The sequence below is a fragment of the Limnohabitans sp. genome (genome assembly GCF_046052825.1).
GTDB lineage: Bacteria > Pseudomonadota > Gammaproteobacteria > Burkholderiales > Burkholderiaceae_C > Limnohabitans.
Window position 1 is genome coordinate 1 of the sequence record NZ_JAVLFP010000081.1, and the last position, 57,671, is coordinate 57,671.

Annotated in this window: 45 protein-coding genes (1 of these 45 running past the window's edge); 32 read left to right on the top strand and 13 right to left on the bottom strand. The window is 60.3% G+C overall.

Annotated elements, in window-relative coordinates; genetic code table 11:
• Nucleotides 1-33 precede the first annotated feature (33 nt).
• The 9 genes from ACKWJN_RS13520 to ACKWJN_RS13560 all read left to right on the top strand — a co-directional run bounded on the left by ACKWJN_RS13520 (nucleotide 34) and on the right by ACKWJN_RS13560 (nucleotide 16,504).
• Nucleotides 34-6,075 (top strand): beta strand repeat-containing protein, encoded by a 6,042-nt coding sequence (locus ACKWJN_RS13520; protein ID WP_408597710.1) that lies wholly within the window; start codon nucleotides 34-36, stop codon nucleotides 6,073-6,075.
• An 84-nt stretch (nucleotides 6,076-6,159) separates the two neighbouring features.
• Nucleotides 6,160-6,948, top strand: coding sequence for a SapC family protein (locus ACKWJN_RS13525; protein WP_408597712.1), 789 nt, complete (start codon nucleotides 6,160-6,162; stop codon nucleotides 6,946-6,948).
• A gap of 121 nt (nucleotides 6,949-7,069) precedes the next feature.
• Nucleotides 7,070-8,596 carry a TolC family protein gene (locus ACKWJN_RS13530; RefSeq protein WP_408597714.1) on the top strand — a complete coding sequence of 509 codons (1,527 nt, stop codon included), beginning with the start codon at nucleotides 7,070-7,072 and terminating at the stop codon, nucleotides 8,594-8,596.
• A 2-nt stretch (nucleotides 8,597-8,598) separates the two neighbouring features.
• A complete protein-coding gene (locus tag ACKWJN_RS13535; protein WP_408597716.1) occupies nucleotides 8,599-9,435 on the top strand; it encodes an efflux RND transporter periplasmic adaptor subunit in 837 nt (278 codons plus the stop codon).
• Nucleotides 9,436-9,439: 4 nt separating this feature from the next.
• Complete coding sequence (locus tag ACKWJN_RS13540; protein WP_408597718.1) at nucleotides 9,440-11,284, top strand: efflux RND transporter periplasmic adaptor subunit; 1,845 nt, start codon at nucleotides 9,440-9,442, stop codon at nucleotides 11,282-11,284.
• Nucleotides 11,285-11,291: 7 nt separating this feature from the next.
• Nucleotides 11,292-13,451 carry a hypothetical protein gene (locus tag ACKWJN_RS13545; RefSeq protein ID WP_408597719.1) on the top strand — a complete coding sequence of 720 codons (2,160 nt, stop codon included), beginning with the start codon at nucleotides 11,292-11,294 and terminating at the stop codon, nucleotides 13,449-13,451.
• A gap of 5 nt (nucleotides 13,452-13,456) precedes the next feature.
• The gene (locus ACKWJN_RS13550; RefSeq protein ID WP_408597721.1) at nucleotides 13,457-15,415 is read left to right on the top strand and encodes a hypothetical protein; all 1,959 of its coding nucleotides are present in this window, start codon (nucleotides 13,457-13,459) and stop codon (nucleotides 15,413-15,415) included.
• Between the two features lie 19 nt (nucleotides 15,416-15,434).
• The gene (locus ACKWJN_RS13555) at nucleotides 15,435-15,686 is read left to right on the top strand and encodes a hypothetical protein (RefSeq protein WP_408597723.1); all 252 of its coding nucleotides are present in this window, start codon (nucleotides 15,435-15,437) and stop codon (nucleotides 15,684-15,686) included.
• Nucleotides 15,683-16,504 (top strand): GNAT family N-acetyltransferase, encoded by an 822-nt coding sequence (locus ACKWJN_RS13560; RefSeq protein WP_408597725.1) that lies wholly within the window; start codon nucleotides 15,683-15,685, stop codon nucleotides 16,502-16,504. The genes ACKWJN_RS13555 and ACKWJN_RS13560 overlap by 4 nt, the downstream gene beginning before the upstream one ends.
• Here the strand turns inward: ACKWJN_RS13560 and ACKWJN_RS13565 are convergent.
• Together ACKWJN_RS13565 and ACKWJN_RS13570 are read right to left on the bottom strand one after the other, a co-directional pair.
• On the bottom strand, nucleotides 16,452-17,105 hold the full coding sequence (locus ACKWJN_RS13565; RefSeq protein WP_408597727.1) for an aspartyl/asparaginyl beta-hydroxylase domain-containing protein: 654 nt from the start codon (nucleotides 17,103-17,105) through the stop codon (nucleotides 16,452-16,454). The genes ACKWJN_RS13560 and ACKWJN_RS13565 overlap by 53 nt on opposite strands.
• Nucleotides 17,106-17,132: 27 nt before the next feature.
• The gene (locus ACKWJN_RS13570) at nucleotides 17,133-17,792 is read right to left on the bottom strand and encodes a hypothetical protein (protein WP_408597728.1); all 660 of its coding nucleotides are present in this window, start codon (nucleotides 17,790-17,792) and stop codon (nucleotides 17,133-17,135) included.
• Nucleotides 17,793-17,901: 109 nt separating this feature from the next.
• Between ACKWJN_RS13570 and ACKWJN_RS13575 the strand changes: the two genes are divergently transcribed.
• Nucleotides 17,902-18,966 (top strand): hypothetical protein, encoded by a 1,065-nt coding sequence (locus ACKWJN_RS13575; RefSeq protein ID WP_408597730.1) that lies wholly within the window; start codon nucleotides 17,902-17,904, stop codon nucleotides 18,964-18,966.
• Here ACKWJN_RS13575 and ACKWJN_RS13580 read toward each other — a convergent pair.
• Nucleotides 18,960-19,925 (bottom strand): tripartite tricarboxylate transporter substrate binding protein, encoded by a 966-nt coding sequence (locus ACKWJN_RS13580; RefSeq protein ID WP_408597732.1) that lies wholly within the window; start codon nucleotides 19,923-19,925, stop codon nucleotides 18,960-18,962. The genes ACKWJN_RS13575 and ACKWJN_RS13580 overlap by 7 nt on opposite strands.
• A 201-nt stretch (nucleotides 19,926-20,126) precedes the next feature.
• On the opposite strand from ACKWJN_RS13580, the gene ACKWJN_RS13585 reads away from it, so the two are divergent.
• The 10 genes from ACKWJN_RS13585 (at nucleotide 20,127) to ACKWJN_RS13630 (ending at nucleotide 36,587) form a co-directional block, all read left to right on the top strand.
• Nucleotides 20,127-21,299, top strand: a complete 1,173-nt coding sequence (locus ACKWJN_RS13585; protein WP_408597734.1) for an ABC transporter substrate-binding protein — start codon at nucleotides 20,127-20,129, stop codon at nucleotides 21,297-21,299.
• A 14-nt stretch (nucleotides 21,300-21,313) separates the two neighbouring features.
• Nucleotides 21,314-22,465: a 5-methyltetrahydropteroyltriglutamate--homocysteine S-methyltransferase gene (locus ACKWJN_RS13590; RefSeq protein ID WP_408597736.1), complete on the top strand. Its 1,152-nt coding sequence runs from the start codon at nucleotides 21,314-21,316 to the stop codon at nucleotides 22,463-22,465.
• Nucleotides 22,466-22,580: 115 nt separating this feature from the next.
• Nucleotides 22,581-25,799, top strand: coding sequence for an efflux RND transporter permease subunit (locus tag ACKWJN_RS13595; protein ID WP_408597737.1), 3,219 nt, complete (start codon nucleotides 22,581-22,583; stop codon nucleotides 25,797-25,799).
• 3 nt (nucleotides 25,800-25,802) lie between these two features.
• A complete protein-coding gene (locus tag ACKWJN_RS13600; protein WP_408597739.1) occupies nucleotides 25,803-27,068 on the top strand; it encodes an efflux RND transporter periplasmic adaptor subunit in 1,266 nt (421 codons plus the stop codon).
• On the top strand, nucleotides 27,065-28,495 hold the full coding sequence (locus ACKWJN_RS13605; protein ID WP_408597741.1) for an efflux transporter outer membrane subunit: 1,431 nt from the start codon (nucleotides 27,065-27,067) through the stop codon (nucleotides 28,493-28,495). Before ACKWJN_RS13600 ends, ACKWJN_RS13605 begins: the two co-directional genes overlap by 4 nt.
• A gap of 128 nt (nucleotides 28,496-28,623) precedes the next feature.
• Nucleotides 28,624-31,578, top strand: coding sequence for a CHAT domain-containing protein (locus tag ACKWJN_RS13610; RefSeq protein ID WP_408597743.1), 2,955 nt, complete (start codon nucleotides 28,624-28,626; stop codon nucleotides 31,576-31,578).
• Entirely contained in the window at nucleotides 31,575-34,538 is a 2,964-nt protein-coding gene (locus ACKWJN_RS13615; RefSeq protein WP_408597745.1) for a CHAT domain-containing protein, read from the top strand. The genes ACKWJN_RS13610 and ACKWJN_RS13615 overlap by 4 nt, the downstream gene beginning before the upstream one ends.
• Before the next feature lie 35 nt (nucleotides 34,539-34,573).
• Complete coding sequence (locus ACKWJN_RS13620; RefSeq protein WP_408597747.1) at nucleotides 34,574-35,074, top strand: hypothetical protein; 501 nt, start codon at nucleotides 34,574-34,576, stop codon at nucleotides 35,072-35,074.
• A complete protein-coding gene (locus ACKWJN_RS13625) occupies nucleotides 35,071-35,697 on the top strand; it encodes a hypothetical protein (RefSeq protein ID WP_408597749.1) in 627 nt (208 codons plus the stop codon). Before ACKWJN_RS13620 ends, ACKWJN_RS13625 begins: the two co-directional genes overlap by 4 nt.
• Nucleotides 35,698-35,711: 14 nt before the next feature.
• Nucleotides 35,712-36,587 carry an MlaD family protein gene (locus ACKWJN_RS13630; RefSeq protein WP_408597751.1) on the top strand — a complete coding sequence of 292 codons (876 nt, stop codon included), beginning with the start codon at nucleotides 35,712-35,714 and terminating at the stop codon, nucleotides 36,585-36,587.
• Here ACKWJN_RS13630 and ACKWJN_RS13635 read toward each other — a convergent pair whose 3' ends face one another.
• The 5 genes from ACKWJN_RS13635 to ACKWJN_RS13655 all read right to left on the bottom strand — a co-directional run bounded on the left by ACKWJN_RS13635 (nucleotide 36,588) and on the right by ACKWJN_RS13655 (nucleotide 42,351).
• Nucleotides 36,588-38,513 carry a caspase family protein gene (locus ACKWJN_RS13635; protein ID WP_408597753.1) on the bottom strand — a complete coding sequence of 642 codons (1,926 nt, stop codon included), beginning with the start codon at nucleotides 38,511-38,513 and terminating at the stop codon, nucleotides 36,588-36,590. It abuts the gene before it with no gap.
• A 59-nt stretch (nucleotides 38,514-38,572) separates the two neighbouring features.
• On the bottom strand, nucleotides 38,573-39,121 hold the full coding sequence (locus ACKWJN_RS13640) for an OmpA family protein (RefSeq protein ID WP_408597809.1): 549 nt from the start codon (nucleotides 39,119-39,121) through the stop codon (nucleotides 38,573-38,575).
• A gap of 40 nt (nucleotides 39,122-39,161) precedes the next feature.
• Entirely contained in the window at nucleotides 39,162-40,817 is a 1,656-nt protein-coding gene (locus ACKWJN_RS13645) for a CHASE2 domain-containing protein (RefSeq protein ID WP_408597755.1), read from the bottom strand.
• A gap of 8 nt (nucleotides 40,818-40,825) precedes the next feature.
• Complete coding sequence (locus ACKWJN_RS13650) at nucleotides 40,826-41,245, bottom strand: helix-turn-helix domain-containing protein (RefSeq protein WP_408597757.1); 420 nt, start codon at nucleotides 41,243-41,245, stop codon at nucleotides 40,826-40,828.
• A gap of 95 nt (nucleotides 41,246-41,340) precedes the next feature.
• Nucleotides 41,341-42,351, bottom strand: a complete 1,011-nt coding sequence (locus tag ACKWJN_RS13655) for a Bug family tripartite tricarboxylate transporter substrate binding protein (RefSeq protein WP_408597759.1) — start codon at nucleotides 42,349-42,351, stop codon at nucleotides 41,341-41,343.
• A gap of 138 nt (nucleotides 42,352-42,489) precedes the next feature.
• Here ACKWJN_RS13655 and ACKWJN_RS13660 point away from each other — a divergent pair, with 138 nt between their 5' ends.
• Both ACKWJN_RS13660 and ACKWJN_RS13665 read left to right on the top strand, forming a co-directional pair.
• Complete coding sequence (locus tag ACKWJN_RS13660) at nucleotides 42,490-43,284, top strand: SDR family oxidoreductase (RefSeq protein ID WP_408597761.1); 795 nt, start codon at nucleotides 42,490-42,492, stop codon at nucleotides 43,282-43,284.
• Between the two features lie 11 nt (nucleotides 43,285-43,295).
• The gene (locus tag ACKWJN_RS13665) at nucleotides 43,296-43,676 is read left to right on the top strand and encodes a hypothetical protein (RefSeq protein ID WP_408597763.1); all 381 of its coding nucleotides are present in this window, start codon (nucleotides 43,296-43,298) and stop codon (nucleotides 43,674-43,676) included.
• Between the two features lie 7 nt (nucleotides 43,677-43,683).
• On the opposite strand, the gene ACKWJN_RS13670 is transcribed toward ACKWJN_RS13665, so the two are convergent.
• The 3 genes from ACKWJN_RS13670 to ACKWJN_RS13680 all read right to left on the bottom strand — a co-directional run bounded on the left by ACKWJN_RS13670 (nucleotide 43,684) and on the right by ACKWJN_RS13680 (nucleotide 45,694).
• Nucleotides 43,684-43,977 carry a DUF1330 domain-containing protein gene (locus ACKWJN_RS13670; protein ID WP_408597765.1) on the bottom strand — a complete coding sequence of 98 codons (294 nt, stop codon included), beginning with the start codon at nucleotides 43,975-43,977 and terminating at the stop codon, nucleotides 43,684-43,686.
• 108 nt (nucleotides 43,978-44,085) lie between these two features.
• Nucleotides 44,086-44,433 carry a hypothetical protein gene (locus ACKWJN_RS13675; protein ID WP_408597767.1) on the bottom strand — a complete coding sequence of 116 codons (348 nt, stop codon included), beginning with the start codon at nucleotides 44,431-44,433 and terminating at the stop codon, nucleotides 44,086-44,088.
• A 334-nt stretch (nucleotides 44,434-44,767) separates the two neighbouring features.
• Nucleotides 44,768-45,694, bottom strand: a complete 927-nt coding sequence (locus ACKWJN_RS13680; RefSeq protein ID WP_408597768.1) for a LysR family transcriptional regulator — start codon at nucleotides 45,692-45,694, stop codon at nucleotides 44,768-44,770.
• A 131-nt stretch (nucleotides 45,695-45,825) separates the two neighbouring features.
• On the opposite strand from ACKWJN_RS13680, the gene ACKWJN_RS13685 reads away from it, so the two are divergent.
• Genes ACKWJN_RS13685 through ACKWJN_RS13730 form a run of 10 tightly spaced genes read left to right on the top strand, consistent with a single transcriptional unit; the run spans nucleotide 45,826 to nucleotide 56,039 of the window.
• Nucleotides 45,826-47,907 carry a hydantoinase/oxoprolinase family protein gene (locus ACKWJN_RS13685; protein WP_408597770.1) on the top strand — a complete coding sequence of 694 codons (2,082 nt, stop codon included), beginning with the start codon at nucleotides 45,826-45,828 and terminating at the stop codon, nucleotides 47,905-47,907.
• A 25-nt stretch (nucleotides 47,908-47,932) separates the two neighbouring features.
• Entirely contained in the window at nucleotides 47,933-49,666 is a 1,734-nt protein-coding gene (locus ACKWJN_RS13690; protein ID WP_408597771.1) for a hydantoinase B/oxoprolinase family protein, read from the top strand.
• Nucleotides 49,667-49,679: 13 nt separating this feature from the next.
• A complete protein-coding gene (locus ACKWJN_RS13695) occupies nucleotides 49,680-50,111 on the top strand; it encodes a hypothetical protein (RefSeq protein WP_408597772.1) in 432 nt (143 codons plus the stop codon).
• Between the two features lie 38 nt (nucleotides 50,112-50,149).
• A complete protein-coding gene (locus tag ACKWJN_RS13700) occupies nucleotides 50,150-51,136 on the top strand; it encodes a Bug family tripartite tricarboxylate transporter substrate binding protein (RefSeq protein ID WP_408597774.1) in 987 nt (328 codons plus the stop codon).
• A 27-nt stretch (nucleotides 51,137-51,163) separates the two neighbouring features.
• A complete protein-coding gene (locus ACKWJN_RS13705; protein WP_408597775.1) occupies nucleotides 51,164-52,144 on the top strand; it encodes a Bug family tripartite tricarboxylate transporter substrate binding protein in 981 nt (326 codons plus the stop codon).
• A 38-nt stretch (nucleotides 52,145-52,182) separates the two neighbouring features.
• Complete coding sequence (locus ACKWJN_RS13710; protein ID WP_408597777.1) at nucleotides 52,183-52,677, top strand: cupin domain-containing protein; 495 nt, start codon at nucleotides 52,183-52,185, stop codon at nucleotides 52,675-52,677.
• Nucleotides 52,678-53,403: an SDR family oxidoreductase gene (locus ACKWJN_RS13715; RefSeq protein WP_408597779.1), complete on the top strand. Its 726-nt coding sequence runs from the start codon at nucleotides 52,678-52,680 to the stop codon at nucleotides 53,401-53,403.
• A gap of 23 nt (nucleotides 53,404-53,426) precedes the next feature.
• The gene (locus ACKWJN_RS13720) at nucleotides 53,427-54,221 is read left to right on the top strand and encodes a short-chain dehydrogenase/reductase (protein WP_408597781.1); all 795 of its coding nucleotides are present in this window, start codon (nucleotides 53,427-53,429) and stop codon (nucleotides 54,219-54,221) included.
• Between the two features lie 17 nt (nucleotides 54,222-54,238).
• Complete coding sequence (locus tag ACKWJN_RS13725) at nucleotides 54,239-55,033, top strand: alpha/beta fold hydrolase (protein WP_408597783.1); 795 nt, start codon at nucleotides 54,239-54,241, stop codon at nucleotides 55,031-55,033.
• A 25-nt stretch (nucleotides 55,034-55,058) separates the two neighbouring features.
• The gene (locus ACKWJN_RS13730; RefSeq protein WP_408597785.1) at nucleotides 55,059-56,039 is read left to right on the top strand and encodes a tripartite tricarboxylate transporter substrate binding protein; all 981 of its coding nucleotides are present in this window, start codon (nucleotides 55,059-55,061) and stop codon (nucleotides 56,037-56,039) included.
• Between the two features lie 19 nt (nucleotides 56,040-56,058).
• Here the strand turns inward: ACKWJN_RS13730 and purT are convergent, their stop codons facing one another.
• Together purT and ACKWJN_RS13740 are read right to left on the bottom strand one after the other, a co-directional pair.
• Nucleotides 56,059-57,204: a formate-dependent phosphoribosylglycinamide formyltransferase gene (purT, locus tag ACKWJN_RS13735; RefSeq protein WP_408597787.1), complete on the bottom strand. Its 1,146-nt coding sequence runs from the start codon at nucleotides 57,202-57,204 to the stop codon at nucleotides 56,059-56,061.
• Nucleotides 57,205-57,290: 86 nt separating this feature from the next.
• A protein-coding gene (locus ACKWJN_RS13740) for a hypothetical protein (RefSeq protein WP_408597789.1) crosses the window boundary here: on the bottom strand, nucleotides 57,291-57,671 show its 3' portion. It continues 570 nt past the right edge of the window; 381 of the gene's 951 nt are visible here — the last part of the coding sequence; its start codon lies off the right edge, out of view; the stop codon is at nucleotides 57,291-57,293.

Here is a 57,671-nt window from a genome sequence, read left to right on the forward strand (position 1 = left end):
CGGGTGAAAACCGATGGCACGCTGGACACGGCGATGACCGATGCGGCCCAGTCGGGCCTGAGCGCGGCCAACGGGTCGGTGGTGGTGACCGCCGTGGGCGCGCTGAGCGTGACCCAGGCGGTGGCCCTGACAGGCACCAGCACCGTCGGCAACCTGTTGTTGCAAGGCGCAGGCACCGGCCTGAACGTGACCGCCGGGGTGAGCACTGCCGGCGGCGGCGTGAGCCTGGTGGCCACCGCGGGTGACGTGACCTTGGGCGCCACAGGCGACATCACGGTGGCGGGTGCGGGCACGGTGGACGTCGAGTCCACCACAGGTGCCGTGGCCATGCAAACCAGCGGTGCCGACAAAAACGTGATCCAAACCAACGGCGGCAAGGTGCGCTTGAGTGCGGCCACGACCGGCAAAAACCTGAGCTTGGGGCTGATCGACACGCGGGCTGCCACAGACCGCACGGCGTCGAGTTTGACCAGCCAAGGCCTGTGGGGTGGGGTGAGCTTGATCGCAGGCGGCGCGGTGTCCGACAGTGACACCAGCGGCGCACCGGCGGTGTATGCCTTGAGCTTGCGCATCAACGCCGGCACAGGGATTGGCAGTTTGTCGTCTTCGGTGAATCCGATCGACTTGGAAACTTTGTTGCTGTCTGCGGTGTCTGCCAGCGGGGCCGTGGCCGTGACCGACGCGTCGGCCCTGGCGCTCGACAGCGTGTCGTTGAGCATCAACCGGGTGACCAACACCGGCGCTTTGAGCAGCAGCGCCATATCAGATGCCACCCAGGGCGGGGCTTCGACCTCGAACGCTTCGGTGGTGGTGGTGGCGACCCAAAAGTTGGAACTCAACCAAGCCTTGACTGTGACCGGTACCTCGGGCTCGGTCTTGCTCAAGAGCGTGAGCGCAGGGGTCAAGCTCAGTGCGGCGTCCACCGTGGCTGCGGGCTCGATGAGCGTGGTGGCGGCGGGCGATGTGGAGTTCACCTCGTCGGGCGACATCAACCTGGCCCTGGCAGGGCAAACGGTGGATGTGGAATCGACCACGGGTGCGGTCACCATGGCCAGCACTCCGAGCGACAAAACCGTGTTCAAGACCAACGCGGGCAATGTGCGTGTGAGCGCTGCCACAACCGGCAAAGACCTCACGCTGGGTTTGGTGGACGCACGCAGCGCCGCCGACCGCACGGCCTCGGCCCTGAGCGGCCAAGCCAGCTGGGGTTCGGTGAGTTTGATCTCGGGGGGGTCGGTGCTCGACACCAGCAGCGAAGGCGCCACCGGCAGCGCGCCCATCGACGTGTACGCCGCCAGTTTGCGTTTGAACGCAGGCGCTGCTGTGGGCGTGTTGGGCAGCACGCCCATCAACCCCAATGTGCTGGAGCTTGAGGTTCAGAAAGTCAGCGCTGTGACACGCGCCGGCGGTGTGGGCGTGAAGGCCATCAACGCCATCGAGGTGGGCACCACGGCGGCCGTGGCGGTGAGCCGGGTGCAAGCCGATGGCACGCTGGCCGCGGGTTCGACGGACGCGGCCCAGTCGGGTGTGAGCACGGTCAATGGCTCGGTGGTGATCACCTCGGGCGCCTTGTTGACGGTGAACCAAGCCATTGGTTTGACGGGCACCACCAGCCTGGGCAATGTGCTGTTGCAAGGCGCCGGGACAGGCGTGGCGGTGAATGCCGGCTTGACCACGGTGGGCGGCTCGGTGAGCGTGGCCGCCAGCACGGGCGATGTGGTGTTGGCCGCCAGCGGTGACATCACCACGGTGGGCAGCGGCACGGTGGACGTGATTGCCACGACCGGCGAAATCAGCATGCAAGTCAGCGGCAGCGACAAAGCGGTGATCCAAACCAACGCGGCCAACGTGCGCTTGAGCACCTCGGCCGCCGCCAAGAACGTGACCTTGGGTCTGGTGGATGTGCGCAGTGCGGCCGACCGCACGGCGGTGGCCCTGACGGGGCAGGCCAGCTGGGGCTCGGTGAGCGTGACGGCGGGTGGCTCGGTGTTGGACGCCGACAGCAGCGCGGCCGTGGATGTGTATGCCAACAGCGTGCGCCTGACGGCCGGTGGCAGTGTGGGCCTGCTGGGTGCGACGGCCAATGCCTTGGAGACCGAGGTTTCAAAAATCAGTGCGGTGACTGGCGATGTGACCGCCGGTGGCGCCTCAGCCCCTGGCGGGGCCGTGGCGGTGAACGATGCCAGTGCGCTGGACGTGGGCACGTCGGCCGTGGTGAGCCTGAGCCGGGTGCAAGCCAGTGGTGCGTTGGCTGCGGCCAGCACCGATGCCGCCCAGTTGGGTGTGACGGCAGCCAATGGCTCGGTGGTGATCACCGCCGCGGGCGCCTTGACCGTCACCCAGGCGGTGGCGCTGACAGGTGCCACCACGGTGGGCAACCTGTTGCTGCAAGGCACGGCCGACACGGTGACGGCAGGTCTGAGCACGGCCGCAGGCTCGGTGAGCTTGCTGGCCACAGCCGGTGACGTGACGATGGGCTCGGCCGGCGACATCACGGTGACCGGCAGCGGCACGGTGGACGTGCAAGCGGCGCAGGCCTTGAGCATGACCAGCGCAGGTGTGGCGGGAACGACCAACGAATCGGTGGTCTCCACCAGCGGCAACGTGAGCCTTAAGGCGTTGGCGGGGAGTGTGAGCCTGGGCCAAGTCAGCAGCGGCGGCCAAGTGGCCATCGTGGCGGGTGGCTCGGTGGTGGATGGCGACAGCGCGGTGGATGTGACGGCCTTGGGCCTTTACATGGGCACAGGCACGGCGGGCGGCGTGGGCAGCAGCAGCGACGGCTTGGACACCTCGGTCGACACCTTGGCGCTGTCGGCTGGCACCGGCGGTGTGTTCCTGAAAGAAAGAACCGGTGTGACGCTCGACAACGTGTCGGTGGTGGTCAACCGGGTCAACAGCAGCGGTGTGGCCCAAGCGCAAACAGCGGTGGCGGGCAGCACCGTGAGCACCACCTCGGTCATGGGCTTGGACATTGGCGGTGCTTTGTTGGCCACCGACGCCAGCCACAGCCTGCAAGCCACCTCCTTGGTGGTCAAGGCGACAGGCGATGTGGGGTCTGGCACCCAAGCGGTGGCGACCCAAGTGGCGCAATTGGCGGTGCAGACCGGGGGCTCGGTGTTCTTGAGCGAGGCCGATGGTTTGCAAATCAACGCCTTGAATTTAGGTGGGGTCTACCAAGTGCAGGGCCTGCAAGCTGGCGACGCCGTGGCGCTGCAGGTGGGCACACTGGCCAGCCACGACCTGCAAGTCAACGCCGCCGTGCAGGCCGCGGGCAACGTGCGCCTGGGCGCTGCGGGTGCGGTGAGTCTGCAAGCGGCCTTGACCAGTGGTGGCTCGGTCACCTTGCTGGCCGATGGTGGCAGCATGGCCTTTGGCAGTGCGGGCAACCTGACCCTCACAGGCAGCGGCACCTTGGACGTGCAAGCGGCACAAAACTTGGTGATGGCCAACACGGTCAGCACGGGTGGCAACGTGAGCCTGGTGGCCACCGCCGGCGACGTGTCGCTGGGGCAAGTGACCAGCACCGCCCTGGTGGCGGTGGTGGCGGGCGGCTCGGTGATCGATGGAGACACCGCCTTGGATGTGACGGCCTCGGGCCTGTCCTTGACCACGGGCGCCAGTGGGGCCGTTGGCAGCAGCACCGACCCGCTGGAGACCTCGTTGGACACTTTGTCTTTGTCTGCTGGCAGTGGCGGTGCTTTTGTGACCGAAACCTCAGGCCTGCGGGTCGACGCTGTGTCGGTGGTGGTCAACCGCGTGCCCATGAGTGGCTCGGCGGTGGCCCAAACGGCGCTGGGTTCTGCGGTGGGGCAACTCGCAGCGTCGGGCGGCGGCGGCGTGAGCCTGCGCTTGTCGGCGGGCGACTTGTTGTTCAAAGCCGGTTCACAGGTGCAGACGACGGGCAGTGGGGGCATCAGCCTGACCTCGGACCAGGGCTCTGTGGTGCAAGAAAAAGGCAGCGTGGTGAGCAGCCAAGCAGGCGCGGTGCAAGTTCAGGCCCAAAACAAAGCGCAAATGACCAATGTCTCCACCGTCAGTGGCGACGTGGGTGTGTCGTCCACCCAAGGCGCGTTTGAGGTGCCTGCGGTGGCACCCGGTGAGGTGGTGGACTACGGCGGCAAGCCGGTGCGCGTCAAGAGCACGGATGTGCAAATCAGCGCCCCGGTGGTGAGCGCGGGCAGCAGTTTTGAGATGACCTTGCCCAGCCAGACCAGCAACTTGGACACCATCACCAGCAGCAACTTTGTGAAGGTGGCCACGGTGGCGCCGGTGGACCCGACCCGGGCGTTTGTGGTGGGCGACCTCTTGTCCAGCGGCAATGCACCCACCACCGACATTGTGCGGGTGGACCGCTCGGAAGTGGGCTTCATTGGCAGCACCGACCCGACCAAGCAGCTCAAACAGATCATGGTGGGCAGCCAGTCGCCCGGACAAGCCATTTGGTTGCAGTCGGACACCAGCACCCACGGGGCCTTGGTGTTCAACGCGCCCTTGGTGTTGGTGGCCTCGGGCTTGTTGGTGGTGCCAGGGCAACCCACCACCAGCAGCTCGGTCAAAGTGGTGGGGGACATCCAAGGCAAGGGCATGACCATTTATGGTTCTGGCTCGACCGTGACCTATGACGGCGCCAACGTGCTGGAGGAGGGCGACATCACGATTTACGACTCGGTGGTGGTCAACCAAGACACTACCCTGACCGCGGTGGGCGGCAACATCACCATCCAAGGCCACATCACGGTCAAGCCGGGTGTGACCCTGACCTTGGTGGGCAGCCAGGTCACGCTGGGATCAGGCGTTTACAACGGCGTGACACGCAGCGGCGTGGAACTGCAAGACGATGCCACCCTCAGCACCGACATGGCCACGCTCAAGATCACCGCCGACGACTTGTCGTTGGACGCGGGTGTGACGCTGGATGGCGGATTGGTTGGGAAGTTGGTGCTGCAGGGCGGCCTTCTCGGCAGCGCCAAAGCCGCGCAATTGACCGCCCTGGCCTCGGCCATGGTCAACAGCAGCTTTGCCGCGCTGAGTCTGGGCGACAGCGCCACCGCATTGACCTTGGGCAACGACAGCTTGCTCAACGAAGGCGTGAGCACCGTGACCCTGCTGGGCAGCCAAGTCAGCCTGGACGATGTGGTGACAGGCACCGCCAACTGGACCACCAACAGCGCCTCGCTCAAGCTCCAAGCCAGCGGCACCGGGGTGGGCGCGCGCGATGTGCTGGTGGATGTGAAGTTGGTCAGCGCCACCCACACCGACATGGCCTTGAGTTCTGCATCGGGCAATGTGACCATGACCGCCGCAGCCAAGCTGGCCGCAGTGGGGGGCAATTTGACCCTGCACGCCGCCAGCGACGTGGTGGTGGGCGAGCTCAATGCCAGCGCCACCACCGCCGCCAGCGTGGGTGGGGTGGCCTTGGACAGCACCGGTGGCACGATCCGGGCCGCCTCGTCGGCCACCGGATCGGTGGGGGCCAAAACCGTGTCTATTTTTGGCAATGGCCCGAACGTCACCGACTTGGCCACGCAAACCGCCGTCAAGGTGCAGGCCCAGCAAATGCAGGTGTCGGCACCCAGCGGCTCGGTGGTGCGTGACTCGGGGGCCGGTGGCGAAACCTACTACACCTTGATCAAGCGCGGCACTTACTACCGTGAAGCCACGGTGGTGGGCACGGCACCTTCCCATGTGGTGGTGGCCAAGGCACAGGTCAGCGGGACCCCAGAAAACGCGTTGGTCAAGGCCGTGGCTGGTTTCAGCCATTACGTGGCTTTGCGCAATGCGGGCTTGCTCAGCACCACGGTCACCTTGTCGGGGGCGTCGCAGTCAAACACGCTGAGTGGCTTGATGCAGGTCTCTGTGCCTGTCGCTGCCCCCAGTTTCATGCCCGCTGCCAGCGTTCCCGCTGCCTCCCCCTTGTCTGGCGTGTCCAACAGCCAGCCCTTGTTGTCTGACCTCAGCTACGGCTTGGGCAGCACCAGCGGCCCAGCGGATGTTCAGATCAACAGCGCGGTGAATTGGGCCACGGGCTTGCCGGTGGCCGAGAACAAGCTGCTAGTGGAAGTCGTTGCGATTTGAAGTTACACCTACATTCGGTTCATTTAGAATCGACTGTTGATTTTGTTACTAAAGACAGTTTCTTTACCAAATTTTGGAGTTTTGATGTTTGAAAAAATGGTTCCCGTGAACAAAGAGCGTCATGCACATTCCAAGGTCAAGCCTTCGGCTGACTTTGCATTTGCATCCAAGTTTCACATTGCATATGTGACGATGCACGAGTTCGTGCGCGCGGCCGCAACGTACCCCATCGTTTTCTTGGAAGACAAAGAAGCCGACGACTTCCGCCCCGTGGTGTTGATGGGCTTGGACGCTGGCGAGAACTTGTTCATCGACGAAGAAGGCAATTGGGAAGCGTCTTACGTGCCCGCCATGATTCGCCGCTACCCCTTCGCCTTGACCAAAGTGCCTGACGAAGACCGTTATGTGGTGTGTGTGGACGAAGCCAGCGACTTGCTGAGCGAGACCGACGGCAACGCCATGTTCGACGAGCAGGGCAACCCCACGCAAGTGATTGAGAACGTGCGCCGCTATTTGGCCGAGTTGCAGCAAATGGACCAACTCACCCGTGAGTTCACCAAGTTCTTGGGCACCCACAATTTGTTGACACCATTGAACATGCGCGTGAACGCTGCCGACCAAGTCAAGAACATCACCGGTTGCTATGTGATCAACGAAGAGCGTTTGAACAACTTCTCGGACAGCTTGTTCTTGGAAGTGCGTCAGAGCCGTTACTTGCCCGCGATCTATGCCCACTTGATTTCGTTGCCACAGATCGAGCGTTTGGTGAATTTGAAAAAGAGCTTGGTGGAGCACGCAGCAGATGCTGACGCCTCTTCCACCAAGTCGACCGCAGCGCGCAAGCGTCGCACCACCACGCCGACAGAACACTGATCACCTGGGGCATTGAGTTGTGACTCGTTGGATGCCCCTGGGGTTTCATGCGTGTGTGCTGGGGTTTTGGGCCCTGGCTGTGAGCGGCGCCGTCTGTGCAGACGCGCCCGCCGCTCTTTCCGTGAGCACGCCGTCACAGCCGCCTGTGACGGTCAGCGCTTCCCCCGCCGACACGGTGGCTGCGCCGCAGGCGCCCAAATTGATCCTCAATCCCACCACCTTTGCGCAGCTGTTGTTGCTGCGCAGTTTGGAGATTGAGTACAGCCGCTACAGCAAAGACGTGGCCCAGCAAATGGCCCAAGCGGAATCGGCTTTGTACGAAACGGTGCTGTACGGCAACTACCGCAAGACCGACACCCAGCGCCAGCGCACGACGGAAGAGAAGGCCATCACGATGCTCTCGACCAACGATTACGTGTTGTACGAGAACGCCCGCAATGCCGAGATGGGCATCAAGCAGCTGCTGCCCTCGGGGGCTGAAGTCACCATCGGGGGTCGGGTGGTGGACCGCTCCAACAACATCATGGCCAAGTACAACACCAACGTCGAGGTGACCAGTGCGCTGGTGGTGACCCTGAAGCAGCCTTTGCTCAAAGGCGCGGGTGTGACGGTGACCGAGGCCGACAAACGGGTGGCTGAGTACGAGTCGATGATCCAAGCCTGGCTCTACCGCCAACAGTTGCTCAAGGTGATGGGCGATGGCTTGTCTTTGTTTTGGCAAGCCCACATGGCCCAACAGGTGGCTCAGCTGCGCTTGGAGATGCTGCGTTCGGCAGACGCCATGATTGCGGATGCACGGCAACGTATCTTGGCAGGCAAGTTGTCGCCGCGCTCGGTCCAAGAGCTGGAGCGTTTTCGTTTGACGCGTCAGGGCGATTGGGTGCGTTACCAACAAAACGCCAACGAGTTGCAGTCGCGCGTGATCAATGTGCTGAATTTTCGACGCGCCGATTTGTCCGGTCTGGAGTTGCAGCCGACGCGGGTGGACGCCTTGCCGCTGTCGATGTTGGAGGGCGGCACATCGCTGAATGACGCGCTGGACAACTGGGCGCCTTTTCAGGTGTCGCGCTTGCGGGTGGCGCAAGGCCGAACGCGCTTGGCCTACGCGGCCAACCAACGCTTGCCGGTGCTGGATTTTCAGTACTCGTATTCCTCCAATGGCTTGGCTGAGACTTTTCGTGGTTCAGCCAGTTTGGTGAAACAAAACACCTACCCCGACTGGTGGGTGGGTTTCAATTTTGAGATGGGCTTGAGCGGCGGTGAAAAGACCCGCTCGCAATTGCAAGCGCAGCACTTGCGGGTCATCCAATCGGAGACCGAGTTGGCGGCGGTGCGCTTGTCGCTGGAGAACGATTTGATCTCCAAACGCGAAGAGGTTCTGAGCATCCGCAAAGAGGTGGAAATTTACCAGGCCGATGTCAAGCTCAAGACGGCTTTGCGCCACAGCGAATGGACGCGCTTTCAGGCCGGTTTGGGCTTGGTCAACACCTTGCTGCAAGCCGAACAAGATTTGCTGGAAGCGCGGGTGCGCATGCTGGACGCGATGGGGCGACTGGAGACCACACAGCTGGCCTTGTGGTTGGCCAATGGCACCTTGTTGGAAGCCCACAACGTGCAAGCCCACTTGCCTCAAACAACTTTGCAATGACCATGAACAAAAACTTTTTACTGTTGTGCTGCCGCCGCGTGGTGTGGGCTTGTCTGTGTTTCGCAGGGGTGGCAGCGCAGGCGCAAGAGGTGGTGGGGTTGGTGTATTCCGAGCACGACATCCAACTCAGCGGCCCCGTGGTGGGCTTGGTGCAGCGGGTGTTGGTGCGCCCCGGTGACCGCGTGAGCGCTGGGCAACCGGTGATTGAGTTGGAAGACAGCGTGCAGCGCATCGAGGTCAAGCGCCGGGCCCAGGTGTTCAAGGACAACAGCGAGTTGGATGCGTCGGTGGAGCGTTTGGAACTGGCGTCCAAGCTGTGGAAGATCAGCCAAGAGGTGAGCGCGGCCACGCAGTCCATCTCGGAAGAAGAGTTGCTGAAGTTGCAGATGGAAATTTCTGCTGCAGCGGGCAAGGTGCTGCAACTCAAGGCGCAGAAAGTGCGCGAACAACTTGAAGTCGAGGGTGCTCAGGCTGATTTGGCCTTGCGCACCTTGCGCGCGCCGGTGGCCGGTGTGGTGACGGATGTGTTGTTTGATCCGGGTGAGTGGGCCAAGTTGGGCGACGTGATTTTGAAGATGGTGGATTTGTCGCAGGTGGAGTTGCGGCTCAATGTGCCGCCTGCGTTTGCCGCAGGTTTGAAGCGCGGCGATACGGTGCCTGCGGTGTTTGAGTCTGCCAAGGGCACCTCCGTGGCGGGTGTGGTGAAGTTTGTGTCCCCCGTGGTGGACGCTGCCAGTGGCCTGGTGGATGTGCGGATTCGTTACCCCAATCCCCGGGGCGACATTCGCCCAGGCTTGAAGGGCACTGTGCGGGCCACGAAGTCGGGCACAGGCGGTTGATGTGGTGACCCCGACCGACCCACGTCTGGTGATTGAGGGCTTGCAGCAACTGGTCTGCGAGCCCCGCACCGCCACGTTTTACGCCGACTATGCGAGCTTGGTGGCTGCCTTGTGCCGCGCTGACCGCACGCTGGTGATCGAGGCCTTGGATGGCCAGTGGTTGTTGCGTGGCTGCCATGGCACACCAGAAGACGCCCAATGGTTGGTGGGGCAGATCAAGGGCGCCATGATCGAGCAAGCCGACCGCTTGGGCTATGCCCACGAAACGGTGACTTGGCCCGATGGTTGGGCGTCGATCGTGTTGCTGATCCCGCTGACCGACGTGGCGAAGACGTATCTGCTGTTGACCTTGCCTGAGCGTGAACGAGGCGCTTTGAAAGAGGCCTTGGTGCGGGCCTTGCTGACCAAAGATTTGCGTCCTCTGGCGGTGCCAAAACCGCAGACCGCCGTGGCGGCTCAGTCCGGTCAAGGCCAGGACACCAGTTTGCTGGACCTGCTCGATTTGGCCACCTTGGTGATGCAGCAGCGCCACTTTGGCGCCGCCGCTTTGTCCTTGGTCAACGGCGTGGCACGCCAGCTCGAACTGGCCCAAGCCGCCCTGTGTTGGCGCGAGGCCAGCGAGGGCGTGTTGTTGGCGGTCAGCCACATGGACCACTTTGACAAGACCTCGCGCTTGGTGCGCGGTTTGGAGGCTGCGGCGGGGGAGGTGCTGTCGGTGGATCAGGTGGTGCGCGCCGAGCGCACGCCGGCTGGCGGGGGCGCACAGACGGCACCCGCTGCGCACCTGGCCTTGTTGGAGAACATGCCTGACATCGACGGCGTGCTCAGCCTGCCTTTGCGCGACGAGTCGGGCATGACGCAGGCGGTGCTGATTTTGATGACCAAGCCGCGCGCGGTGGACGACGAGGTCTTGAACCACCTGTTGCTGGTGCTGGAGATGATCTATCCCCGCTTGCGCGAGCAATACCAGCAGCACCTGTGGGTGGGCGGACGTTTGAAAGCCCGCTTGCTGGACGGCTTGCAGTTGCTGCTTGGGCCCGGGCGGCCCTGGGTCAAGTTTGGCGCAGTGTGCGTGGCCTTGACGCTGTTGGTGTTGACGTTTGGGCGCTGGGATTACCGGGTGGAGGCCTCGTGCCAGCTCACCACCGACAGCACGCGCCAAATCACGGCGCAGATCGATGGCCGCGTGGACCAGGTGTTGTTTGACACCGGGTCGTTGATTCACGAAGGCGACGCGCTGCTTGTGCTGGACTTGGTGGACCTCAAGCAGCAAGAGCTGGAGGTGCTGTCTGAGATGCGTCGCTACCAGGCGGAAGAAGACAAGTCGCGCGCCACCCTGGCCATCGCCGACTCGCAAGTGGCCCGCTTCCGTCGCGAGCAGGTGGAGGCGCGCTACAAGCGCATCTTGTTGCAACAAGAACAGGCTGTGCTGCGCGCGCCCTTTGATGGCGTGGTGGTGGAAGGCGAGCGGCGCAATTTGTTGGGCGCGTCGGTGCGCAAAGGCGACAAGCTGTTGCGCGTGGCCCAGGTGCAGGGTTTGTATTTGGCCATCCAAGTGCCTGAGAAAGCGATTCGCGACATCGAGCCCAATGCACAAGGGTCGATGCTGTTGCTGAGCCAGACGGGCCATGAGGTGCGCTTCAAGGTGGCCAGCTTTGTGCCCATGGCGCAGGTGCGCGGCCAAGAGGGCAACCACTTTTTGGTCAAGGCTGAAATCTTGGGCCAGCCCGAAGATTGGTGGCGACCTGGCATGACGGGTTTGGCCAAGATCGAGGTGGGTTCGCGCAGCATTGCTTGGATCGTGTTCCACGATTTGGTGGACTTGGTTCGCTTGAAGTTCTGGTTCTGAGCCCCGCATGTCTGGCGCCATCTTCAGTGACAGCTGGTACAAGATTGCCGATGCGCGGGTGAGCCTGCTGCCGGGTGTGGCGGTGCACCGCCAGCTGTGGCGCGGACGGTCTTGGGTGGTGTTGGAAGACGCCTATTCCCACCGGTTTTTCAGGCTCACACCCGAGGCCTACGACTTTGTGCGCGAGCTCACGCCCGAGGTGCGCATCGATGACGCATGGCAGAGCTATTTGTCGCGCCATCCGGACAAAGCGCCGGGTCAAGAAGAGGTGGTGCAGCTGCTGTCGCAATTGCATGCGTCGAGCTTGTTGTACTTTCGGGATGGCTCCAACGACGCTGAAATTTTCGAGCGCAAGCGTGAGCACAAACGCAAAGAGTGGAAAGGCAAGCTGTTGTCTTTTCTGTTCTTTCGCATCCCCATTTGGGACCCAGACCCCATGCTGGAGCGCTTGCACCAGGTGCTCCAGCGGGTGCCAGGCGCTTGGGTGCTGGCGGTGTGGTTGCTGGTGTGTCTGGCCGGCACAGTGGCCGTGCTGCAGCACTTGCCAGCACTGACAGACCGCGCGCAGGGTGCGTTTGCCATGGCCAATTTGCCTTGGCTGTATGTGTGCTTGGCAGGCAACAAGCTGTTGCATGAGCTCGGTCACGGCTATGTGTGCAAACGCTACGGTGGCAGCGTGCACACCTTTGGCTTGATGTTTTTGGTGACTACCCCATTGCCGTATGTGGACACCACCTCGACCTGGGCCTTTCCCAACAAATGGCACCGCATTTTTGTCAGTGCGGCGGGCATGTTGGTGGATCTGTTCATGGCTGCCGTGGGTGCGCTGGTGTGGGCCGCGACGGGGCCGGGCTTGGTCAACAGCTTGGGCTTTAACTTGATGCTGATTGGTTCGGTGTCGAGCTTGCTGTTCAACGGCAACCCGCTGCTGCGCTTTGATGCGTATTACATGTTTGCCGACTGGGTGGGCATTCCCAACTTCTACCAAAAAGCCCAACAGTATTGGTATTACTTGGGCGACCGCTATTTGCTGGGCAGCCACGCGGCGCGCCCGCCGATTGACGATGAGACCGAGCGCAATTGGTTTTTGGTCTACGCGCCCGTGAGCTTGATTTACCGCGTGTTGGTGACCACCGGCATTGTGATGTTCGTGATGGATTTGTGGTTTGGCTTGGGGCTGGTGGTGCTGCTGACCACGCTGATTGCCATGGTGGTGATGCCCACGGTGAAGCTGGTGCAGCACCTCACCGGGCCTGCCGTGCAGTCGCACCGCACGCGTGCTTTGGTGGGGGTGGGGGTGATTTCCACCGTCTTGGCGGTGTTGTTGTTTGTGGTGCCATTCCCCTACGCACTCAATGCGCATGGGGTGTTGCAGTCGAGCCGTCAGTCGATTTTGTTTGCGCCCTATGACGGACGCATCCTTCGCGCTGGGATGGGGCATGGCCAACTGGTGCAGGCTGGGCAGTCGTTGATGGCGATGGACGATGCCTCGCTGCGCTTGGACATGGAACAAACCGAGATGGAACGCAACGAGTTGTGGGTCTTGGAGCGCCAAGCTTTGACGGGCAAGATGGCCGAGATCCATGTGGTGCGCAAACAAATCGATGCCAAAACACAGCGCTTGCAAGATTTGTCGGAGCGCTTGGACACCTTGGACATCAAGGCGCCGCACGAGGGCCGCTTTGTGTCGATGGAGAGCCGTGAAAAAGTGGGCGCTTGGGTGCAGCAGGGGACCGAGCTGGGCCATGTGATCGACACCCATGCGCCCTTTGAGATGGTGGCGGTGGTGAGCCAAGAGCGGGCCCGTGAAATTTTTGATGCCGGTCAGGGCCGCTTGCGGGTGCGCTTGGTGGGACAGTCGGATGAGACGCTGGCGATTGACCAGTTGGTGGTCTTGCCTTACCAGCGCAACCGTTTGCCTTCGGCCGCTTTGGGTTGGATGGGCGGCGGCGACATGCCGGTGTCGGCCCAAGACACCAAAGGAGAGACCAGCGCGGAAGATTTCTTTGAGGTGCGCGCCCGTGTGGTGACCACGCCAGAACAGCATGTGGCCTTGGTCAGCGGCATCAAAGGGGTGTTGTGCATTGACATGCCCTCGCGTTCTTTGTATTCCCGCCTGGAAGAAGCTGTGCGGCAATTGATTCAAAAACGCTACTTCGTGGGTTGACCAGCATGCAGCAAGGCTTGGCTCGGGAAGACTGGCACCCGCCGCGCAACCCCAGTGTGGAGATGCCTTTCTTGGACGCTTGGCGTGCGCGTTGGTCGGCCTGGAGTGGCCAAGCGGCGCGCGCCACCGAGGCCGACTTTGAGGCGGTGCTGCGCCACCAACAAAGCTTTGAGGGCTTGAGCGACGAGGACTTGTCCGCCCGCTTGAAGCGCGACACCCGTGCCATGCGCTTTGCGGCGGACGACTCGGCCCAGCGCTTGCCTTTGTTGGCGCTGTGGTGTGTGGCCGCGCAGCGGGTGTTGGGCATGTCGCCCCACGGCACGCAAATACGCGCCGCGCTGGAGATGCACAACGGCCATTTGGTGCAACTGGCGCCGGGTGAGGGCAAGACGCTGGCGATTGGTTTGGCCGCAGCGCTGTACGCCGGGGCTGGCCGGCCCTGCCATGTGATCACGGCCAACGACTATTTGGCGCAGCGCGATGCCGAGTCGATGGCGCGTTTGTTGGCCTTGGGCGGCGTGCGGGTGGTGTCGATCACCTCTGAAACACCGCCAGAGCAAGCGGCCTCGCTGTATGCCGCCGATGTGGTGTACGCCACGGGCAAGCAGCTGTTGGCCGATTTTTTGCGCGACCAAATTTTGCTCTCGGGTGAGAAAGACCCGGTGCGGCGGCGCATTTGGGAGATGCGCCAGCCCAGCAGCGCCAAAAGGCCGGTGACCCGCGGGCTGTGGGCGGCGATCGTGGACGAGGCCGACAACGTGTTGATCGACGAGGCCACCACGCCCCTCATCATTTCGACGGCGGAAGACAACCCCATGTTGGTGGAGGCCGTGCTGGCGGGCAAACAGATTTTTGAAAGTCTGGTCGCGGACCTCGACTTTGAGGTCAAGACCGATCCGGTGCCCGACATCCGTTTCACGCCACGGGGCGAGCGACGCATCGAAGAACTGTCGTATTTGCTGCCGGCTTTTTGGCAGTTCCCCGAGCGGGCCCAGGGCATGGTGTCGCTGGCGATCATGGCCAAGTATGTGTACATCCGCGACCGCCATTACTTGGTGGACGAAGAGGGCAAGGTGGTGATCGTCGACGAGAAGACCGGGCGCGTGATGGCTGGGCGCTCGTGGAGCCATGGCATTCACCAGGCCATCGAAGCGATGGAGGGCTTGGCGCTGAGCAGCCCGCCCAAGACCCAGGCGCGCATGACCTTCCAGGTGTTTTTCATGCGCTACCACCGTTTGAGCGGCGCCAGCGGCACCTTGCAAGGCATTGAGCAAGAGCTGTGGGAGACCTACCGTTTGTTGGTCAAGCCGATTGCGCCGCGTGTGCCCAGCCGATTGACGGTGGAGCCGCTGCGCGTGTTCGTCGATCCCATGCAACGCTTTGATGCGCTGATTGAAGAAGTGGTGAAGGCCTATGAGGCCGGCACGCCGGTGTTGGTGGGCACGCGAAAAATTGCCGACACCGAAGCCATTGCAGCGCGCTTGCAGTTGTTGTTGGTGCCGTGTCAGGTGTTGAACGCCAAGCACTACGCCGAGGAGTCGCGCATTGTCGAGCGCGCGGGCGAGGTGGGGGCGGTGACGATTTCGACCAACATGGCTGGGCGCGGCACCGACATTTTGTTGGGCCGTGGTGTGTTGGAGCGGGGCGGCTTGCGGGTGCTGATGTTTGAGCCCCACGAGGCGGCGCGCATTGAGTGGCAGCTCTATGGCCGCTCGGGCCGCCAGGGCTCACCGGGCACCGCCTTGGGCTTTGTGTGTTTGCGCGATGAGCTGTTGGCCAAGACGTTTGGCCCGGTCTATGATTTGATCATCCCCTACGGACGCCTCATTGCAGCCCATGCGTTTTTGGCGGGTGCCTTGATTTGGTTGGCCCAGGCCCTGACCCAACGCGGCGCCTACCGCACCCGACAACGGCTGGCCGAGCGCGAACGCCGCGTGGCCAGCCAGCTGTCTTTCTCTGAATAACTTAGCAAGGAACTGCTTCATGGCTTTGGTCAAAATCAATGGTGTGACCTACGAGTTGGACGCCCTCAACGAGGAAGTGAAAACACATTTGAAGTACCTGTCTTACATCGACAGCGAGATTGAGCGCTTGAAGATGCAACTGGGCACCTTCCATTTGTCGCGCGACCAGGTGGGACGCTTGCTCGACATCGCCATGGCCAACTACGCCATCCAGCAGACGCCGTTTGAGAACACGGCAACGCCCGCGCCCGACGCTGACACGCAGGCATGACCCCCGACTTCAACTCACAGCTGCCGCCGCAGGCCGATGCGGTTCAAGAGTGGTTGGCCCGCTTGCGTTCGCAGCAAGGCTTGGCCAAGGCGCAAGAGACCATTTTTTATTTGATGCGCAAGTTCCCCGACCATCTGGGTTTACAGGTCTTGCGTGACTGGCACGACCCGGTGTGGTGGAAGCCGATCGAATTTGGCGCCATCCGACTTGAGCGCCGAGGGCCAGAGCACTTTGAGTTCTTGTGGTCGCTGGTGTTGCAAAAAGATTTTGCGCACCAACTCAAACACTTGCCGCCGGGTTTGACGCCCAGCGATTTGATGTTGGTCTTGTCCAACGAGTCCACGGCGATCATTCCAGAGTCGCGCGCCATCACCTGGGTGATCTTCAAAGGCGAGCAGCCGATTGGGATCTCGATGTTCGTGAACATCAATTTCAAGAACCGCACCGCTGAGCAGATCATGGGCATCATGCCCGGCTACGACACCTCGTTTTTGGTGGCCGATGCGTACTTTTCAAGCTTGTTGGTGGCCTACAACTGCCTGGGTTTGAACAAGGTGCAGGGCTTGATTTACGACAGCAACGAATCAGCCGCGACCTTGCAGCAACGGTTTGGTTTTCAGCGCGAAGGGCGATTGCGCCAAGCGGTGTGGCACGAAGCGTCGCAGCGCTATTTGGATTTGATTCAGATCTCTTTGTTGCACGAAGAGTTTTTGGTGAACCGATTCATCCAGCGCTACATCGGGCGTGAAGCGCGCCACCCGTTTCTCATGCGCCGCCAGGAGTGGCCGCGCTCGACCGGGGATCGACACCGGGAATGAAGGTGTTGCAGTAGCGCAGCGTCAAGTCGATGGCCAGCACGATGCGTTCTTGCGTGCCCTCATGGCGCACGCTGTGCAAATAGGGCCCGCCATCTTTGAAGGCCAGCCATTGACCGGGCGTCCAGGTTTGGGTTTCTTCTCCCACCGTGATGCGGCAGTTTGGGTCGCAACGCAGCCCCAAGTGCATGCGCAAAAAGTCTGGCGTCCAGCCCCGGTGCGGATTGATGACCGAGCCGGGCAGCAAGCGGCTGACAAACACATTGCGCAAATGGCCTTGCGCTTCCAACGGCGCAATCAACCCCGACAAGGTGGGCAAACGGCCTCGGGCGAAGGCCACCAAACGCTCTAAGTTGAAGCTCAGGTTTTGTTTGGACAGCTCGACAAATTCACCCTGAAATTTGGACAGCGGAAACGCGTCCCAGGTGTTGACATACAGGTTGGCGTACTTGGGGTACGGCATGAAGGGCTGGCTGCCGTCGATGAAGGCGAGGAGCTCTTGCTGGATGGCCTCAAAGTGTTGGCTCAGTTCCACGCACAGCGGGATGTGGTGCAGGTGGGCGTTCCAGAACGCGGGCTCGGGGGAAAACGGGGGCGAACTCATGGCGTGAAGCAGCAAGACACAGCGGGTTCACCAATACAGCGCCACGGCGTTGTCTCGCAGCACGCCGTGCCCTTGGAGGGCGATGCGCGGGGGCACCGGGCCGGCACAACGCAGCACCGCTTGGTGGGTGAGCAGGCCGGAGTGGATGACCAATTCCCCGACTTCGTAGGGGTGAAACGATTTTTCGTCGCCTTGCCACAGGTTGAGGCCTGAGCCGGGTGGCAAGGAAATGGGCAAGGTGAAGGTGATGACTTGCTCGGGCGCCAGCGTCTCGTTGGGAAAGACCTGCTGGTACTGCATGTCACGGTGCACGCTGGCCACGTCCCCGCCAAAGGTGGGGTGTGGCAAGTGGATGTGAAAACCCGGCAAGGCCGCTTGCTCGGGGATGAGTTGGGCCGGCAGGCCGTAAATCTCGGTGACCCGCGCGCACAGGTGTTGGTACAAGGGCCCAAATTGCGCCATCAACAACTGGTTGGAGGCGTCACGCAAGATGCGTTGGCGGTACAGGGCTGTGGCGGGGGCCGTGCTGATGAAAGGCTTGCAGTCGTGGTAGGCCGCCATCCCCAAGGTGTAAAAGGGCACGACGGGGTGGCGTCGTGTCCACTGAGGTTGGGCCGCCATCACTTGCTGCGTCCAGTGCGCACAGTCAGGCGCCGAGAGCATGGCATGGTGGTTAACTTCGGGCATGGCCTGATGGTAACGGCACTGAGGGGCTGAATGGGGCGGCCCGTCCGTGCCATGGGCAGCGACAGCCTGGGTAACATGGCTCCAGCTGATGCCAAGTCGAGTAGAAATTTTGTCCGATTCCCCCTCTTTGCGCGATGTGCCTTTGTCGCAGTCGCTGGTGCCTGTGTCAGGCGCTGTGCCCGTGTCTGAACCGCTGCAACGGTTCCAGCAGTTGCTGCTGCACGTGGAGCAGTTGTCGGCACAACTGGCGCGCCTCGAGGCGTGGTCGGACCGCTACCGCCATGGCCATGTGCAAGCGCTGTATGCAATGGCCCAAGAGAAAGCGGCTTTGCAACAACGTGGGCTGTTGTTTTTGCATGCGCGCTTGCAGCAGCCAGACTTGACCGCACAGCAGCAGCGCCAAGCGCGCCTGTGCATCCGCCAATGGTTGGCTGCTTTGCAGCCCCTGCAAGACCCGCAGCTTCAGGCTTTGGCCAACGCGTACCACGAGGGCGATGCGGGCGAAGACGCCGCCCAGGCGCACGACGACGAGGCCCAAGACGAGCAACGTGCGCGCGCCTGGTGGCAACAGCAGCAAGCGCAGGCGCAGCGCAAAGCGGCCAAGCGTGCGGCACGCAAAGCCCAGCGTCGGCCTGCGGCGCACCAGCAAGCCCAGCAGCAACACCTCGATGCCAAGAGCGCCATGCGTGCGATCTATCGGCAATTGGCCAGCGCCTTGCACCCTGACCGCGAAATGGACGAGACCGAGCGGGCGCGCAAGACCGCCTTGATGGGCGACGTCAATGCGGCGTATGGACGCCAAGACCTCACCACCTTGCTGCGTTTGCAATTGGAGGTGGCGCAGGTGGACGCGCAACACCTCTCACGCCTGTCGGCGGACAAGTTGCAGGCCATGTCGTTGCTGCTCAAAGAGCAGGTGCAGGCCTTGACGCAGGATGTGTGGCAGCTGCACCTGGGTCTGACCCATGCGCTGGGTGTGCCGGTGGATGTGCAGGGCGATGAGGCCGACCTGGCGCAAGCCTTGCAGCGTGTGCAAGCCGATGAGCGCCATGCGGTGGACCGCTTGGCGGCAGATTTGGCACGGGTGCAGCGCGACAGCGAACTCAAACGCTGGCTCAAAGAGCAGGCGCTGTGGGCCAAACAGCAGGCCCTAGACCCAGACGGGGTTCATTGACGTTCGATTTTTCGCAGATCGATCAACTGCTGCCATTTGCGAAAGTCTTGTTCGACAAATTGGCGGAACTCTGCCGGTGTGCTGGCCTGGGGCTCGCCCCCGAGGTCGACCAAGCGCTGGATCACATCGGGTTGCTGCACAATTTTTCGCAGTTCTTGGTTGAGCAACTTCACCGTGGCATCGGGCGTGCCCGCCGTCGCGCCCAAGCCAATGAAGGAGTAGACCTGGTAGCCCGGCAGTGCTTCACCGATGGTGGGCAAGGTGGCCCACGATTTGGTGCGCTCTTTGCCGCTGGACCCCAAGGCATGCAGCTTGCCCGACTTGATGTAGGGCAGCGACAGGGTGGGGGCCTCGAACAGCAAGTCGATGCGCCCGGCCAGCAGTTCGTTGAGGGCGGCCGAGCCGCCTTTGGTCGGAATGTGGACCATCTCGGTGCCCGCCATGACGTTCAACAACTCGGAGGACAGGTGACCGATCGAGCCAATGCCTGAGCTGGAGTAGTTGAGCTTGCCGGGGTTGGCCCGGGCATAGGCGATCAACTCGGGCACTGTTTTGAATGGCGCTTGCGGCGTGGTGTTGAGGATGAAGGGGTAGGCGGTGAGGGTGCCGACCATGGTGATGTCTTTGATCGGATCGAACGTCAGTTGCTTGGCCAGCGCCGCACCTGCCGGGTACGCCCCGGTGACCAGCAACAAGGTGTAACCATCGGGTTTGGCTTTGGCCACCAAGGAGGCCCCCACCAAACCGCCGGCGCCGGGGCGGTTGTCCACCACGACGGGCACGCCCAAGGCCTCACCGAGTTTGTTGGCCATCAAGCGGGCCATGATGTCGGCCGAGCCCCCGGGTGCAAACGGGCACACCAAGCTGATGCTGTGGGTGGGGTAGGTTTGGGCCCAGGTGTGGCTCGCCATCAGCAGGGCCGCACAGCACAAGATTTTTTTCAAACAACGGGTGATCACAACGGACTCCTCGGTACGGGGTTTCGGTGGCTGCCTTGAGACGTCGCCAAAGCTGGCGCATTCTGCCTCAGGGAACCGCACCCAAGCCTTCACCTCAGAGACACACGGGGGCATCCATGACTGGTGGTTTAATTCAGGCAACTTCGCAAGGGATGACCCGGCGAAGGGCGCTTTTGACAACGACAACACCAGGAGACAAGCATGGACAAACGCAGTCTGATCAAGGCCATGGTGGCCGCCCCCATCGTGATGGGGCTCAACCCCGCGCGCGCGCAAAACAAGCCCTTCAAGATTGGCTTGCTCACGCCCATGACCGGCCCCTTTGCTTCCACGGGCAAGCAAATGCTGGCCGGGGTGAAGCTCTACATGGCGCAGCAAGGCGTCAACATTGCGGGCCGTCAGGTTGAGTTGATCGTGAAAGACGACACCGGCATGCCCGACGTCACCAAACGCTTGGCACAAGAACTGGTGGTCAACGACAAGGTCGATGTGCTGGCCGGTTTTGGCTTGACCCCGCTGGCGCTGGCCACGGGCCCGATTGCCACTCAGTCCAAAACCCCGATGGTCAACATGTTGGCGGCCACCTCGGCGGTGATCGATGCCTCGCCCTACATGGTGCGGGTGTCCATGACCTTGCCTCAAATCACCGTGGCCGTGGCCGAATGGGCCTCTAAAAACAACATCCGCAAGGTGGTGACTTTGGTGTCCGACTACGGCCCAGGCATCGATGCCGAGCGGACTTTTGTGGATCGCTTCTTGCTCAACGGCGGTCAGGTGCAGGAGTCTTTGCGCGTGCCCATGCGCAGCCCCGATTTCTCACCCTTCTTGCAAAAAGTGCGTGACCTCTCGCCCGACGCCGTGTTTGTGTTTGTGCCCTCGGGCATTGGCACCCAGGTGATGAAGCAGTTCAACGAGCGTGGCTTGGCGCGTGCCGGGATCCGCTTGATCGGCACCGGCGACGTGGTGGACGACGACATCCTCAACAGCATGGGCGACGCCACCTTGGGCATCGTCACGTCTTACCCCTATTCGACCGACCACCCTTCGGCGCTGAACAAGAAGTTTGTGGCCGAGTTCAAAAAGGCCAACCAGAACATGCGCCCCAATGCGGTGGCGGTGTTTGGTTACGACGGCACGCGCTTGATTTACGACGCGCTCAAGAAGACCGCAGGCAAGGGCGATGGCGACGCCTTGTTGGCCGCCATGAAGGGGCAAATTTTTGAAAGCCCACGCGGCCAGATTTACATCGACGCCAACACCCGCGACATTGTGCAAAGCGTGTACGTGCGCAAGGTTGAAAAAGTCAACGGCGAGCTCTACAACGTGGAGTTTCAAGAGCAAAAAGACGTGCGTGATCCTCCACGCGCCCGCTGATTCAGGACATGACCATGAGCAAACCTTTTTTTCGTGCCGACCAAGTCGGCAGTTTGTTGCGCCCGCCTGAGCTGATCGCCGCGCGCGAGCAGTTTCAACACGGCCAGATCGACCAAGCCGCCTTGCGTCACGCCGAAGACGCGGCCATTGCCGAGGTGGTCAAACGCCAAGAGGCCTGTGGCTTTGGTGTGGTGGTCGACGGGGAGTACCGCCGTGAGAACTGGTGGATTGACTTTGTGCAAGGCCTCTCGGGGGTGGAGATCCAAGACGGCGACCCGGCCCAGGCTTTTGTGGCTCCAAACGCCAACCAGGAAGACCATGACCATGACCATGACCACGGCTGGAAGTACGTGCCCAAAAACGTGGTGACCACGGGCCGTCTGGGCGCCAACGCGCCCATCACCGCGCCCGACTTCAGCTACTTGCAGGGCGTGACGCAGCGCACTGCCAAGATCACCCTGCCGTCGCCCACGCGTTTGCATTTCCATGGCGGGCGTGCCGCGGTGTCATCCACCGCTTACCCCGACATGGAAGAGTTCTTTGCCGATGTGGTGAAGGTGTACCAAGCCGAAATTGCCGCACTGGAAGCCGCCGGGTGCCGCTACATCCAGATCGATGACCCGTTGATGACCTACTTCATCAGCGACCGCATGCGTGCCGAAGTGGTGGCCTCTGGGGACGACCCGCAAGTGCGCTTGCAGCGCTATGTGGACTTGACCAATGCCTGCATTGCCAAGCGCCGTCCCGACACCGCCATTGGCATCCATGTGTGCCGAGGCAACTCACGCAGTGGCTGGATTTCCGAGGGCGGTTACGAGCGCATTGCCGACACCGTGTTGGGCGGGCTCCAGGTGGATCACTTTTTGTTGGAGTACGACGACGAGCGCTCGGGCGACTTTGCCCCGCTGCGCCATGTGCCGCGTGGTGTGAAGGTGGTGTTGGGCTTGGTGACCACCAAGTTTGGCCGCCTGGAAAACGCCGACGACTTGGTGCGCCGCATCGACGACGCCAGTCGCCTGGTGCCGCTGGACGACCTGGGGCTGAGCCCACAGTGTGGCTTTGCCAGCACGGTGGACGGCAACATCATCACCCACGACGACCAATGGCGAAAACTCGAACGCGTGGTCGAGGTGGCGCGCCGCGTGTGGGGTGATGTGAAGGCTTGAGTCCCAGGCAGACGAGGTCAAGGGTTAACCCTTGTCTCTCTTGCATCAGGCACGCTGGTGTGGTGTGAGGGGGGCTTCTACACTCGCTACTTTGCAGCACACGGAGCACCCCCTGATGTCCATGGTTCAGCTGGCGCTCAAGCGCCCTTACACGTTCCTTGTGATGGCCATCTTGATTGTGCTGGCTACGCCGTTCGCGCTCAAGAATATGGCGACGGACATCTTTCCGGAAATCAACATTCCGGTCATCAGCGTCATCTGGAACTACAACGGTTTGCCGGCCCAAGAAATGGGCCAACGCATTGCCGCGCAAACCGAACGCGGCTTGACCACGGTGGTGAGCGACATCGAGCACATCGAGTCCACCTCGCTGGCCGGTGTGACGGTGGTGAAGGTGTTCTTCCAACCCGGCGTGAACATCCAAACCGCGATTGCCCAAGTGGTGGCTTCGGTGCAAACCCAGGTGCGCCAGTTGCCGCCCGGCATCACGCCGCCGCTGGTGATCAAGTATTCGGCGTCCAGCATTCCGGTGATGCAGCTGGCGCTCTCCAGCCCCACACTGCCTGAGAACGTGTTGTTTGACGCGGCCGTCAACGGTTTGCGGCCCCAGCTGATCACCATCCCCGGCGTGGCGTCGCCCTTTCCTTATGGCGGAAAAATTCGCGCCATCTCGGTCGACCTCGACACCCAAGCCTTGCAAGCGCGCGGGCTGACCCCAGCCGATGTGGTGAACGCGGTGAACACCCAAAACTTGATCTTGCCCTCGGGCACGGTGAAGATGGGCGACACCGAGTACACGGTGCGTTTGAACGGCTCGCCCGGCGTGTTGTCGGGCCTGAACGATTTGCCGGTGCGCACCAACGGCAACATCACCACCTATTTGAAAGACGTGGCCCAAGTGCGCGACGGCTTTCAGCCGCAGACCAATGTGGTGCGTCAAGACGGTGTGCGCGGGGTGTTGTTGTCGGTGCTGAAAAACGGCGGGGCATCCACCCTGGACATCGTCTCCAACGTGAAGGCGCTGTTGCCGCGTGCGGTGCAGGTGTTGCCCGACGACGTCAAGGTCACGCCCTTGTTTGACCAGTCGGTGTTTGTGTTGGCCGCCATCGAGGGCGTGGTGGTGGAGGCTTTGATTGCCGCCGGTTTGACCGCTTTGATGGTGCTGGTGTTCTTGGGCAACTGGCGCAGCACGGTGATCATTGCCTTGACCATTCCGCTGTCCATCTTGACGTCGATCTTGGTGTTGTTTGCGCTGGGCGAAACCCTCAACCTGATGACCCTGGGCGGCTTGGCCTTGTCGGTGGGTATCTTGGTGGACCAAGCGATTGTGACGATTGAAAACATCGAGCGGCACATCCACTTGGGCAAGGACTTGAACCATGCCATCGAGGTCGGTGCGGGCGAGATTGGCCCGGCGGCCTTTGTCGCCACCTTGTGTATTTGCATTGTGTTTGTGCCGATGTTTTTCTTGTCGGGCGTGGCGCGCTTTTTGTTTGTGCCTTTGGCCGAGGCGGTGGTGTTCGCCATGATCGCGTCGTATTTCTTGTCGCGGACCTTGGTGCCTACCTTGGTGATGATGCTCATGGACGGTGTGCACGAGGCATCGGTCAACGACAAACCCAGCTTGCTGCAACGGGTCTACCGAAGTTTTGACACGCAGTTCGAGCGGGTGCGCCGGGCTTACACCTTGTCGATCTCGGCAGCGTTGTCGCACCGTGGTCAGTTCATGGGTTTCTTCATGGGCTTTTGTGTGCTGTCGTGTTTGTTGTACCCGGCGCTGGGGCGCGACTTCTTTCCGAACGTGGATGCCGGGCAAATTAGGCTCCACATGCGCGCGCCCACAGGCACGCGCATCGAAGAGACGGCGCGCATCGCCGATGCGGTGGAGACGGTCATTCGTGAGTTGGTGCCGCCCGATCAGCTGGAAACCATTCTGGACAACATCGGTTTGCCCAACAGCGGCATCAACTTGTCCTACAGCAACGCCGGCACCATTGGCACCATGGACGGCGAAATTTTGATGTCCTTGAAAAAAGGCCACCAACCCACCGACGAATTTGTCACGCTGCTGCGCAACGAGTTGCCCAAGCGCTTCCCGAATGTGGAGTTCTTTTTTCAAGCGGCGGACATCTCGACCCAGATTTTGAATTTTGGTTTGCCCGCAGCCATTGACGTGCAGTTCACCGGCAGCGATGTGCAGGGCAATGCCGCGCTGGCGGCCGAGCTGACCCAAGCCATTCGCAAGATTCCAGGTGCGGTAGACGCCCATGTGCACCAGCGCTTGGACGGACCGGTGGTGGACTTGAAGATGGACCGCACCCGCTTGCAGCAATTTGGCATGGGTGCGGCCAACGTGGGACAAAACGTGTTGATCGCTTTGTCGGGCAGCTCGCAAACTGCGCCTGCGTTTTGGCTGAATCCGCAAAACGGTGTGGTCTACAACGTGGTGGTGCAGTCGCCGCAGTACAAGGTGGATTCGATCGATGCCTTGCTCGGCCTCACGGTGGGGATCACCCCCAACGCCAACAGCGGCGTCAATGGCTCGCTGCTGCCAACCACGCAAACGCAGTTGTTGGGCAACTTGGTGGATGTGGGGGTGGGTCGGCAGTTGCCCATCGTGTCGCGCTACAACATCCAGTCGGCCATTGATGTGTATGCCAGCGTGCAAGGCACCGACTTGGCCAATGTGGCCTCGCAGGTGCAAGCCTTGGTCGACGAGATCACACCCAAGCTCAAGCGTGGCAACCAAGTGACCATCCGAGGCCAGGTGCAAACCATGCAATCGTCGTTCATTGGGTTGGGCGTGGGCTTGGCGATGGCGATTGTGTTGGTGTACCTGTTGATCGTGGTGACGTTCCAATCGTGGATCGATGCGGCCATCATCATCACCGCCTTGCCGGCGGCCTTGGCCGGTATCGCGTGGATCTTGTTCATCACGGGCACCACCTTGAGCGTGCCGGCCCTGACCGGCGCCATCATGACCATGGGGGTGGCCACGGCCAACAGTATTTTGGTGGTGGCGTTTGCCCGCCAACGCCGCGACGAGGGCGTGCCGCCGCTGTCGGCTGCGCTGGAAGCTGGCTCGACCCGCATCCGGCCGGTGTTGATGACGGCTTTGGCCATGATCATTGGCATGATTCCCATGGCCTTGGGCATTGGCGAGGGCGCTGAGCAAAACGCACCCTTGGGCCGCGCGGTGATCGGCGGCTTGCTGTTCGCCACGGTGTCTACTTTGTATTTTGTGCCGGTGATTTACGCCGACATCCACCAGCGATTGACCCATCGCAAGTCGCATCATGAACAGGGCGTGTCACACGCCCCGCAGGAGAGCTGATCCATGTCAGAACAACGTCATTCCCCCTTGGCCATTCACCCGATCCCTGAAGAGGCGTCGGCCGAGTTGCTGCGGCGCAGACACATCATCCGCCGCAGCAAGTGGGTGGTGGGTGTGGTTTTGTTGGTGCTGGCTGTGGGTGCAGGGCGCACCCTGCTCAGCCGTTATCAGAACGGCAAAGCATTGCAGGCCGGCGTCACCGAACGCAACCAAAACTACGTCAAGACCAGTTTGGTGAAAGTCAGTCAAAACGCCCCCACGGTGGCGCTGCCGGGCTCTTTGCAGGGTTATGTCCAGTCGCCCATTTACGCCCGCGCTGCGGGTTATGTGAAGCGCTGGCACAAAGACATTGGCAGCCGTGTGACCAAGGGTGAAGTGTTGGCCGAGTTGGAGACCCCCGAGATTGACGAGTTGTATGCCCAAGCGCAGGCCGACCGACAGCAGGCCGCAGCGAGTTTGGAGGTGGCCAAGAGCACCGAGGTGCGCTGGGTGGCTTTGCGTGCCAAAGATGCGGTGTCACAACAAGAGGTGGACGAGCGGCGCAGTGCCAGCACGCAAGCCCAAGCCCGCTTGGCTTCGACCGAGGCCAACGTGCAGCGCCTCAACCAGCTGCTCAACTTCAAGCGGGTGTTGGCGCCCACCGATGGGGTGATCACCCGCCGCAACGTGGACACCGGGGACTTGGTGGATGCCGGCGCGTCCGGCGGCTTGGCGCGCGCTTTGTTTGTGGTGACCCAGACTGACCCGCTGCGTTTGTATGTGAACGTGCCCCAAGCCTATGCCCAGCAGGTCAAGATCGGACAAGCCGTGACCGTGACGCAGGCCGAGTTGAGAGACCAAAAGTTTGAAGGCAAGGTCGCGCGCACAGCCGCGTCGATCGATGCGCTGTCACGCTCCATGCAGGTTGAAATTGCGCTGCCCAACAAAGAGGGGGTGCTGCTGCCCGGTGCCTTTGTGCAGGTGGATCTGCCCTTGGCGGCCAAGCCCGGCATGGCCATTCCGAACAACGCCTTGATCATCCGAGGCGATGGCATCAAGGTGGCCGTGATCGATGCGGAGCGACGGGTGCGCATGCAGGCGGTGACGCTGGGGCGCAACTTTGGTGAGCGGGTGGAAGTGCTGTCGGGTTTGGCGCAAGGCGCACGCTTGGTGCTCAACCCGCCTGATGCCTTGGGCGAGTCGGACTTGGTGACGTTCAATGCCGAGCAAGACGACAAAGCCGCCGCCGAGGCCGCCGCCAAAGCCAGCGCCAAGAAAGGCACACCGTGACAGCGCGCCGTCTGTTCACAGGGGCCATGCTGCTGGCCAGCTTGGGGCTGACGGGCTGTGTGACCGCCCCCGCCTATGTCAAACCCGAGGTGATGGTGCCACCCAGTTGGAGCGGCGAAGGCCCTTGGCGCGCTGCCCAACCTGCCGACACACAGCCCAAAGGCCCGTGGTGGGAACGCTTTGGCGATGCCGACCTCAACGCCTTGGCACAACAGGCGATGACCGGCAACCAAACCCTGGCTGCTGCCCAAGGCCGCTTGTTGCAGGCACGTGCCACCTTAGGCGTGAACGCGGCCAGCACCCTGCCTCAGGTGGGGGCAGGCTTGCGCGCGCAGCGCTTGGAGATTTCTGCCAATCGCCCCCTCACAAACTACAACGCCCCCAATTGGCAGACCATTCAAAACGATTACGTGCCCACGCTGGCCGTGAGCTACGAAATTGATTTGGCCGGACGTGTCAAAAGCTTGGTCGACGGGGCCACGGCCTCGGCCCAGCAGGCCAGCGCTGATTTGGAAAACACCCGTTTGATTTTGGTCGCCGATTTGGCGTCCAGCTATTTCAACCTGCGTGCACTCGACACCGAGTTGGATGTGTTGACACGCTCCATTGGGTTGCAGCGATCGTCGTTGGATCTGGCCAACCACCGTCACGACCTGGGTGTGGCCTCGGGGCTGGACGTGGCACAGCAACAGGCCTTGCTCGACACCACCCTGACCCAAGTGGACATCCTCAAACGCCAACGTGCCCAGTTGGAGCACGCCATTGCCACGCTGGTGGGCACACCCGCGCCGCAGTTTGTCCTGCCCGCCAAACTCAGCCCCATGAAGCCGCCGCTGATTCCCGTAGGGATTCCAAGTGATGTGTTGCAACGCCGGCCCGATGTGGCGTCTGCGGAACGTGCCATGGCCGCAGCGAACGCACAAATTGGTGTGGCCAACGCGGCTTTCTACCCCAGCCTGAACTTTGGCCTCAACGGCGGTCTTGACAGTCGCTTGTTCAGCGAGGTCCTCAACGGCCCCAGCATTTTTTGGTCCATGGGGGTGTCCGCAACGCAGACCTTGTTTGATGGCGGGCGCATCCAATCCAACGTCGACTTCACCCGCGCCGGCTTTGAAGTGGCTGTCGCCAACTACCGCCGTGTGGTGTTGACGGCGATGCAAGAGGTGGAAGACGGCATCAGCAGCGTGAACGCCATCGACCGGGCCTACAACCAAGCGCTCAAAGCGATTGAAAGCAACCGACGCGTGTTGCAAATTGCCTTTGACCGCTACCAAGGTGGCATTGCCAACTCGCAAGACGTGATCATTGCGCAGCAGTCACAACTCAACAGCGAGCGCTTGGCGGCGCAGTTGCTGGGGCAACGCTTGTTGACCTCGGTGTTTTTGGTCAAGGCCTTGGGCGGGGATTGGCAGGCGACCGCGCCCTGAGGCGTGGGTCGGAACTCAACCGTCCCAAGTGCTTGGACATGCCCCAAGCTTGCTCCGAGTGGTGTGGTTCTTTCAGGTGGAGGCTGAGTCATATGCTGGCTGGCAAGTTGACCCCATGTGTCCGGATGGTGGGTCTGTTTTTTTTCAGCGCTTGGATGGTCTGTTCGAGCGCGCAAGACCTGATGGAGCCCATCGCCAAGCTCAGTCCTGAGCAGCAACAGAAATTGCGTGCTGTGTTGGAAGAACCAGTGGACCCCAACGCCCTGTACGCCACGCAAATCGAGGTACACAAGCGCAAAGAGCAGGCCGCGATTTTGTTGGGTGATTTCCGTGTGCGCGAAAAAAATCTCATCGAATGGTCCAAGATTGACGCCGACGGCAAGTGGGGTTTGCGCAGCTTCTGGTCTGCCATTGGCAAGCGCGAAGAGGCCTATGCGCTGGGTCAAGAAATTCTCAGTGGGGTTAAATTTCCTCATGCAGCGGTGCGCATCCGCGTGTTCATGGCAGGGGACTACATCCAAGACAACAACCTGTCACGCGCAGGCGAGTTGCTCGACCAAGCAGAGCAGTTGGTGCGTTATGACTTGCCCAATGTGCCACGCAGAGGTGAGCTCGTGCATTGGATTGCGCGCGCAGAAACCGAGTTTTTGACCGCCAAGTCCTTCTACCTGATGCGCAAAGGCAAATGGGACGAGAGCATTGCCACCAGCAAACTGGCGGTTGAGAAATCCAAAGATTTGTTGCGGGTGGTGAACATCGCCAACTCAGAGCTTTACCGCACCTACGCCAAAAGAACGGCTGTGCAGGCGGCAGGAAATTTGGTCAATCAGCAAGTGCAGATGGGGCAGTTCGCCAGCGCCGAGTGGTCGTTGCGTGAGGCTTTGCAAGTCGCCAAAGCCAATGGCTTCAACGACAACCACATGGCCAACTTTTATTTGATGATTGCAGACTTGTCCAATGGGTCAGGACATTACGCGCAGGCGCTTCCCCATCTGCAACGCACCGAGGCACTGATATTGGCTCAGGGGTTTCCTAAGCAGTCCAGCCTGTGGCTGGGTCTCAAAGCCCGAGAGTTGACGTCTCTGATGGGCATGGACCAGTGGGGCAAAGCCTTGGCCTTGCTCCACAGCATGGAGGTGGATACACAAGGGGGTCAAGTCAAACTTGAAAACGTGGTGGACCCCAAGCTACGCGCTTTCACTTATCTCAAATCAGGGGACCCTGGGCGTGCTTTGGACGTGCTGAGTTCGGCATTGAATGCCCAGATCGCTGTTCATGGTGAAAAGCACTACGCCACCGCGTTGACGCGCGGTCTTTTGGGCGTGGCCCGCTTGAAGAACAACCAACTGCCAGAGGCACGGGAAGCGTTCACATTGGCAAGAGAGCATCTGACGGCACCTGATTCGCTGACGGGTGATTTTGTGGAGAACGCGTTTCAGAAAAAAACCAAGCGGTTTATTTTTGAAAGCTATATGCAGTTGCTGGCTCAAACGGCGGCGAACAACACCCAGGACGCACAAGCGATTTTTCAACTGGCTGATCAGATCCAGGCCTCATCGGTTCAGCAAGCCTTGTCCGAAGCTGCGGTTCGCTCCGGCGTGAATGCGCCCGGGGTCTCTGAGGTGATTCGCAAAGAGCAAGACGCCAAAAATGAAAGTGCGGCGCTCACGGCCTATCTCTCAGGGCAAGGCATTGAATCGGACAAGGGCCGCAACCCACAGGTGGTGGAGCAGATGCGCTTGAGGCTGTTTGAGATTGAAAAACAGCGTAAAGAATACAAAGCGCAGATTCAGAAAAATTACCCCGAATATTTTCAGTTGCTGCAGCCCAAGGCGCCCAGCCATCAGGACATCGCGCAATCGTTGGCTGCCGATGAGGTGTTCGTCGCCATCTTGCCGATGGAAGATGACACCTATGTTTGGGCGATCAACCATCAAGGTGAGATCCAATTCCACCGGTCGAATTTGACCCAGAAAAAAGCCACCGAATGGGTTGATCGCGTTCGCCAAACACTGGATGTGGCGGCGATGGGGCCGCGCGCACCAGCCTTTGACGCCCTCAGCGCGCACCAGCTGTACCAAGCCACCCTCTTGCCTGTCGCTGCGATGCTGGAAGGCAAAAAGCACTTGGTGGTGGCCACCTCGGGCGCGCTGGCCAATCTGCCGATGGCGGTCTTGGTCAAGCAAGCACCCGCCGCTGTGAAGGGGGCGGCGCCAATCCAAACCTGGTTGATACAAGACATCGCCATCAGCCAGGTGCCAACGGCAAGCGGCTGGATGTCCTTGAAGCGCTTTGGCAAAGTGCCTTCGAGTTCGCAGCCTTTGATGGCTTGGGGTGACCCTCTGTTTGATGTCAAAGCGGCCAGCAAGGGCACGGCGGTGGCGCAAAACAATGCGGGTGCCGTTCGGTCTTTGGTGAGCACCCGCACCATGACCCCCAGCAGTTATGAGCAAGACACCCAAAGCCAATTGCTTTACAGCCAAGTCCCACCGCTGCCTGAGACGCGCGACGAGGTCTTGGCCTTGGCCAGGATTTTGTCAGCCAACCCCCAAGAGGATTTGATTTTGGGGGCCCAAGCCACGCGACAGTCGGTGCTGAATCAAAGCACTTCGGGTGCGTTGGCCAAAAAACAGGTGGTGGTGTTTGCCACCCATGGTTTGATGGCGGGCGACTTGCCCAATCTGAACCAACCTGCCTTGGCCATGGCCGCCACCGCAAACCCGAGCGAGTCGCCCTTGCTCACTTTGGAGGATGTGTTGACCCTCAAGCTCAATGCAGATTGGGTGGTGCTGTCTGCGTGCAACACCGCGGGTTCTGATGGGAAGGCTGAGGAGGCCATGAGCGGTTTGGCGCGTGGGTTCTTTTTTGCGGGCAGCCGAAGTTTGCTGGTGACGCACTGGTCGGTTGAAAGTGAAAGCGCCATGCTGCTGACCACCCATACCTTTGATGCTTACAAGAAAAATCCAGGCATGCGTCGGGCTGAGGCCTTGCGTCAGGCTATGCTTGAAACGATGAAAACTACCCAATACGCACACCCCACCTACTGGGCCCCGTATGTCTTGGTGGGGGAGGGCGGCAGATGATGCGACGTCACGTCACTTGGTGGGTCTTGGCTTTGTTGTTCTGCTGTGGCGCGGTGCAAGCCCAAATGCAAGAGTTGCTGAGTGTTCAAAAACTGTCGCCCGCAGAGGCGGTTCAATTGCGTGAGCTGTTGGCCCAAGAACCGCCGGAGGGGCTGAGCGGCAAACCTTTGGTCGATTGGTTTCAGCGCAAAGACGCAGCGGCCTTTCGTTTGGGTGAGCCGGCAGAGCGCGAACGTGTCTTGCGCCAATGGGTCAAAGCGGTTCCCAATACAGGTTCTAAGTGGAGTCTGGGCGCATTTTTGATGGACAACTCGACCAGCACAGCCGAAGGTTTCGCGTTGATGGAAGAGGTGATGCAAGAGGAGAAGCATCCCGTTCACATGGTGCGTGTGCGTTCGCGTTTGGCGCTGGGATTCATCGAAGAGCATCAGCTGAAAAAAACACAAGCCTTGTTGGAGGAGGCGGAAGTTATTTTGCAGCGAGACTTTGCGCGCTTTCGAAATGGGGCGATTGGCTATTGGGCTGTTCGCGCTGAAATAGAGTTTTACCGCTCCAAGGCCAGGTTGTTGTGGCGACAAGGTCGCTTTGACGAGGCCTTGGAAACCGCCCGCCGCTCTGTCAACAAGGGTGTGGACCTCAAAGGGCTCGAAAACTTTGCGGTGCCAAGGCAGGTGGTGTATGGCCGCAGTTGGCACGCAGCCTCCGCTGTGGAGGTGGCGGTCATCTTGACCCGCATGGGTCGCTTGTTCGATGCCGAAGAGGCTTTGCGTGAAGCCAAAGCCATTTACCGGGACTACCAGTTCACCGAAGACCAGATGGTGTTTTTTTACCGTTGGGTGGCAGATTTGTACTTTGCCCAGAGTCGCTATGCCGATTCCCTCAAGATTGCCAACAATGTCCGCGCGGTGCAGCAGCGACAAGGCTTGTCAGATGGGACTGCGCAGTCCGTTTTCACGCGCATGCGCATCAACAGCGCGCTGATCGCCCAAGAAAAATGGGCCGATGCGGCCAAGGAATTTGAAAGCATCGACCAAGCGGTGGGAGACAATCCACGACTCAAGCCGATTGCCCGCATGGTGGACATGCGGGCCATGACCTACATGAACACGGGGCGGTTAGACGAGGCCACCCGTTTGTTCAAAGCCACCCTCGATTGGGCCACCACCAACTTGGGGGCTGACCATTACTTCACAGCGTTCAAGCGCGGCTTGTATGCCGTGGCTTTGTCCCAAGACCCGGCTCAACAAGATCTGGCCAGACGCGAGTTTGAGCGCGCCATCCGAGGCATCACGGCGCCCGATGCGTTGTCGTCCAATTTTGAGGAAACACCGTACCGCCAGGGTTTGAAGAAACTGATTTTCAAATCCTATGTTCGGTTGTTGTCGCAAGTTGCTGGCGCCACAGGACAAGAGGCCGCTCAAGCTTTCATGGTGTCCAACCATTTGATTTCCTCTTCCGTGCAGCAGGCCATTGGAGATGCTGCCGCACGCGCAGCCATCAAGCAGCCCGGATTGGGTCAGATTGCACGCCAAGACCAAGATGCCAAAGCAGAGTTGCTGACGCTGTATGCCTACATCTCAGAACAAAGCAACGGCGGTGAAGACAAACGCAACCCCGAGGTGGTCAAAGCCATGCGCGCGCGCATGCTGGAGCTGGAAGCTGAGCGTCGTGCGTTCAAGACGCAAATTCAAAAACAGTACCCCGAGTACTTTCAGCTCTTGCAGCCCAAAGCCCCAACGCCAGCTGAGATCGCGGCTCTGTTGGGGCCCAAAGAGGTGTTCATCACCTTGGTGCCCTTGGATGCCGAAACCTTTGTGTTTGGGATCAACCGCGAAGGTCAAGTGATCTTTCACCGCAGCGAACTCAAACAAGTGCAAGTGGATGACTTGGTAAAAAAGGTCCGCAGCACCTTGGATGTGGCCGAGCTTGGCCCCAAGGCGCCGCGCTTTCAGTTTGCCGAGGCGCACACGCTGTACCAACAACTCATCCAGCCCTTGGAGGGCATGCTCCAAGGCAAAGACCATTTGATCGTAGCGAGTTCGGGCTCCTTGGGCCAATTGCCATTGGCGGTCTTGCCGCGCCAACCTTGGCCGAGTGGCTCCCATGCCGAGGCCCCCTGGTTGGCCAAAGATTTCGCACTGAGCCATATTTCTTCGGCCAACGCTTGGGCTTCGCTCAAGCGCTTGAGCCACACCCCGTCTGGGAAAGCGCCCCTGATGGCTTGGGGTGATCCCCGCTTTGCTGCGACGGTGGCGTCGGCCGATGCCAAGACCGCGCAGGTGCGTTCGGTCCTCAACACGCGTGCCTTGCGCAGCAGCGATTTGGACAAGCCCGCCGTGGACTTGGTGCGTTACGCAGAGTTGCCCCCTTTGCCGGAAACGCGCGACGAAGTGCTGGCCTTGGCCAAGGTGCTCAAAGCCAACCCACAAAGCGATGTGTTTTTGGGTGAACGGGCCACACGCCAATCGGTGCTGAAAGCGAACCAAGACGCTGTGTTGGCAGACAAACAAATTTTGGTGTTTGCCACCCACGGTTTGCTCCCCGGCGATTTGCCGCGCTTGAGTCAGCCTGCGTTGGCCATGGCGTCTTCTGCTGACTTGAACGAGTCGCCTTTGCTGACCCTCGAAGATGTGCTGAGCCTGCGCTTGAATGCCGATTGGGTGGTCTTGTCTGCCTGCAATACCGCAGGTGCCGATGGTCAAGTGGAAGAAGCTTTGTCTGGATTGGCCCGTGGGTTCTTTTACGCGGGAAGTCGCAGCTTGTTGGTGACGCATTGGTCGGTCGAGAGCGAGAGTGCGATGCTGTTGACCACGCAAACCTTTGAGGCCTACAAGGGCAAAGCTGACATGACCCGCTCTCAGGCGTTGCGACAGGCCATGCGCCATGTGATGCAAATGCCGCAGTATTCCCATCCCACCTTTTGGGCCCCTTATGCTCTGGTGGGAGAGGGCGGTCGTTGATGCCCCCCGTTTATGTTCATCCAAGGAATTCGTTCATGAAGATACCTCGCTTTGCCATCGCCCTGATGGCTGCTGTTTGCTTGTCTGGGTGCGAAACCACCGCGCCTGCCAGTGGCATGTCACGCGCCGCCAGCGCACCGGTCCCCAGTCAGTTGAGCTTTGTGGACATCAACAAGTTTGACAATGACTTGCATGCCTCCTTGCTCGCGCACCCTGACATGGTGTCTGTGGTGTTTTATGAAAAAGTCAGTCCCAACAGCACCCCAGAGCGCTTGCAAAGGTGGCTCAATGTGGTGGAGAAAACCGGTGGCAAGGTGGATGTCGAGCCGCCACCTGGTGAGCTGGTGCCCCGCAATCCGTTTGCATTGATCAGCTTGCTCGGGGGCCTTTGGAACGCCATCAAAATGACCACCGAAGTCAAGCAAGACAGCATGCTGTTGGCCGCACGTGGCCGTGATGCGGTGATCAGTTTGGAGCGCAACCGCGAAGGACAAGTGGTGATCTCAAAGGTCAGCTTCAAAGCGAACAAACCTTGAGCATGCCCTTTCGCTCTTGGTGCGTGTTGGTCGAGAGTTTTTACCGCGGTGCCACTTGGTTTGGTGTGTGTGTGGGCGGTGGCATAGGCCTGTGCTTTGGCTTGCTGCTGCACATCGTGCTGGCCTCGCAACCGACATTGGCGCATCAAATACTGGCGCATGTGATGCTGGGCAAATTGCCAACCTTGTTGGTGGCGCTTTACATGCTGTTGCGCATCAGTTTTTTGATGCAAACAGACAGCGTTGAATCTCAACACGTCCAATCATCGGCCTTGCACCCCTTGGCCCACAGCTGCGCCTGCGTGGCCGCGGTGTCGGTGGCTTGGGCCATGTTCATGGTGTGGGTCAGCGCGGGCTATGTCTTGGGTTTGGCCTGGGGATTTCCGGGGCAGGTTCAGGCACTGGTAGATGCCTTGATCGACGACATGGACCTGTGGCTTTTGCTGCGCGCTCTTGTTCGGATGCTCGGGCTGGGTTGGGTCCTCGCCTTGAGCACGGCTTTTGAAGCCCGTTGGCTCATGTCACCGCACCATGACCGGTCCTTGGCGATGATGCGTTCCATGTTCTGGGGCTCGGTCTGCATCGCTGCCGTGGAAGCGGCAGACGTCTATATTTTTTGGTGAATGAAGGAACTGGCATGAACATGATGGCGCGAAAAGCTTCCAGCCTGTGGCTCAGCGTGGTGTTGGTGGGGGTCGCCGGTGGGCTGCTCATGGCCTATGTGGCACAACGCAAAGCTTGGTTTGAGCCACGGGCCATGTTCACTTTCGAAACCGACTCGGGGCATGACCTCTTCTTGGGCATGAAGCTCAGTTACAAGGGTTTCAAAATAGGCCAATTGACCGAATTGGTGTTGCTGCCCAACGGCCAAGTGCAAGGTCAAATTTCGGTGCCGCAAGACAAAGCGAATTTCGTCACACAGGGCGCTGTCCTCAAAGTGGCCAAGGACAAAATCGTCAGCTCTGAGTTGTTGCTGCAACCGGCTCCTGGCGACACCCAAGTCTTGCCAAGGGGCGCAAAGCTGGCCCTGATGCGCGAAGACATGGCCGCTGATTTGACGAAAAAAATCGATCCTTTGCTGGAGCGGGTGCATGTGCTTTTGGGGCAGTTGTCGGACCCTCGCCTGGGGGTGCAAGCCAGCTTGGTCCAGTCCCGCCAAACCATGCAGCAAACCTCAGGGACCCTGCAAGAGGCGGCTGTCTTTTTGAAAGAAACCCAGCAGACCTTACAGTCTTTTCAGCCACTGACCCAACAGGCCACGACCACATTGCAAGAACTTGAAAAATCGCTGGCCCAAACCCGCACCACCATGGGCCAGACCCAGGCTTTGATCGAGCAACTCAAGGACCCCCAAACCGGTCTGGCTGCCACGGTCAGCCAAACCCGCTCGGCACTGGAAGACGCGGGCAAATTGATGCAAAACGTCGATGGCACGCTCACGGACATCCAATCCGCACCGGTCTACCGGTGGTTGGTGCCGAACCGCAGCGCACCCACATTGCCACCCAAGTGATCAGCGTTCCTCGATGTTCAACAAGGTCGAAGCAAACGCGTCAGAGCAGGCTTGTGAAACGATCAAGTTGCGCGTTTTCCCCCCTTGTTGGCAAACGCTTTGATCACCGTTTTCAGAGTTCCCCAAAAGCAATTGCAGCTGACTTTTACCCGTTGCGCTGAGCAAGGGTTTGACAAAGGGGCCTGCTTTTTCGCTGCGCAATGATGACAAGTCGCGGGGTGAATCACTGACCATCACCAACACCGTGTCAACCCCCTTGGGGCCTCCCGCGGTGATGCGCCAGTGCGGGCGTGGCAAGGTGACCGTCTGGTTGGCTTGGATGGCGTTGTTGCCGTCGACCGCATTGGGGTAGAGCAGGTAGAGGCTTTTCTTGTCAGAGCCAGCCAAGGCGATGTAGAGGTAACCGTCAAGTGGCGAGGTGATGCTGAGCTGCAACGGGTCTTGGTTGATGCGCAGCACCGCCGGTGTGGCTTGAACCTTCAGTGCGCGTGACGCATCGCGTTGTTCATGCACTTGTTTGAGCAAATCTGCCGGGCTGGCAGCTTGCGTGCTCGGGTTGGGCAGCGTGGGCTGAACGGATGTGCTGCTCAAGGTCGCGGCAGCAGGTGGCGTGGCCACTGCACTGGAGGGTGTCGAAGCCGCAGCCACAGGTGCAGGTGCAGGTGCCATCACGGTTGCGCTTGGGGAGGTCGCAGGGGTTGGCTCTTCTGGCAAAGTCGCAGCCACAGCGGCAGGCGCGGTGAAAAAGGCGGGCACAAAACCCCGGTTGCCACCGATGGTCATTTGTTGCCCCAAGATGTCAGGAAAGCGAGACAAGGTTTTGCTGACCTTTTCTTGTGCACAACGGGTGATTTCTTCCACGCTGATGGCCCCACTGTTGTCCAAATCTTTCGCGCCGCCGAGCATGCAGTCTCGCCAAGCAGAGGTTGCAAGGCCGCCTGTTTGTGGATCGTCAAACGACACCTCGTCGGGACGGGACGCGGCAATGGAGACGATGTTTTCAGGGACCGCGCCTTGCTTGGACAACTCGCTGCTCAGGCTTCGGGTTCGCATATTGGCGGGTTTGGCGCATTGTTCGGGGCTGATTTGACTCACAAACTTGGGTGTCAGGCTCAGTCCGGCTTGTTGCAAAGACCGAGTTTTCATGGGTTGGTTGGCAATCCCCCCTGAATGACAGGCATCGTAGAACACCATCAATTTGTCAGATTTGCTGGCAATGGGGGACAGCAGATTGCTCATTTCAAGGTTGGTGATGGCTTGTCCATCTGTGGCCAACAAGCCCTCGGTGCATGCGTCTGGCCCCGTCTGCGGATCGACCCAGCGCGTGCCATGACCCGAGTAGTACACAAAGACCCGGTCACCAGGGCGGACCCTGGCATTGAGGTCTTTGAGGCTCTGGCGGATTTGTTCGGCGGTCGCGTCCTTGTCGCGCAGGTATTCGATGTTGCTGTCGGGGATCGACATGGCCATGCCCATGCTGCGGGCACTCACGATGTCTTTTTTCACGCCTTGCAGCGTGGAGATACCCGAAGCAGCGTATTCACCGACCCCAATGATCAAGGCGTGACGTGATGCTTTGGGGATGGAACGAATGCCCGTGGTTGACATGTTGTTGTTGTTGCCCGAGCGGCCACTTTCGATTTTGGCGACGTTGGCAACGCTTGCGGTACCGGCCCCGCTGAGTGCCATGGCGCGCACCCAACCTTGGTTGTTGCCCACTTTGACTTGCACCCAACCCGCTTCGAGCTTGAGCGATTCAACCGCCTGACCCGCGGCCAGGGTCAGCACGGTGCTGGCATCCAGATAGCGCTCAGATTTAAGGTCAGTGGGTCTTGTCACCGTCATCGACTCTGCCAGTGCAGTGTTGAAGCAACAAGCGCTCAATCCCGCCGCAATGAAAGTCCGAAGACTCAGAGAGAGTGTCATGGGTGGCCTTGGTTGAATGACGTGATGGAAAGACCAGAGCGCGGTGGACGCTCTGAGGTTCAAGGTGTCAAGGTGACGATCTTGACGCGACGGTTTTCTGCTGCAAATTTGTCGTCTGAATTGGCGGGTTCGCTGTCGCCTTTGCCTTGTGCGACCAAGCGAGGCGCGGCCACGCCCAGTTTTTCAAGCTGAGCCTTGACGGCATTGGCGCGCAGCTGAGATAGCTTTTGGTTGTAGTCTGGCTTGCCTTTGGCGTCGGTGTGGCCTTCGATGCGAAAGCTCAACGATTGCAACTCTGAGGATTGCAAGGCTTTGGAGAGGTTGTTCAGGGTCTGCAAGCTTTCGGCTGTGATCGCGCTGGAGTTGAATTCAAACCCAATGGTGAGTGAAATGGATGGCGCTGCCTTGGGCTCATGGCTTGCAGCTTGCGTCTCCACTGGGGCCGCATCCACTTGGTCGATGCGCAGATTGCGCAAACTGCGCGTTCGGTAGGTGGGGGCAGTGGCATCTGCTGCGGGCGGCTTGAGCGCATCGATGATGCGCTGGGTGTCAGGCTCTGCAATCGCCCCATGAGACAAGGCGGTCAGTCCGCAAGCCAGGGCGGACACACGCAACAAGTGTGGGATGTTGGATGAGCGCAAAAGTGCATCAATCCGTTTGAAAGGTCGTTGTATGGGGCGCACGTTGATCTGTCCAGTGGGTCAAGGCGATGTCTAAATTCTGCAAGACTTCGTCCAAATGATTGTAGTCAGGCATGGGCTTGGGATGGATCTCAAGCGGCTTGGCAATGCCGACGTAAAAGCGCCGGGGGGTTGGGCTGCACATGTCAGGCAGGGCGCGCAACGAGGCTTCAACATCCTGGGCTGAGTGTCCCCAGATCACGATGTAAATCAACCCTGGTTGTTGGTGAATTTGTTCTGTCATCACCCCGACGGACAAGACGGCAGCAGTTGCCGCTTGAGGTGGGAGCGCGTCCATCACGTCATGCGGATCCCAGTGCCCTTTGTCGAACTGAAGCACAGCAAAGCATTCATGCAGATGCGCATCAGAGGTTTTTGAAACGTGCTCGCGAAGGCGTTTCAGCTGTCCGATTTCTTTGCTGCGCCAAGTTTTGTAGACAGACCAGACAGAGAAAAAAAGCAAGGAGTGAGAGGCCGAGGTCGAGAGATCCAGAAAATAAAGCCACTCGGTTTGCAGGCTCAAAAAACTCACCAGCATCAATACACCGGGGACCACCAGCACGGACCATTTCACTTGTTCGTCGCTCAGGTATTTGCTGGCGATGCCCATCAACAGCAGGGCGATCCAAGAGATGATCAGATGCGCCTGTGTCGACAGCTCTCTCAAAAATCGCTGATTCTTCAAGTTGTCGATCACATTGGCCAGCACGAACACCCCTGGTTGGGTGATGTCAAGCGGCGTGACTTTGATGTCGAACAAGTTGGTGGCCGTGGCACCCACAATCACCACGGCATCTTGGAGTCTCGGGTCGGGTTTTGAACCTTCGCGACTTTGGCTCAAACGCCAAACTTCTGAGAAAGGAATCCGCGTGTAGTGGTCTTGGCGTAAATTGAATTGGATCAATTGTTTGGGCTGCTCGGGCAGGCGCCACCCCATGTCCTGTGCCAACCGAGCAGGCAATGACCACAGGCGCCATCCCTGTTTGTCTTCCCATAAGGTGTAGTAACGGTTCACGCCATCAGGGTCTGGGTAGATGTTGTGAAACCCCAGGCGAGTGGTGTCGACCACGCTCTTGAACACCGGAGGTACCAACGCCAAAGTCGGCGCTGGCGCCGCAGCGAGGCGTGTGATGAACCCTGGCAGTTGATCTGCGTGCAATTGACTGATGCCATCGTTGGCAGGGTTCAGGCGCAAGATCGGAAAATAACTATGGCGACTTGCTTCAACCGCTTGACTGAATGCCAAGTCTGACGATGGATTGAGGGTGTCCACATCGGCAAACAGAATGTCAAACACCACAGCACGCGCGCCTTGTTGCTCTAGCCAGTCCAGTGCGCCCGCCAACGTTTCTCGTGGCCACGGCCAACGGCCAAACTCTGATTTCATCTGATCGAGTGAGGCTTCATCAATGTCTACGACCACGATGGATGGGTCATGTGCAGGGGCCCACAAGCGGCGCTTGACCATTTGGTCATAGGTGGTTTTGTCAGATGTTGTACCGCCCGGCAACCACAACAAGTGGGCGGAGGCCCACAGGGCCAAGAGAGCAATCAACGTCCAGCGAATGCGATCATGTGGCACCCGCGACAGGGCGTGCATCCAGCGCTGAAGATGATGATTCATGAGGGTATTTACAGTTTCTCTCGGGCTTCTTTCTTGCTCAATTTGCGCACCTCTGAGATCGCTTGCAATTGGCTGGCGCGTGGACGTGATTTGCCGGTTTCCCAGTGGTAGACCGATTGCGCAGAGACACCCAATAGTTTGGCCATCTCGTGCGCGGTCAACCCCAGTTTCTTGCGCAAGGTGGCAAAGCCCGCCGTTCTGAAGCGCAAGACCACCGCTTTCTCTTGGGGCTCAGCGGCTTTGGGTTTGCCTTGTTGCTTGAGCAAACGAGCCACCGCCGACTCCAAGCTGGCGATGCGACGTTTGAGTGCGGCAATTTCTGCGCGGTGCTGCGTCGATGCTTTTTTGACTTGCTTGGAGTCAGCGCGGGTTTCTTTGCGTGCAATGCGTGCAATTTCGGTTTTCAGTTGTTCGGCAAAAGTTGTCATAGAGCCTCGCTGGTGGTGGTTGGGATGATACTGAAACCGCAGAGTTTTCAAGATGCGTTCCCTGCCCCGAGCTGTTGAACAGGCCGACGTGGCGTTCATTCAACGCGAAGTCCGGCCTCCACCGTCAGGGCTTCCCACTTGGGCCCCTCTTTGTCAAAGAAGTCTTTGGCCTCAACGGGGGTGGCAAAGGTTTTGGCCGTGGAGCCGTCTTTGTCGAGGCGCTTGGTGTAGTCCTCTGACGTCATCACTTTGTTGACTTCTCGCATCAGCTGTTCGAGTTGCCGTGCGGGCGTGTTGACAGGGGCGTAGAGCGCGACAAAGCCCACGATGCTGGGGTAATTGGCAATCACCTCGTTGGCCGCTGGAATTTGCGGCAGGGTTTTGTTTCGGGTGTCGCCAGACACGGCAAAGGCCTTGAGTCGACCTTGCGCAATCAAGGGCAGTGAGCTTTGCACCGACATCACCGCCATGTCGACTTGTTTGCCGCCCAAGGCCGTGAGCAAGTCTGGGCCGCCTCGGTAGGACACCGGTGTGCCTTTGATTTTTTCAGCGCGCTCCATCGCGACGCCCAAGAAATGTCCCAGCGTACCGTTGCCCCCAAAAGCCCAACTCACCGAACCGGGTTGCGCGCGCATTTGCGCGGTCATTTCTTTGAGATGATTGAACTTGCTGTCACCGGGCACCACAAAGATGTAGGGGAAGGAACTGAGGTAGGCCACGGGGGCGAAATCTTTGTAGGGGTCGTAGCCAGAGTTCTTGACCATGATGGGGTTGGCGTAATGGTTCACGCTGTTGACCAAGAGGTACAAGGTGTTGGGGTTGTTGGACTTGGCCACATAGTTGGCGGCAATGTTGCCGCCAGCGCCGGGTTTGTTTTCTACGGTGACCGACAAGCCCGTGTTGCGTTGTAAGCCGTCGGCCAAGCCGCGCGCCAAACTGTCAACGCCGCCCCCTGGTGAAAACGGTGCAACCAAACGAATTTGTTTTCCGCTCAACGCCGAGTCTTGCGCCCAGCTGTGGGGCCATGCGCTGCACAAAGCGGTTGCCATCACCGTCCAAACCATTTTGCGGCGCATGTGGGTGGCGCCTTGTTGTGTGAGTTGCAAAGAAATCTCCAGATCAAGAATCAGCAGCGACGCGGCAAGACCTTCATGGTCATTACCAATGGGCAACTGTGAGAGTTGGCCGCACAATGCGCTGCGTGATTAAACCACCTCGCTTTGCGCACTGACAACAGGACAAACATGGATCTCGAGCTCAAACAAAAACACATCCTCATCACCGGCGGCAGCAAAGGCATTGGCTTTGCATGCGCCCAAGCTTTTTTGAACGAGGGTGCCGTGGTGACCCTGGTATCACGCAGCCAAAGCAACCTGGACCATGCACGTGCACAGCTGCTGCAACAGGGCGTTGACGCATCGCGTGTGCAGGTGTGCGCCGCCGATTTGACACAAGCCAGTGATGCGGCACGCGCACTTGACCATGCCTGTGTCGCAGCTGGCGAGATCGACGTGTTGGTCAACTCGGCCGGTGCGGCCAGCCGCATTCCTGCCTTTGAGTTGACGCCAGACGACTGGCACGACGCCATGAACGCCAAGTTTTTCAGCTACATCAACATCTTGAACCCTGCGCTGCAACGCATGGCCCAGCGCGGCAGTGGTTGCGTGGTCAACATCGTGGGCATTGGTGGCAAGGTGGCCAGTGCGGTGCATGTGGCGGGCGGGGCGGCCAACGCGGCCTTGTTGCTGGCCAGTGCCGGCTTGGCCGCGGCCTATGGGCCCAAGGGCATTCGTGTGAACGCGGTCAACCCTGGGCGCACGCTGACCGACCGCATGCAAGGGCTGCTGGAGGCCGAGGCGGCGCAGCAGCACATCAGTTTGGAAGAGGCCACACGCCGCGCCGGAGCCAAGATGCCCTTGGGTCGGGTGGCCCAGGCCAGCGAAATTGCCAATGCCGTGGTGTTTTTGGCGTCCAGCAAAGCCAGCTACATCAGCGGCTCCATGCTCACCGTCGATGGCGCATTGACCGCCATCATTTGAGAAAGTCTCACATGCAAGTTTTTAGAATTTTCACCACGCCATCGGGCGATTCAGAGATTGAAATTCGTCAAGTGCCCATGAGCCAAGCGAACCGGCCGATGTCTGAAATATTTCAGAGCGAATCGATTTTTTTCAGAGAAACGCCGCAAGGGCATGTGCAAGATTTTCACAACGCACCCAGGCGTCAGTTGATCTTCATCACCTCTGGGTTGTTGGAGCTGGAAACCAGCCAAGGCAGACGTGTGCTGTGTCAACCGGGGGATGTGTTGTTCACCGAAGACGCACAAGGACGCGGCCACATCACCCGTTCATTGCGCGGCACGCGCGGCTTCTTTCATGTGGTGGTGCCAGACAGCTTTGACGTCAGCGCGTGGCCGCTGCTGACGCCTTGAGGCTGTCTCAGGTGCCTTCGACGATGCGGATGTCGCGCACCACGGCGTTGTCGCCCAAGGCTTTGAGGGCTGCTTTGTAGCCCGGGCTGTCATAGGCCGCCAAGGCCGCTTGCAGGCTTTCAAATTCGACCACCACCAGGCGTTGCATTTCGCCTGATTCTTTGACCGCTGCAGGCATGCCGCGCGCCAAAAACTTGGCACCGGCTTCGGCCAATGCGGGGCCGGCCAATTTGGCGTATTCGGCCAAGGCATCGGCGTTGTGAATGGCGCGGTAGGCGCTGACCCAATAGGCTTTTGTCATCTCGTTGTCCTGTGAGAAAAATTGAAACAGCCAGAATCTACAAGCAATTCCACACTGGGGCAGTAATTCAGGAGACTCAAGTTGTGCAGCCTGAGCGAGGCGGTGTGGTCAGGTTTTTTGATCGAACAAATGGCCTGCCAACTTGCTGTTGAGATGGACGTCGGCGGTGAACTGGTTGAATTCCAGGGTTCTGACCAACTCGCCCGTGGCATGGTTGGTGATTTTGACCAACAGTTTGTTGTTGACTTCGTCGATGGAGTATGCCAACTGGTTTTCATCGCTGACAACGGGCGCTGGCTTGGCCCTCGGTTGGGGTTCTGTGGCCTCCGAGCCGATGACTTTGGCGGGTCTGGCCTGGATGTTGGCTTGGGTGCTGAGTGGGCGGCCCACAGCATCGCCCGCCAGGGCGGGTAAGCCGGCGGGGGGAAGCTGAAGATTGCCCAAAACAGAAGTCATCACTGACCTTTCCAAGGGAGCTGATTGCTCGTCGTGTGGGATGAATCGACCTGGTTCTGAAGAACTTGAGGACGTTGAGAAACTTTTTTTTCAAGGGTTTTCGTGGGTCTTGGCCCTCAGGCAGGTTCTTATCATGCTGAGATGACCTTGATCCATTCCTTGAGAACCAGCGCTCTTGTGGCCTTGTGGTGTGCAGGGCTGGCTGTCATGCCAACGCATGCGCAAGCATCGCCGCCGACATGAACCGCTTTGGCCGCGTGGTCAAAGAAGTGGGCATGAAGCTGGACTGAGGGCGTGCGGGCCTTCGGTGGCCCAGGCTGTGCCAGCAGAACGCTCAAACGCCTGACGTCAGACTTTGGGCGGTGTCGACGATCAGTGCTGCAATCACCTGCTGGGCCAAGGTTTCCACCAAGCCTGGTCGGGTGGTCAAGGCCATCATGCGGGGCAGCTCGGGCGTGACGATCTTTGACGCTTGCAGTTGTGCCTGTTGCAACGCATCTTGCAGCGCCATCGGCCCCAACAGCGTGTGCATGCCGCCATGCATCACCATTTCTTTTTGAATCGTCAGCGAGTCGGCTTCCAGGGCCACAGGCAGGCTAAATCCTTGGGCCCTGGCCAGGTTGTCCAAGTTGTCGCGCCAGCTGTTGGGGCGGCAGGGCAGCACCAGGTTCAGCGGGGCCAGCGCAGAGAACGCGACGGTTTTTTGGCGCGTCAGTGCGTCACCGACGGGGCCCACCAAGAAGGTGTCCACCTGTCGCAGCACCTTGTCGCTGCTTTTGAGGTTCTGCGGATGCAAATAGCGAATGGCCAGATCGAATTTGGCGTTGTGCAGGCCGTCGTCCATTTGGCTGTCCAAGGCCTCACGCACGCTGATGCGCACCAAGGGGTACAGCGTCTTGGCGCGGGCCAGCACCGGGCACAACAAGGGCCGCACTGCCGATGGCATGGTGCCAATGCGCACTTCGCCAATGGGCATGCCTGCACCCGATCGGAGGTCATTGGCGAGTTGTTCGGTCTGGGCCAACCAGGCTTGCACCCGGGGCAGGGCCCAGCGCCCCAGTTCCGACAGGTGCATGCCCCGTCCGTGGCGGATGAACAAAGGGCCGCCACAGTGCGACTCCAGCTCGGCCAGCTGCCGACTCAATTGCGGCTGGGCCATGTCACGCAGCATCGACACCTTGCTCAAGCTGCCTTGTTCTGCCAGGTCCAGGAACAAACGCCACAACGGGGGGCGCATGGCCGAGAGTGAAATACGGGTCATGTCAAAGTCATCACTGAATTGGTATAGCTAGTGTGCCAGATTTGTCATTGACTGCATGACGAGGGCTTCCTAACATCAGCCCGCTGGCGCCTTTTGGCCGCTTTTTTTGACCGAACCCCAACTTCAAACCCATGCCTCAACACCAACCCTCGCGATACCGTGTCGCCGCAGACATTGGCGGCACCTTCACCGATGTGGCGGCCTTTGATGAAAAGCTTGGCCGCTTCACCCTTGGCAAAACCCTCACCACGCCGCGCCACTTGGTCGACGGCATCTTGACGGGGCTGCAAAAAACCGGCGTCGCGCTGCAAGACGCGCACTTGTTTTTGCATGGCTCAACGGTGGCCATCAACACCATGCTCGAACGCAGCGGTGCACGTACTGCGCTCATCACCACGCGGGGTTTTCGCGACATCTATGAAATAGGGCGCATCAACCGCCCCGACTCGTTCAACCTGTGGCACCGCAAGCACCAGCCCTTGGTCGAGCGCGATCTGCGCTTTGAGTTGACCGAACGCATGATGGCGGACGGCACCATCCACAAACCCTTGGCCATGGATGAATTGGCTGCTTTGTGCGAGCAGCTCAAAACATTGGCGCTCGATTCGGTGGCGATTTTGTTTTTGCACTCTTACCGCAACCCGCTGCATGAGCAAACCGTGCGTGACTACATCCAGCAGCATCTGCCCCATTTGTTTGTGTCGATCTCCAGCGAGTTGTCTCAGGAGTACCGTGAGTTCGAACGGACCTCCACCGTGGTGGCCAATGCCTACATTGGCCCACGGGTGGACAAGTACTTGGGCGAGATCGAAGACGAACTCAAGGCGGTCGACTTCGAGGGCAAGTTCTTGGTGGTGCAGTCCACCGGGGGCTTGTATTCGCTCAGCGAGGCGCGCCAAGACTGTGTGCGCATGATGGAGTCTGGCCCTGCGGCTGGCGTGATTGGCACCCAGGCCTTGTGCAAGGCCTTGAACATCCAAAACGCGATTGCGTTTGACATGGGCGGCACCACCGCCAAAGCCGGCGTGGTGCGCAATGGGCGCGCCTTGGTGGCCAACAGCGTGATGATTGGCGGCTACCTCACTGGCTTGCCTTTGCTGACCCCCATGATCGACATCCACGAAGTGGGCACGGGCGGCGGCAGCATTGCCAGCCTGAGCGGCACCGGTGCCTTGCGCGTGGGGCCACAAAGTGCAGGCGCATCCCCAGGACCGGTCTGCTACGGATTGGGTGGGACCGAGCCCACGGTGACCGATGCCAATTTGATTTTGGGGCGTCTGGATCCGAAGAACTTTTTGGGTGGCGAGATGCTGCTCGACAAAGCCGGGGCCACAGCCGCCATGAAAGAAAAAATCGCCACGCCTTTGGGCTTGTCGGTCACCGAGGCGGCCTTGGGCATTTTGCGCATCGGTGCAGCCGCCATGTCGCACGCGGTCAAAGGCGTCACCACCGACCGGGGCTTGGACCCTGGTGCTTTTCCCAATCTGTTTGCCTATGGCGGCGCCGGGCCCTTGCATGCCTCCATGGTGGCGCGTGAGTTGCGCATCCCCACCGTCATCATTCCGCGAGCGCCCGGACACTTTTCGGCCTTTGGCATGTTGTTGGCAGACTTCCGCAAAGACTTGGTGCGCTCGCAATTCGTCAGCTTGGCATCGGTCACCATCCAAGCCTTGGATGCTTGGTTTCAGGACATGGAGCAACAAGCCTTGGGCGCCCTCAGTGCGGCTGAGCTGAAGACGCGCAAGATTGTGCTGCAACGCTCCTTGGACATGCGCTATGTGGGCCAAGAGCACGCGGTCACGGTGGAAGTGCCCGCTGCGGCTTTCAAGCAAGGAAAAATGGCCCTGCTCAAAAAAGCCTTCGACGAGGCGCACCGCGAGCGTTATGGCCGTGGCTCGCCCCACGAAGCGGCCGAAATTGTGAGCATCCGCAGCACCTTGAACGGCGAGATGAAAAAGCCAGCGCTTGAAAAAATTGCAACCGGCAAACGCACCCCGCCGGCGGCGGCGCTGTCTGGCTCGCGCAAGGTCTACTACAGCGAAGGCGGCTGGGCGATGGCGCAGGTGTACCGCCGTGACGCTTTGTTGGCTGGCAACACCGTGCACGGCCCGGCCTTGATTGAAGAACACGCCAGCACCACCGTGCTGCAACCCAAAGACGTGATGGTGGTTGACCCCTTGGGCAACCTGCACATCACCATTGGCCTTTCTTGATGTCGTTGCAGCGATTGGAGCCCACATGACAAACACACGTAAAAAAACTTCTGCCCCCCGCATTGACCCGGTGGCCGTCGAGCTGATCCGCAACAGCCTGGTGGCCGCCACCGAAGAGATGAAGTCGGTGCTCATGCGCACCTCGTACAACATGATCATCTATGAGGCGCTCGACTTCACCGTGGGCTTGTTTGACCGCCAAGGTCAAACCCTGTCCATTGGATTGGGCCTGCCCATGTTCATCCGTGGCATGAGCGATGTGGTCAAAGCCAAACTCAAGCACTGGGGCGAGGCCGACATTCACCCCGGCGATATCTTGTTGACCAACGACGCCTACACCACCGGCGCGCACTTGAACCACCTGACGTTCTCTATCCCGGTGTTTCACCAGGGCAAGATCGTCGCGTTTTCCACCTGCATGGCGCATTGGCAAGACATCGGGGGCGTCTTGAACGGCGTCACCACCGACATCTATGCCGAAGGCTTGCAAATTCCCTTGGTCAAGTACCACCAGCGCGGCGAGGTGAACGAAGAAATCAAAGAGCTGATTTTGATGAACGTGCGCCGCCGTGACCGCGCTGCGGGCGACTTAGAAGCCCAGCTGTCGGCCTGCCGCGTGGGTGTCAAACACCTCGAAGAGATGCTGCAACGCTTTGGCGAAAAAACCTGGCAGTCCTCGCTCGAAGCCATCATGGACCACACCGAAGCCGAAGCCCGTGCCATGGTGAAGAAAATCCCCGATGGCACCTACGAAGCCGAGTCGTTCATGGACGACGACGCGGTCGATCTGGACCAACCGGTGCCCATCCGCGTCAAGGTCACGGTCAAGAACGACGAGATGACGGTGGACTTGTCTCGCATGAGTCCACAGGTCAAGGGGTTTTTCAACTCCGGCGCCGGCGTCGCCTGTGCGCAAGTGGCTTTCAAGTGCTTGACGCTGTCCACTGACCAGCCGATCAACGACGGGAACTTCCGTCCCCTCAAAGTCATCTTGCCCCCAGGCACCGTGGTGAGTGCGCAGCACCCAGCGCCCATGCGCGTGTGGATGACGTATCCGATGACGGTGGTCGACACGATTTTCAAAGCGCTGGCCAAGGCCATTCCCGAATCCGTCATTGCCGGCCACCACGCTGACTTGGTGATCGCCAACGTCAACGGCATCCATCCGACAGACGGCAAGTTGTGGATTTATTTGGGCGGTTTGATCGGCGGCGGTTGGGGCGCCAAGTACAACGAAGACGGCGTCAATGTGACGGTGTGCATGAACGACGGCGACACCCACAACGGCCCCAGCGAGCAAGTGGAGAACAAGTTCCCATTGCTGGTTCAGTACTACCGCTTGCGCGAAGACTCGGCTGGCGCTGGGCAGTTTCGTGGCGGCTTGGGCGCCGAAGCCGAGGTCACGGCGCTCAGCAAGGTGAATTACCAAACCCGCATCGACCGCGTCAATAACACGCCCTGGGGCTTGAACCAGGGCCACGCGGCCAAAGGCAACCAAGTGGGCATGCGTCACAAGGACGGCACCCTCAAACTCTTCAACACCGGCAAGGTGAACATGCGCTTGAACGAAGGCGAGTCCTACGTCTTGTATTCGGGCGGTGGCGGAGGCTTTGGTGCACCCAAGAAACGGGATCGGCAAGCCGTGCTGCGAGACCTGCGTTTGGGCTATGTCTCCGAGACCGTGGCGCGCGAGACCTATGGCGTCAAGCTCACCGCCAAAGAGCGCCAAGCCTTGCGCTTGCCTGCTGCTCAGGCTTGAGTGGGATGACCCCATGCTGAACTTAGGCGACACCGCAATTCGACAAGTCAAGGCAAGCTCTCGCCCGCCCAGAAAGAAAGCCGCAGCGCCCCAGCCTGTCAAGGTGGCGGTGCGAGCGGTGCAGCTGTTTGGGCGATGGTTGCGCGTGAGCCGACGCGGCGTGCCCGTGATGAGTGGGTGTGCGTGTGGGTTCGACCTGGCCATTGAGTTGGGCGAACTCGACAGCATGATCTTGGAGTTTTTGGTCAAGAAGTTTGACCAAGCGCCTCGGATCCAAGCGTTCATTGCGCCCTGGCTGGCGCCCGATCAGCGCTTCAGCCAAGGTTTGCAAAACATGTTGCAAGTCTTCACCACCTCAGACCACGGTTTGAGCGACGTGGAGGTGTCAGAGATTTTGGATGCGATGGAAGTCAGCATTGGCTCCATCGAGTCCTACCACGGTTAACACCCGCTGGTGGGGGTGATGTTTCTCAGGAGTTGTGCATGCGGTCGAATTTGGGGTTAGCGAAATGGATGGGGCTCAGCGTGTTGAGCCTGGGGTTGTTCACCGGCACAGCGTGGGGTCAAGCGGGCAAGTTCCCTGACCAACCCATCAAGATGATCGTGCCCTTTGCGCCCGGCGGCGGTGTGGACACCGCCGCACGTTTGGTGGCGCGTCAAATGCAAGGCCGCTTGGGCGTGTCGGTGGTGGTCGAAAACCGCGCCGGCGCCAACGGCACCATCGGCAGCAAGGTGGTGCAAGGTGCACCAGCAGATGGCTACACCTTGTTGTTCTCGGCCGCCACCCACGTGATTTCTCACTTGGTGATGAACAAGGTGCCTTACGACCCCATCACCGACTTCGCGCCGGTGGCGCGCGTGGGCGAAGCCCCTTTGCTGTTGGTGGTCTCGCCCAATTTGCCGCAGAAAAAACTGACCGAGGTGCTCGACGCCGCGCGTCAACACCCCGACAAGTGGACCGCTGCCTTGCCCGCCATGGGCGCGCCCAGTCACTTGGCCACCCTGTTGCTGGCGCAAAAGTCCAACCTCAAGCTCACCATGGCCCCGTACAAAGGCACCTCACCTGCGTTGGTGGACGTGGCCGGTGGGCACGCGCAAATCTTGCTCGACTCCATCATCTCTTTGATCCCCATGGCCAAGACGGGCAAGGTGCACCCGGTGGTCACCACCTCGGCACGCCGCAGTGCCATTGCGCCGGATATTCCAACCGCCTCCGAGAGCGGTTTGCCCGGTTTTGTGTTCGTCAGTTGGTATGGCCTGTGGGCCCCCAAAGACACCCCCCAAGACCGCATCCAGTTGTTGAACACGGCGGCCAACGAGGCGGTGACCGAGCTCATCAAATCGGGTGCTTTTGCTGCGGTCGGCATTGACGGTGTGAATGAGACCGTGGCGCAGTTTGGCAGATACATTGCCAATGACGTGGCGCAAAGCGCCGACCTTTTGAAGAGCGCAGGCTTCAAGCCTGAGTGACCCCCTCAACCTCAACGGAGACCCCACATGAAACGCTGCTTACCTTTTTTGTGGGCCGCGTGCCTGTGCACAGGGCTGGTCAGTGCGCCGGCTTGGGCGCAGAGCGACTACCCCAACAAACCCATTCGCGTGGTCGTGCCTTGGCCTGCGGGCGGGGTGGCCGACATTGTGTTGCGCGTGATCGAGCCACGCTTGCGGCAAGAACTGGGGCAGTCGCTGGTGATCGACAACCGCCCGGGCGCCGGCGGTGTGATTGGCGACGAGATGGTGGTCAAGGCCCAGCCCGATGGCTACACCTTGTTGTTCACCTCGTCGGCGGTGAACATGAACATTGCGATTGGCCGCAACTTGCCCTACGACCTAGAGCGCGATTTGATGCCCATTGCCAATGTGGCCTGGGCTCCCATGATTTTGGTGGCCACCCCGTCGCTGAAATTCAAGTCAGCGCAAGAACTGGTGGCCGATGCACGCGCCAACCCCGGCAAGATGAGTTACGCGTCGGCGGGCAATGGCTCGCCCTCGCACCTGACGGTCGAGATGTTCCGCGACAAGGCGGGCATTCAAGCGGTGCACGTGCCTTACAAAGGCTCGCCCCAGGCCATGCTCGACCAAATTGCCGGGCGGGTGGATTTCCACTTCGTCAATTCGGCCACGGCTTTGCCGCACATCAATGCGCAAAAAGTGCAGGCTTTGTTGGTGACGTCGGGCAAGCGCTTGAGCGTGGCACCGCACATTCCCACCAATGCCGAAGCCGGATTTCCTGATTTGCAGGCCAGCCAGTTTGAAGGTTTTTTTGCGCCACGTGGCACGCCCCGTGCTGTCATCGACAAGGTGGCTGCTGCCGTCAACAAGGTGTTGGCCATGCCCGATGTGGTGAGCGCCATGGCGCCGTATGCGGTGGAGATTGACGGCGCCAGCAACCCGCAAAAATTTGCCACCATGCTGCGCGAAGACCGCGAGCGTTGGATCCAAGTGGCCAAGAACGCCAGCATCAAATCCACCGACTGACACTCCTTTTTTCTTCTTTCACTTTCAGAGCTTGTGCCATGACCGATCACACCCAACCCCCGATGCAACAAGTCACCGTTGAAAACGCCATGCGCGCCTTGGGCGAGTGGCCGGTTCAAAAATTCCATGTCTCGCACCTGGCCGACTCGGAGTTCAAGGGCGATGGCCTGCGCCCCTATGTGGTGTACCGCGACCTCGGCGCCAAAGAGGCCACCGGTGGCTTGGTCGATGCGCACGTCAATGCACGTGGCCGCCCGTTTGACCAAGACGCCGTGAGCAAGCGCCACATCCACGACGTCAAATTCCAAATGGTCTATGTCTTGAAAGGCTGGAGCCGTGCCGAGTTTGAAGGCCATGGCGAGCACATGATGGTCGCGGGCAGTTGCTGGATTCAACCTGCGGGCATCAAGCACACCGTGCTCGAATACTCGGACGATCTGGAGGTGCTGGAGATCATCATTCCAGGCACGTACGACACCTACAACGTCGAAGACATTCCGGTGGGCCACCACGCCCACGAAGGGACCAAGTAAATGCCGGGGCGACTCAGCGGCCGTTGGGCCTTGGTCACCGGCGCCAGTGCGGGCATTGGCCACGCCACCGCCTTGGCGCTGGCCCGCGAAGGGGCCAACCTGATCGTCACCGGTCGGCGCGAAGCCGAGCTGTTGGCCTTGTGCGCCGCCTGTCGTGCTTTGGGCGTGCAAGCGCAAGCCATGGCGGGTGACTTGCAAGACGAAGCCTTTGTGCAAGCCTTGGCCGCCGCGTCTGCGCAGGCCGATGTGTTTGTCAACAACGCGGGTGTGTTGACCTATGCCCCGTTGGTGGAACTCACGCCCGCGCAAGTGCACGCCATGTTCAACGTCAATGTGCTGGCCAGCATCCGCATCAGCCAATTGGTGGGCGCGGCCATGGCAGCGCGGGGCCACGGCCACATCGTGGTCATGACCTCGCTGTCGGCACGCAACATCAACCGCCTGTCGGCGGTGTACGGTGCCACCAAACACGCCATGTCGGGCATTGCCAAAGGCTTGCGCATCGAGCTCAAAGGGCAGGGCATCAAGGTGACCGAAATTGCGCCGGGCATGGTCGACACCGCGATTCGCGATGGCAATGACCACCCCGAAGCCATTGCCGCCGTCACCTCGCGCACCTACGCACCGCTGACGCCCGAAGACGTGGCCGACTCGGTGGTCTACGCCGTGTGCACGCCCGACAACTGTTGCCCCGACTTGATCGAGTTGCGCCCCACGCGCGCTTGATGGGCTGAACCAGAAAGCACCCGATGGATTTGCAACTCACTGGACGCACGGTCTTGGTCACCGGTGCCTCGCGCGGCATTGGCCGCGCGGTGGCCGAAGCCTTTGCCGCAGAAGGCTGTGCCCTGCGCTTGGTGGCACGCAGCGCCGAGGGCTTGCAGGCCTTGCAACACGACCTCAGCACGCGTTTGGGTGTTGAGGTGCAAACCTTGGCACTTGACTTGGCGCAAGCCGGATCGGTGGAGCGCATGGTCGAAGCCTTTCCCGAGGTCGATGTGGTCATCAACAACGCCGGGGCTACCCCGCGTGGTGATGTGGTGGAGCTTGACGACGAGGCCTGGCGCGCGGGCTGGGAACTCAAAGTGTTTGGCTACATCAACACCACCCGTGCTTACTACCGCCGCATGCGTGCGCGGGGCCATGGCGTGATCCTCAACATCATTGGCCTGGGCGCGGAAAAGCTCGACCACAGTTACGCCGCAGGTTCCACCGGCAACGCCGCCTTGGTGGCCTTCACGCGCTCGGTGGGCAGCATCAGCCTGGACCATGGCGTGCGCGTCTTGGGCGTCAACCCCGGCTGGGTGGAAACCGACAAAGCCATTGCCTCGTTGCGCCGTCGCAGCCAGGAAGGTTGTGGCGACCCCGAGCGCTGGCGCGAAGCCCTGGTGGGCCACCCCGGTGGTCGGCTGATTCAACCGCGTGAAGTGGCCGACATGGTGTGCCTGCTGGCGTCGCCGCGCGCCAGTGCGGTGTGCGGCACGGTGGTGTCCATCGATGGCGGCTATGGCGCTCGCGCCTATCCCAAACCCGCTGCGTTTTAATTTTCAGGAGGTCTTGTATGCCACAGGTCAACGTGGGTGACATTCAAATGAACTACACCGTCCAAGGCGAGGGCGAGTGGTTGGTCATGGTGGGCGGCTATGCCAGTGGCAACTGGTCGTCGTGGGGGCCGCAGCTCAAACGGGCGGCGCAAGACTTCAAGGTGCTGGCGTTTGACAACCGAGGCATTGGCGGCACCGACGCGCCCGACATGCCCTACACCACCCACATGCTTGGGGCCGATGCCTTGGGGCTGATGGACCAGTTGGGCATCGAGCGCGCGCATGTGCTGGGCAAATCTTTGGGCGGTGCGATTGCGCAGCAGATGGTGTTGCAGCAGCCCCAGCGCGTGCGCAGCCTGGCCATGACCTCCACCTTTGGCAAGCTCGGCCCACGCGGCCAAGACATGGTGGGCTGGTGGCTGGGCTCGGCCCAAGCCATGGGGGTGAACCGCTGCTTCTTGGCCGGTTTGCTGACCTACTTTTACAGCGAGGCGTACTACGCGCAGCACCACGACAAAATCCAGGCCTCGGTCGAGGTGATGCTCCAAGTCAACCGTCCCTTGCACGGTTACCTGAACACGGGCCACGCCTTGCTCACGCACGATGTGATGGACCGGTTGGGCGAGATCACGTGCCCGACACAAATTCTGATTGGCAACAACGACATCATCACCACCGTCGAGCACAGCCGGGCCTTGGCAGCCGCCATACCGAACGCGGAGTTGAAGGTGTATCCAGACACCTGGCATGGCTTCATGAGCGAGCGCCCCGAGGCGTTTGAATCGATGCTGCAATTTTTCAAACAACACTGAGTGCTACACGCCTAGGAGACCCTCAATGACCACCCCTTCTTCATTGCGCTTGTCGCGTCGCCTGCTGTGCCTGTTGGGCAGCAGCGTGTTGGCGTGCAGCGCCTTGGCGCAAAGCTGGCCGACCAAGCCCATCAAAATCATCTTGCCCTTTGCCGCCGGCGGTGGTGGCGACACGGTGATGCGCCCGATCTCGCAAAAACTCGCCGAGGCCTTGGGTCAACAGGTGGTGCTCGAAAACATCGCAGGCGCGGGCGGCGCCTTGGGCATGCGTGCCGCCATCCGTGTGCCCACGGACGGCCACACCTTTGTGATGATCTCCAACACCCACGCCATCATCGAGACCTTGCAGCCCAATTTGGGCTACGTGACCTTGAAAGACTTTGTGCCCGTGACCTACATGGCCTCGTTGCCCTTGGTGCTGGTGGTCAACCCCAACTTGCCGGTCAAGACCACGCAAGAACTGCTGGCCTATGACAAGCAGAACCCTGGCAAGCTCAACTACGCGTCTTCGGGCAGCGGCACCATCTACCACTTGGTGACCGAGCAGTTCAAGTACATGACGGGCAGCCAGATGACGCACGTGCCCTACAAGTCGAGTGCGGTGGCACGCACCGACGTGATCAGCGGACAGGTGGATTTGATGATCGATGGCTTGGCCACCATGAAGCCCTTCATCGAGTCGGGCCGTGTGCGCGCCTTGGGCGTGGGCGCGACCACGCGCCATCCGCATTTGCCCAACGTGCCGCCGGTGGCCGATGCGGTGCCGGGCTTCAACGAAGACGCGTGGGTGGGCATGATGGCTCCCGCTGGCACGCCGTCAGCAGCGGTGGATCGCATGAGTGCAGAGATTGGCAAGCTGCTGGCCAACCCCGAGGTGCGCAAGATCTACACCGACCAAGGCATGGGTGTGCAAGGCAGCACACCCGCAGCGTTTGGGGTCACCGTCAAAAACGACATCGACAAATGGGCCCACATCATCAAAACAGCCAAAGTCAAAGCGGACTGAGCGCAGCCCCTGAGGGGCTTCACTGCGGCGTGCAGTGCACCGTGATCTTGGCGGCAGCCGCCCGCGCACGCGCCAAGGCGTTGCTGTTTTTGGCCAGCGCCACCGCCATGCGGCGGTAGGGGCGGGTGGTGGGCTTGCCAAACAAACGCACATCCACGCCGGGTTCGCTCAATGCTTCGGCCACCCCGGTGAAGGTGGGAGCCGTGCCGTTTTGGGTGGCCAGCACCACGGCGCTAGCGCCTTCCACGGTGTCGATCTGCGGAATAGGCAAACCCAAAATTGCACGCGCGTGCAGGTCGAACTCGCTCAGGTTTTGGCTGATCAGGGTCACCATGCCGGTGTCGTGCGGACGCGGGCTGAGCTCGCTGAAGATCACCTCGTTGTGGGTCACAAAAAACTCCACGCCAAACAAACCTGCGCCGCCCAAATCAGAGGTCACTTTTTCGGCCATGTCTTGGGCGGCTTTCAGGTAGGCGGGAGCCATGGGTTGGGGCTGCCAGCTGTACTGGTAGTCGCCGCGCTCTTGCACGTGGCCAATGGGCGCGCAAAACAGCGTGGGCCCGCTGCGCTGGCGGATGGTGAGCAGGGTGATTTCAAAGTCAAACGCGATGAACTCTTCCACGATCAGTTTTTTGCGGTCACCACGCATGCCTTGGCAGGCGTAGTCCCAGCTGGTTGGAATGTCCGCCGCCGTCTTGGCCACACTTTGGCCTTTGCCCGATGAGCTCATCACCGGTTTGATCACCACCGGGAACCCAATCACCTCGGCCTGTGCCAACAACTCTTGGGCCGACTCGGCGTAGCTGAACTTGGCGGTGCGCACGCCCAGGCCAACGGCCACGTCGCGGATGCGGTCACGGTTCATGGTCAGGTTGGCGGCACGTGCGCTGGGGATGACCTCAAAGCCTTCTTGCTCCACCTCCAGCAGCACCTCGGTGCGGATGGCCTCGATCTCAGGCACGATCAAGTCGGGCTGGTGCTGCGCAATGGCCGCGCGCAAGGGCGCTTCTTCGAGCATGTTGAACACGCAGCTCTCGTCGGCCACTTGCATGGCGGGTGCGCCCGCGTAACTGTCGCAGGCCACCACGTAGCAACCAAGGCGTTTGGCGCTGATGACAAACTCTTTGCCGAGTTCACCCGAGCCGAGGAGGAGGATTTTTTTCATGGCGTGTGTCTGAACAAAAGATCTAGCGCGAATTATTGACCGCAACCTGCGCGTGCTCGTATACAGAAACTGGTCAGTGCGCTGGATCAGCGCACGCAGTAAAAATAAACCTCTTGGTAGTTCACATCTTCGGGGTGACGCACAGGACTGGGGTTGCGCGTGTCGGGCGACAGGACGTGGTTGTTGGCCATGGCCCACAGCTTGTGGTCCAAGGACACACCGCCACTCCAGTCGCCCAAAATGGACAGGTACTCGTATTCTTTTTCGCTGGGCAAGCGCGCCTTGACCATGGTGCAGGCGTCTTCGGCAATTTTTGGGGTGGGCGCTTTGTTGATCGAGCTGCCCGGTGCGCCCACCAACACCAAGAAGCGTTCCCCCATGGAAATCACCGTGGGGAAACTGGTGCGCTGAAAGTGCCGCACCATCTGAACGGCGATGTTGCCCATCACCGACTCAGGCTTGCCTTG

What these genes read in the sequence shown, in the direction of transcription:
- ACKWJN_RS13520 (WP_408597710.1), top strand. Translation starts at nt 34, where the DNA reads ATGACCGATGCGGCCCAGTCGGGCCTGAGCGCGGCCAACGGGTCGGTG.
- ACKWJN_RS13525 (WP_408597712.1), top strand. Translation starts at nt 6,160, where the DNA reads ATGTTTGAAAAAATGGTTCCCGTGAACAAAGAGCGTCATGCACATTCC.
- ACKWJN_RS13535 (WP_408597716.1), top strand. Translation starts at nt 8,599, where the DNA reads ATGAACAAAAACTTTTTACTGTTGTGCTGCCGCCGCGTGGTGTGGGCT.
- ACKWJN_RS13545 (WP_408597719.1), top strand. Translation starts at nt 11,292, where the DNA reads ATGTCTGGCGCCATCTTCAGTGACAGCTGGTACAAGATTGCCGATGCG.
- ACKWJN_RS13550 (WP_408597721.1), top strand. Translation starts at nt 13,457, where the DNA reads ATGCAGCAAGGCTTGGCTCGGGAAGACTGGCACCCGCCGCGCAACCCC.
- ACKWJN_RS13555 (WP_408597723.1), top strand. Translation starts at nt 15,435, where the DNA reads ATGGCTTTGGTCAAAATCAATGGTGTGACCTACGAGTTGGACGCCCTC.
- ACKWJN_RS13560 (WP_408597725.1), top strand. Translation starts at nt 15,683, where the DNA reads ATGACCCCCGACTTCAACTCACAGCTGCCGCCGCAGGCCGATGCGGTT.
- ACKWJN_RS13565 (WP_408597727.1), bottom strand. Translation starts at nt 17,105, where the DNA reads ATGAGTTCGCCCCCGTTTTCCCCCGAGCCCGCGTTCTGGAACGCCCAC.
- ACKWJN_RS13570 (WP_408597728.1), bottom strand. Translation starts at nt 17,792, where the DNA reads ATGCCCGAAGTTAACCACCATGCCATGCTCTCGGCGCCTGACTGTGCG.
- ACKWJN_RS13585 (WP_408597734.1), top strand. Translation starts at nt 20,127, where the DNA reads ATGGACAAACGCAGTCTGATCAAGGCCATGGTGGCCGCCCCCATCGTG.
- ACKWJN_RS13590 (WP_408597736.1), top strand. Translation starts at nt 21,314, where the DNA reads ATGAGCAAACCTTTTTTTCGTGCCGACCAAGTCGGCAGTTTGTTGCGC.
- ACKWJN_RS13595 (WP_408597737.1), top strand. Translation starts at nt 22,581, where the DNA reads ATGTCCATGGTTCAGCTGGCGCTCAAGCGCCCTTACACGTTCCTTGTG.
- ACKWJN_RS13600 (WP_408597739.1), top strand. Translation starts at nt 25,803, where the DNA reads ATGTCAGAACAACGTCATTCCCCCTTGGCCATTCACCCGATCCCTGAA.
- ACKWJN_RS13615 (WP_408597745.1), top strand. Translation starts at nt 31,575, where the DNA reads ATGATGCGACGTCACGTCACTTGGTGGGTCTTGGCTTTGTTGTTCTGC.
- ACKWJN_RS13620 (WP_408597747.1), top strand. Translation starts at nt 34,574, where the DNA reads ATGAAGATACCTCGCTTTGCCATCGCCCTGATGGCTGCTGTTTGCTTG.
- ACKWJN_RS13630 (WP_408597751.1), top strand. Translation starts at nt 35,712, where the DNA reads ATGAACATGATGGCGCGAAAAGCTTCCAGCCTGTGGCTCAGCGTGGTG.
- ACKWJN_RS13635 (WP_408597753.1), bottom strand. Translation starts at nt 38,513, where the DNA reads ATGACACTCTCTCTGAGTCTTCGGACTTTCATTGCGGCGGGATTGAGC.
- ACKWJN_RS13645 (WP_408597755.1), bottom strand. Translation starts at nt 40,817, where the DNA reads ATGAATCATCATCTTCAGCGCTGGATGCACGCCCTGTCGCGGGTGCCA.
- ACKWJN_RS13650 (WP_408597757.1), bottom strand. Translation starts at nt 41,245, where the DNA reads ATGACAACTTTTGCCGAACAACTGAAAACCGAAATTGCACGCATTGCA.
- ACKWJN_RS13660 (WP_408597761.1), top strand. Translation starts at nt 42,490, where the DNA reads ATGGATCTCGAGCTCAAACAAAAACACATCCTCATCACCGGCGGCAGC.
- ACKWJN_RS13665 (WP_408597763.1), top strand. Translation starts at nt 43,296, where the DNA reads ATGCAAGTTTTTAGAATTTTCACCACGCCATCGGGCGATTCAGAGATT.
- ACKWJN_RS13670 (WP_408597765.1), bottom strand. Translation starts at nt 43,977, where the DNA reads ATGACAAAAGCCTATTGGGTCAGCGCCTACCGCGCCATTCACAACGCC.
- ACKWJN_RS13675 (WP_408597767.1), bottom strand. Translation starts at nt 44,433, where the DNA reads ATGACTTCTGTTTTGGGCAATCTTCAGCTTCCCCCCGCCGGCTTACCC.
- ACKWJN_RS13680 (WP_408597768.1), bottom strand. Translation starts at nt 45,694, where the DNA reads ATGACCCGTATTTCACTCTCGGCCATGCGCCCCCCGTTGTGGCGTTTG.
- ACKWJN_RS13685 (WP_408597770.1), top strand. Translation starts at nt 45,826, where the DNA reads ATGCCTCAACACCAACCCTCGCGATACCGTGTCGCCGCAGACATTGGC.
- ACKWJN_RS13690 (WP_408597771.1), top strand. Translation starts at nt 47,933, where the DNA reads ATGACAAACACACGTAAAAAAACTTCTGCCCCCCGCATTGACCCGGTG.
- ACKWJN_RS13695 (WP_408597772.1), top strand. Translation starts at nt 49,680, where the DNA reads ATGCTGAACTTAGGCGACACCGCAATTCGACAAGTCAAGGCAAGCTCT.
- ACKWJN_RS13700 (WP_408597774.1), top strand. Translation starts at nt 50,150, where the DNA reads ATGCGGTCGAATTTGGGGTTAGCGAAATGGATGGGGCTCAGCGTGTTG.
- ACKWJN_RS13705 (WP_408597775.1), top strand. Translation starts at nt 51,164, where the DNA reads ATGAAACGCTGCTTACCTTTTTTGTGGGCCGCGTGCCTGTGCACAGGG.
- ACKWJN_RS13710 (WP_408597777.1), top strand. Translation starts at nt 52,183, where the DNA reads ATGACCGATCACACCCAACCCCCGATGCAACAAGTCACCGTTGAAAAC.
- ACKWJN_RS13715 (WP_408597779.1), top strand. Translation starts at nt 52,678, where the DNA reads ATGCCGGGGCGACTCAGCGGCCGTTGGGCCTTGGTCACCGGCGCCAGT.
- ACKWJN_RS13720 (WP_408597781.1), top strand. Translation starts at nt 53,427, where the DNA reads ATGGATTTGCAACTCACTGGACGCACGGTCTTGGTCACCGGTGCCTCG.
- ACKWJN_RS13725 (WP_408597783.1), top strand. Translation starts at nt 54,239, where the DNA reads ATGCCACAGGTCAACGTGGGTGACATTCAAATGAACTACACCGTCCAA.
- ACKWJN_RS13730 (WP_408597785.1), top strand. Translation starts at nt 55,059, where the DNA reads ATGACCACCCCTTCTTCATTGCGCTTGTCGCGTCGCCTGCTGTGCCTG.
- purT (WP_408597787.1), bottom strand. Translation starts at nt 57,204, where the DNA reads ATGAAAAAAATCCTCCTCCTCGGCTCGGGTGAACTCGGCAAAGAGTTT.